General features: G+C 62.3%; 53 protein-coding genes and 1 pseudogene (2 of these 54 running past the window's edge). 28 read left to right on the plus strand and 26 right to left on the minus strand.

Annotation, left to right across the window (positions count from 1 at the left end):
• A protein-coding gene (locus D5125_00550; GenBank protein QFY88091.1) for a Na+/H+ antiporter subunit E crosses the window boundary here: on the minus strand, positions 1-154 show its start. 386 nt of this gene lie to the left of the window's left edge; 154 of the gene's 540 nt are visible here — the first part of the coding sequence; it begins with the start codon at positions 152-154; the stop codon falls past the left edge of the window.
• Between the two features lie 266 nt (positions 155-420).
• On the opposite strand from D5125_00550, the gene D5125_00555 reads away from it, so the two are divergent.
• Positions 421-1359, plus strand: a complete 939-nt coding sequence (locus D5125_00555) for a hypothetical protein (GenBank protein ID QFY88092.1) — start codon at positions 421-423, stop codon at positions 1357-1359.
• A gap of 134 nt (positions 1360-1493) precedes the next feature.
• On the opposite strand, the gene D5125_00560 is transcribed toward D5125_00555, so the two are convergent.
• From D5125_00560 to D5125_00570, 3 genes are all read right to left on the minus strand, one after another.
• A complete protein-coding gene (locus tag D5125_00560; protein QFY88093.1) occupies positions 1494-2654 on the minus strand; it encodes an HD domain-containing protein in 1161 nt (386 codons plus the stop codon).
• 316 nt (positions 2655-2970) lie between these two features.
• A complete protein-coding gene (locus tag D5125_00565; GenBank protein QFY88094.1) occupies positions 2971-5262 on the minus strand; it encodes a DNA internalization-related competence protein ComEC/Rec2 in 2292 nt (763 codons plus the stop codon).
• Positions 5263-5642: 380 nt separating this feature from the next.
• Positions 5643-6017 (minus strand): VOC family protein, encoded by a 375-nt coding sequence (locus D5125_00570; GenBank protein ID QFY88095.1) that lies wholly within the window; start codon positions 6015-6017, stop codon positions 5643-5645.
• A 103-nt stretch (positions 6018-6120) separates the two neighbouring features.
• Between D5125_00570 and dapC the strand changes: the two genes are divergently transcribed.
• Both dapC and dapD read left to right on the plus strand, forming a co-directional pair.
• Positions 6121-7317, plus strand: coding sequence for a succinyldiaminopimelate transaminase (dapC, locus tag D5125_00575; protein ID QFY88096.1), 1197 nt, complete (start codon positions 6121-6123; stop codon positions 7315-7317).
• A gap of 171 nt (positions 7318-7488) precedes the next feature.
• Positions 7489-8310: a 2,3,4,5-tetrahydropyridine-2,6-dicarboxylate N-succinyltransferase gene (gene dapD, locus D5125_00580; protein QFY88097.1), complete on the plus strand. Its 822-nt coding sequence runs from the start codon at positions 7489-7491 to the stop codon at positions 8308-8310.
• Here dapD and D5125_00585 read toward each other — a convergent pair whose 3' ends face one another.
• The 3 genes from D5125_00585 to D5125_00600 form a co-directional block, all read right to left on the minus strand.
• Positions 8311-10176, minus strand: coding sequence for an AAA family ATPase (locus D5125_00585; GenBank protein ID QFY88098.1), 1866 nt, complete (start codon positions 10174-10176; stop codon positions 8311-8313).
• Positions 10177-10365, minus strand: a complete 189-nt coding sequence (locus D5125_00590; protein ID QFY88099.1) for a hypothetical protein — start codon at positions 10363-10365, stop codon at positions 10177-10179.
• A gap of 253 nt (positions 10366-10618) precedes the next feature.
• A complete protein-coding gene (locus tag D5125_00600) occupies positions 10619-11905 on the minus strand; it encodes a spore maturation protein (protein ID QFY88100.1) in 1287 nt (428 codons plus the stop codon).
• A gap of 75 nt (positions 11906-11980) precedes the next feature.
• Here D5125_00600 and D5125_00605 point away from each other — a divergent pair, with 75 nt between their 5' ends.
• The 12 genes from D5125_00605 (at position 11981) to D5125_00660 (ending at position 21348) form a co-directional block, all read left to right on the plus strand.
• On the plus strand, positions 11981-12511 hold the full coding sequence (locus tag D5125_00605) for a C40 family peptidase (protein ID QFY88101.1): 531 nt from the start codon (positions 11981-11983) through the stop codon (positions 12509-12511).
• A 535-nt stretch (positions 12512-13046) separates the two neighbouring features.
• Positions 13047-15215, plus strand: coding sequence for a hypothetical protein (locus tag D5125_00610; protein QFY88102.1), 2169 nt, complete (start codon positions 13047-13049; stop codon positions 15213-15215).
• Between the two features lie 118 nt (positions 15216-15333).
• Entirely contained in the window at positions 15334-15771 is a 438-nt protein-coding gene (locus tag D5125_00615; GenBank protein ID QFY88103.1) for a transposase, read from the plus strand.
• 484 nt (positions 15772-16255) lie between these two features.
• Positions 16256-17092: a restriction endonuclease subunit S gene (locus tag D5125_00625; GenBank protein QFY88105.2), complete on the plus strand. Its 837-nt coding sequence runs from the start codon at positions 16256-16258 to the stop codon at positions 17090-17092.
• A gap of 7 nt (positions 17093-17099) precedes the next feature.
• Positions 17100-17327 carry a type II toxin-antitoxin system VapC family toxin gene (locus D5125_00630; GenBank protein QFY88106.1) on the plus strand — a complete coding sequence of 76 codons (228 nt, stop codon included), beginning with the start codon at positions 17100-17102 and terminating at the stop codon, positions 17325-17327.
• A 3-nt stretch (positions 17328-17330) separates the two neighbouring features.
• Positions 17331-18935: a type I restriction-modification system subunit M gene (locus D5125_00635; protein ID QFY88107.1), complete on the plus strand. Its 1605-nt coding sequence runs from the start codon at positions 17331-17333 to the stop codon at positions 18933-18935.
• A gap of 378 nt (positions 18936-19313) precedes the next feature.
• Entirely contained in the window at positions 19314-19583 is a 270-nt protein-coding gene (locus D5125_00640; GenBank protein ID QFY88108.1) for a BrnT family toxin, read from the plus strand.
• Positions 19567-19869, plus strand: coding sequence for a BrnA antitoxin family protein (locus D5125_00645; GenBank protein QFY88109.1), 303 nt, complete (start codon positions 19567-19569; stop codon positions 19867-19869). The genes D5125_00640 and D5125_00645 overlap by 17 nt, the downstream gene beginning before the upstream one ends.
• Positions 19870-20027: 158 nt before the next feature.
• Positions 20028-20231 (plus strand): hypothetical protein, encoded by a 204-nt coding sequence (locus tag D5125_00650; GenBank protein QPB72185.1) that lies wholly within the window; start codon positions 20028-20030, stop codon positions 20229-20231.
• A 65-nt stretch (positions 20232-20296) separates the two neighbouring features.
• Positions 20297-20899, plus strand: coding sequence for a zeta toxin family protein (locus tag D5125_00655; GenBank protein ID QFY88110.1), 603 nt, complete (start codon positions 20297-20299; stop codon positions 20897-20899).
• A complete protein-coding gene (locus D5125_17230) occupies positions 20896-21072 on the plus strand; it encodes a hypothetical protein (protein QPB72186.1) in 177 nt (58 codons plus the stop codon). The genes D5125_00655 and D5125_17230 overlap by 4 nt, the downstream gene beginning before the upstream one ends.
• 15 nt (positions 21073-21087) lie before the next feature.
• Entirely contained in the window at positions 21088-21348 is a 261-nt protein-coding gene (locus D5125_00660; GenBank protein ID QFY88111.1) for a DUF2442 domain-containing protein, read from the plus strand.
• Between the two features lie 122 nt (positions 21349-21470).
• On the opposite strand, the pseudogene D5125_00665 reads toward D5125_00660, so the two are convergent.
• The 4 genes and pseudogenes from D5125_00665 to D5125_00675 all read right to left on the minus strand — a co-directional run bounded on the left by D5125_00665 (position 21471) and on the right by D5125_00675 (position 23020).
• Positions 21471-21878 (minus strand): annotated as a pseudogene (locus tag D5125_00665) (cell filamentation protein Fic).
• Positions 21841-22056, minus strand: a complete 216-nt coding sequence (locus D5125_17235; protein ID QPB72264.1) for a hypothetical protein — start codon at positions 22054-22056, stop codon at positions 21841-21843. Before D5125_17235 ends, D5125_00665 begins: the two are co-directional and overlap by 38 nt.
• Before the next feature lie 147 nt (positions 22057-22203).
• Positions 22204-22608 (minus strand): hypothetical protein, encoded by a 405-nt coding sequence (locus D5125_00670; GenBank protein ID QFY88112.1) that lies wholly within the window; start codon positions 22606-22608, stop codon positions 22204-22206.
• Positions 22609-22678: 70 nt separating this feature from the next.
• The gene (locus D5125_00675) at positions 22679-23020 is read right to left on the minus strand and encodes a cupin domain-containing protein (GenBank protein QFY88113.1); all 342 of its coding nucleotides are present in this window, start codon (positions 23018-23020) and stop codon (positions 22679-22681) included.
• A gap of 158 nt (positions 23021-23178) precedes the next feature.
• Here D5125_00675 and D5125_00680 point away from each other — a divergent pair, with 158 nt between their 5' ends.
• Positions 23179-23826 (plus strand): hypothetical protein, encoded by a 648-nt coding sequence (locus tag D5125_00680; GenBank protein QFY91017.1) that lies wholly within the window; start codon positions 23179-23181, stop codon positions 23824-23826.
• Between the two features lie 292 nt (positions 23827-24118).
• Here D5125_00680 and D5125_17240 read toward each other — a convergent pair whose 3' ends face one another.
• Positions 24119-24304 carry a hypothetical protein gene (locus D5125_17240; protein QPB72187.1) on the minus strand — a complete coding sequence of 62 codons (186 nt, stop codon included), beginning with the start codon at positions 24302-24304 and terminating at the stop codon, positions 24119-24121.
• Between the two features lie 89 nt (positions 24305-24393).
• Here D5125_17240 and ccsA point away from each other — a divergent pair, with 89 nt between their 5' ends.
• The 4 genes from ccsA (at position 24394) to D5125_00700 (ending at position 26761) form a co-directional block, all read left to right on the plus strand.
• Entirely contained in the window at positions 24394-25155 is a 762-nt protein-coding gene (gene ccsA, locus D5125_00685) for a cytochrome c biogenesis protein CcsA (GenBank protein ID QFY88114.1), read from the plus strand.
• Positions 25148-25324 carry a heme exporter protein CcmD gene (gene ccmD / locus D5125_00690; protein QFY88115.1) on the plus strand — a complete coding sequence of 59 codons (177 nt, stop codon included), beginning with the start codon at positions 25148-25150 and terminating at the stop codon, positions 25322-25324. Before ccsA ends, ccmD begins: the two co-directional genes overlap by 8 nt.
• Complete coding sequence (gene ccmE, locus D5125_00695; protein QFY88116.1) at positions 25321-25800, plus strand: cytochrome c maturation protein CcmE; 480 nt, start codon at positions 25321-25323, stop codon at positions 25798-25800. The genes ccmD and ccmE overlap by 4 nt, the downstream gene beginning before the upstream one ends.
• A 94-nt stretch (positions 25801-25894) precedes the next feature.
• Positions 25895-26761, plus strand: a complete 867-nt coding sequence (locus D5125_00700; protein ID QFY88117.1) for an oxidoreductase — start codon at positions 25895-25897, stop codon at positions 26759-26761.
• Positions 26762-26764: 3 nt separating this feature from the next.
• Here D5125_00700 and D5125_00705 read toward each other — a convergent pair whose 3' ends face one another.
• From D5125_00705 to D5125_00770, 14 genes are all read right to left on the minus strand, one after another.
• Positions 26765-27307, minus strand: a complete 543-nt coding sequence (locus D5125_00705) for a DUF2058 domain-containing protein (GenBank protein ID QFY88118.1) — start codon at positions 27305-27307, stop codon at positions 26765-26767.
• Between the two features lie 47 nt (positions 27308-27354).
• Positions 27355-27831 (minus strand): discoidin domain-containing protein, encoded by a 477-nt coding sequence (locus tag D5125_00710; GenBank protein QFY91018.1) that lies wholly within the window; start codon positions 27829-27831, stop codon positions 27355-27357.
• 65 nt (positions 27832-27896) lie between these two features.
• Positions 27897-29270, minus strand: coding sequence for an NAD-dependent succinate-semialdehyde dehydrogenase (locus D5125_00715; protein QFY88119.1), 1374 nt, complete (start codon positions 29268-29270; stop codon positions 27897-27899).
• A 3-nt stretch (positions 29271-29273) separates the two neighbouring features.
• On the minus strand, positions 29274-30527 hold the full coding sequence (locus D5125_00720; protein ID QFY88120.1) for an aminopeptidase P family protein: 1254 nt from the start codon (positions 30525-30527) through the stop codon (positions 29274-29276).
• 3 nt (positions 30528-30530) lie between these two features.
• Positions 30531-31784, minus strand: coding sequence for an aspartate aminotransferase family protein (locus tag D5125_00725; protein ID QFY88121.1), 1254 nt, complete (start codon positions 31782-31784; stop codon positions 30531-30533).
• A gap of 93 nt (positions 31785-31877) precedes the next feature.
• Positions 31878-33077 carry an amidohydrolase gene (locus D5125_00730; protein ID QFY88122.1) on the minus strand — a complete coding sequence of 400 codons (1200 nt, stop codon included), beginning with the start codon at positions 33075-33077 and terminating at the stop codon, positions 31878-31880.
• A gap of 112 nt (positions 33078-33189) precedes the next feature.
• A complete protein-coding gene (locus D5125_00735; protein ID QFY88123.1) occupies positions 33190-33801 on the minus strand; it encodes a carbonic anhydrase in 612 nt (203 codons plus the stop codon).
• 265 nt (positions 33802-34066) lie between these two features.
• Complete coding sequence (pbpC, locus tag D5125_00740; protein QFY88124.1) at positions 34067-36139, minus strand: penicillin-binding protein 1C; 2073 nt, start codon at positions 36137-36139, stop codon at positions 34067-34069.
• 150 nt (positions 36140-36289) lie between these two features.
• Entirely contained in the window at positions 36290-41578 is a 5289-nt protein-coding gene (locus D5125_00745) for an alpha-2-macroglobulin family protein (protein ID QFY88125.1), read from the minus strand.
• 326 nt (positions 41579-41904) lie between these two features.
• Entirely contained in the window at positions 41905-43053 is a 1149-nt protein-coding gene (locus D5125_00750) for a PilT/PilU family type 4a pilus ATPase (GenBank protein ID QFY88126.1), read from the minus strand.
• Between the two features lie 275 nt (positions 43054-43328).
• Entirely contained in the window at positions 43329-45329 is a 2001-nt protein-coding gene (locus D5125_00755) for an ABC transporter ATP-binding protein (protein QFY88127.1), read from the minus strand.
• A gap of 217 nt (positions 45330-45546) precedes the next feature.
• On the minus strand, positions 45547-46929 hold the full coding sequence (locus tag D5125_00760; protein QFY88128.1) for an ABC transporter permease: 1383 nt from the start codon (positions 46927-46929) through the stop codon (positions 45547-45549).
• 235 nt (positions 46930-47164) lie between these two features.
• Positions 47165-48142, minus strand: coding sequence for an ABC transporter permease (locus D5125_00765; protein ID QFY88129.1), 978 nt, complete (start codon positions 48140-48142; stop codon positions 47165-47167).
• The gene (locus D5125_00770; GenBank protein QFY88130.1) at positions 48139-50301 is read right to left on the minus strand and encodes an ABC transporter substrate-binding protein; all 2163 of its coding nucleotides are present in this window, start codon (positions 50299-50301) and stop codon (positions 48139-48141) included. Before D5125_00770 ends, D5125_00765 begins: the two co-directional genes overlap by 4 nt.
• A gap of 279 nt (positions 50302-50580) precedes the next feature.
• On the opposite strand from D5125_00770, the gene D5125_00775 reads away from it, so the two are divergent.
• The 8 genes from D5125_00775 to tolR form a co-directional block, all read left to right on the plus strand.
• The gene (locus D5125_00775) at positions 50581-51354 is read left to right on the plus strand and encodes an enoyl-ACP reductase (protein QFY88131.1); all 774 of its coding nucleotides are present in this window, start codon (positions 50581-50583) and stop codon (positions 51352-51354) included.
• A 293-nt stretch (positions 51355-51647) separates the two neighbouring features.
• Positions 51648-52394 carry a YebC/PmpR family DNA-binding transcriptional regulator gene (locus D5125_00780; protein QFY88132.1) on the plus strand — a complete coding sequence of 249 codons (747 nt, stop codon included), beginning with the start codon at positions 51648-51650 and terminating at the stop codon, positions 52392-52394.
• 148 nt (positions 52395-52542) lie between these two features.
• Positions 52543-53088, plus strand: a complete 546-nt coding sequence (gene ruvC, locus D5125_00785; protein QFY88133.1) for a crossover junction endodeoxyribonuclease RuvC — start codon at positions 52543-52545, stop codon at positions 53086-53088.
• Positions 53085-53687 (plus strand): Holliday junction branch migration protein RuvA, encoded by a 603-nt coding sequence (ruvA, locus tag D5125_00790; protein ID QFY88134.1) that lies wholly within the window; start codon positions 53085-53087, stop codon positions 53685-53687. The genes ruvC and ruvA overlap by 4 nt, the downstream gene beginning before the upstream one ends.
• The gene (gene ruvB, locus D5125_00795; protein QFY88135.1) at positions 53688-54731 is read left to right on the plus strand and encodes a Holliday junction branch migration DNA helicase RuvB; all 1044 of its coding nucleotides are present in this window, start codon (positions 53688-53690) and stop codon (positions 54729-54731) included.
• The gene (gene ybgC / locus D5125_00800) at positions 54724-55128 is read left to right on the plus strand and encodes a tol-pal system-associated acyl-CoA thioesterase (GenBank protein ID QFY88136.1); all 405 of its coding nucleotides are present in this window, start codon (positions 54724-54726) and stop codon (positions 55126-55128) included. Before ruvB ends, ybgC begins: the two co-directional genes overlap by 8 nt.
• Positions 55129-55458: 330 nt before the next feature.
• Positions 55459-56136 (plus strand): protein TolQ, encoded by a 678-nt coding sequence (gene tolQ / locus D5125_00805; protein ID QFY88137.1) that lies wholly within the window; start codon positions 55459-55461, stop codon positions 56134-56136.
• Positions 56137-56270: 134 nt separating this feature from the next.
• On the plus strand, positions 56271-56629 hold the 5' portion of the coding sequence (gene tolR, locus D5125_00810; protein ID QFY88138.2) for a protein TolR. 64 nt of this gene lie beyond the right edge of the window; 359 of the gene's 423 nt are visible here — the first part of the coding sequence; it begins with the start codon at positions 56271-56273; its stop codon lies beyond the right edge, outside the window.

Genomic DNA, 56629 nt, shown 5'->3' on the forward strand with positions numbered 1-56629 from the left:
TGGAGGCGATCAGCCCCACCAGCAGCACCTGCCCGTCCAGCGAGCCCATGAGCATCAGCCAGAACAGCATCAGGGTCAGGATCAGCACCAGGACCTGGCGCAGGACCGAGACGGAATTCGCGGTGGTGGATTCAGCAGACAAGGTGTTCCTCATGGATTTGGGGCCAGGCTCCCTCGGGGGCCGGAATATTACCATTTTCGAATGCATTTGCCGCAAAAGAAAATGAAATCTTTATTACTGGCAGCCCTGCCCATCGATGTCGCGCCCATGGTGTGCCCCTGCGCGTGTCCGCTAAGATTTTGCCCTGAATGGGAAAGTCTCCTATAGTTTCCCGGCCTGGGCCGTCCGCTGCAGGCAATGTACCCTAACCGGCCCCGGCCTTTCCAGGTCGGGCCGCTACATAAGGCAGATCAGACATCATGGGCAGATTCTTCGGCTGGGTATTCGGTCTTATCTGGTTAGTGGTGGGCATAGGCGGCATTGCCGATAATGAATGGCTCAGTGGCGGTCTGGTATTTCTTGCCGGCCTAACCTCAATTCCGCGTATCCATGACCGGATCAATGCCTTTCTACGCCAACAAAGGCGCTGGCGGCTGTTTCGCTGGCTGCACACCGGGGTGGGCAGCTGGACCCTGGCCGCCTCGCTGTTTGTCTTTGTCGTGCTGGCTCTGATTGCAGAGGGAGAACAGCCGGTAGGCCTGGGGGATGTGGTGGGCACCTTGCTGATGGCCGGGCTGGGCTTTTTCATCTTCCGTTCCATCCGCGACAAGATCGACGAACTGGTGGCCCGGGCCAAGGGCGTACCCGTGCAACCGCCCGAAGAGATCAGCGAGCCCCTGGTGGAAGGCCCCATGGAGGCGGAGGTACGCCAGCTGTTGCAGGCCACCCAGGATAGCGACAGCCTGCGCCAGCTGGATCAGCTCAAACGCAAGTTCGATGCCTTTGAGAAGATGCTGGCGCTCAAGTTTGAGGAGCAGGAACTGACCTATGGCCGCTATCGCCAGATTGTCGAGGAGGCCTATCTGGGCTGCCTTGATAATCTGCGCCAGATCACCGAGGCCTGGGCCGGCATCGCCGGGGTCGAGGTAGCCAGTATTCATCAGCAACTGGCCCGACAACCCAGCACGGCGGTGCAGCAGGCCCTGCAACAGCGTCTGCAGATGGTGGCCCAGACCCAGGCCCATATCGACCAACTGCGCTCCAGCAACGAGATGGCCATGACCCGGCTGGACGAGATCACCATCCAGATCAGCCGCATCCAGACCCGGCGCGGCCACGCCAGCATGGAGCTGAAGGACTCCCTCAAGGAGCTGTCCAACCTGGCCCAGGGCACCCAGATGTACGACATGAAGCGTTAGCCTTAACGCTGATGAAGCGGGCAGCAACATCAACATCCCGGAACATGAAACATCTTTTGGCTGCTCCGGGACTCGACAATTAACCTGTCGCGCAGCGACGCAAAATTCTGTCCTCTGTCTTCCGTCCTCTGTCCTCAGACCAGCCGCTTGCGCTGGGCCGGGTCGAGCAGTCGTTCCACCTGGGGATACAGCCCCCGATACTTGCTGGGGGATATCTCATGCAGGATGTCATCGGCCTGGGCCGGTTGCACCTGGGGCAGCGGGTTGCCCTCGCGGTTACCTATCGCCATCAACTCCGGCTGATAGACGCTGGCCCCTCGGGCCAGGGATACGGCAATGCGCTCGTCCTTCATCTTCAGCAGGGTCCCCGGCGGGTAGAGCCCAATGGTCTTGATCAGGGTCTTGGCCGCCGGGCGGTCCAGGGTCGAGCTATTGCTCAGCTGCAATATGGTATCCAGGGCATTGCGCTTGAACACCTCGCTCCGATAGGGCCGGTTGCGTACCAGGGCGCTGTACACATCCGCCACCATGAGTATCCTCGCCCCCTGACCTATGCCATCCCTTGTCAGGCCTTGCGGATAACCGCTGCCGTCCATGCGCTCGTGGTGCTGCGCCACCGTCTCCAGCCAGAGCGGGTCGATCACCCCCAGGCCGTGCAACATGCGCACGCCGGTCTGCGGGTGCTGCTCCACCAGGCGTTGATGAAACTCATCCAGCTCATGGCTCTGGCTGAGTTCGCCCATCACCGGCACCAGGCCGATGTCGTGGGTCAGGGCGGCGCACACCAGGGACAGGCGAATATCTTCGGCGAGATCCAATCTCGTCGCCAGTATGTCGCTCATGATGGCGGCATGCAGGGGGTGATCGGCCAGATAGTCATCATGATAAAACAGGTGTACCGCAAGAATAGCGATATCCTGATAATTGACGCAGATGTCGTGCAGCTCCAGGGCCATGTTGCTGATCGACTGGACAATGCTCGGCTGCGCCTGCTTGGCCTCGCTACCGCGCCTGAGCAGGCTCCTGATCCGAAAGCGGAATTCATCCATGCGTCTATACACCTGCACCTCGGAGGCGTCCTGCCGCTCCTTGCCGCTGGCTGAGGCAATGGCAATCCCCCGATCTCGCTCCGGGCGCTGCACATACATACCCTGGCCAAGCAGGTTCTTCAGCTGCTTTTCACTGCCGATCACCTGTCCCTCGCGCAGCATCAGCATGCCCAGGGCGTCATATACCGCATAGGGCAGGCTGTCGCCCACCTTAACGTCTTTGGCGGTAAGTCGTATTCTGTTCATCGCTTCAAAATTGGTTATCAAGGGGCCCTATGTTAACGGGAAACGCTAGCCTGGGATCTGCCGCCCACTAGGAGCCTGTCGGATTTAGGATGCTCCTACTGCGCCGGTGGGAAGAACGGCCCAAATTTCCCCGATTTTTCGTTGCGTAGGGCAACTATGCGCCTCAAAATCGTGAAAATTTGTTCTCGCTCTCCCACCTTGCTCGCTACGGGCACCTAAACCCGACAGGCTCCTAGCTGCTATTTTCTGTCCTCCACTTCTTAATACTATCGGACTTGAACCCAGATTGCTTTAGTCCTGCCGTTGCGCTCACCGCTCAGCGGTCTTGCCAATGACGGCGGCGCTGCTGGCGCCAGAGACGGGGCTCGCCCACCCCCAGTACAGGGTCGAACAGGAGGCGAATGGTACCGCTCTCGGCGGTGTTCAACACCCGGCTGCCGGACTGCCGCCAGCGCTCCACCACCTCCTTGGCGGGAAAGCCGAAGGGATTGCGGTAGCCGCTGGAGACCAGTGCCAGCGGTGCCGCCAGGGCCTCCACCCAGGTCGGTGAGGACGAGGTACGGCTGCCGTGATGGCCCACCTGCACCACGGCACCGGACAGACGTTCGACAAAGCCATCCCCCAGCCGCTCCATCAGCGCCGACTCGCCGCCCCGCTCCAGATCCCCCGTAAGCAACAGACGGCTCGTCCCGGCCTCCACCAGCAGCACGCAGGAGCTGTCGTTGGCGGCCCAGTCCTGCCCCGGTTGGGGGTGCAGCAGATGAAAGCCCACCCCATCCCAGTGCCAGCTGCGGCCTGCCTGACAGGGCTCCAGGCTCAGGCCATCGCGGGCCAGCTGCGCATCTGCCAGCAGGTGATCCACTGGCACGGCGTCGAGCACAGGGTCCAGCCCGCCGGCGTGATCCCGTGCCGGGTGAGAGATCAGCAGGCGCTGGATGCGCCCTACCCCACGGTAACGCAGGAAGGGCACCACCACCGCGCTGCCGGCATTGAAGCTGGCGCTGAAGGCCGCGCCTGTGTCGTACAACAGGGCATGATTGGCCGTCTGCACCAGCACCGCCAGGCCCTGCCCCACGTCCAGCATACTCACCTCGAACTGTCCAGGGGCCGGCTGCGGCACGCGCCAGGTGAACAGGGGCCAGATCAGCAGCAGGCCCAGATAAGAGGCCGGCAGACGCAGCGGGCTGAGCAGCCAAAGACCGCCCAGGCAGGCCATGGCGATCACCCAGCCCGGCCGCTCGGCCAGCTCCACCAGCTCAGGCCCCCGCTCGGCCGCCCAATGCAGGGCCTCCAGGCTGAGGCTGTAAAGGGGGGCGATGAGCCCCAGCAGCCAGCCGCCCAGGGCCGGTGCCAGCAACAGCAGCAACAGCGCGACAAAGGCCAGGGGCACCAGCACCAGGCTAAACCAGGGCACCGCCAGCAGATTGACCGGAAAGGCCAGCAGGGAGGCCTGCTGGAACAGCAGGATCAGCAGGGGCGAGATGGCCAACAGCACGGCAAACTGCATTCGCAGCAGGGTCCATAGCCAGGTCCCCCGGTGCAGGGCCAGGGCCCAGAGGATGGCGGCCACGGCGGCGAAGGAGAGGATAAAGCCGGGCGCGAGAACCGCCCGAGGATCGAGCAAGAGGACCAGAACCAGGGCCAGCCCCAGGCCCCGCCAGGGGCGCAGCTGGCGTCCCAGCAACAGCGGCAGGAGCAACGCCAGCAACATGATCAGGGCACGCTGGGTGGGCACGGAAAAGCCCGCCATGGCGGCATACAGGGCAGCCCCCAACAGGGCCACCAAGGCCGCCGCCCGCGGCGCGGCAAGCCACTGACAGAGCCAGGCGGAGCGCCGCCACAGCCAGGTGGTGAGCAGCAGCAAGAGGCCGGCCACCATACCCACATGCAGCCCGGAGATGGCCACCAGATGATTGGTGCCGGTCTGGCGGAACAGCTGCCACTGGCGCTGATCGAAAGCGGAACGATCACCCAGGGTAAGCGCCGCCAGCAGGCCCTGGGCCTCGGCCGGTGCCGCCGCGCGCAGCCGATCGGCCAGCCCCTGGCGGAGCCCAAGCCAGGGGCGCAGGCCATCCCCAGCCTGCAGACGCTGATTCAAGGGCGAGGTGCGCACATAGCCGGTGGCCCGAATCCCCTGCTGCCACAGCCAGGCCTGATAATCAAAGCCGCCGGGGTTGGCAAAGCCATGCGGCCGCTTCAGGCGCAGGCTCAGCTGCCAGAGTTCCCCGGCGCGCAGCTCGGGCCGTTGCTTGCCGTACCAGGACAGGCGCACCTTGGCCTGGAAGGGGATAGATTTGCCGTCCCGCTGCAGGGAGTGCAGCTGAAACTCAAAGCGGGTGCGCCGCTCAAACCGGGTTGGCAGGGACAGCACCTGGCCTTGCGCCAGCAGGTCCACCGACTCATGCGTCTTGGGCAGCTGCTGCGCCAGACCCCAGCTGGCATAGAGCCCGGCATAGGCAAACCCGAGCAGGAACAGGCCAGGCAGCGCCAGCCAACGCCAGAGCAGGGCCGCCAGCGCCAACAGCAGCCACAGCCACAGGGGCGCGGGCAGCTCGGGCAGGAACTGCAGCAGCAACACCCCCAGCAAAAAAGCAATGGCAGACGGCATGGCTCGATTATCCGGCCTCCCGCGCTCAATCGCCACCTAAGGCTCATGGAACGGACAGCAATACCCCGAAACATGAAACATCTTCTAATCAATGGGACGCAGAGGACGCAAAGAAGCGCAAAGGACGCAGAGAAGAATGAGGAAGAAGTAGCCCGGATGGAGTGCGGAGCATCCGGGGTTGCTTCTGGGCAGGGCCACGCCTAATCTTTGCCCCTCCGAGCATCAGATCGGAATTTCCAGGGCTCGGAGCTCCCAGATTGACAGGCTGCCATGTTGTTTCACAGTAAGGCTCATGGAATGGACAGCAATACCCCGGAACATGAAACCTCTCTTGGCCGCTTCGGGACTCATAAATTGCCACAGATGCCTCACAGTAACACTCAATCCAGACCGACGAACTCCAGGGCATTGCCATCCGGGTCGCGGCAGAACAGGGCCAAGCGGCCGGAACGGCTCAGGCTGATGGCCACCCCGGCCTGCTCCAGGCGCTGCCTCAAATCAGCGAAATCCGTCACCGCCAGGGCCAGATGGCGGTCGCGGCCACCGTGCTCGGGCCGACCCTCGACGGGGTCGGGGTTCGGTAGTTGCAGCAGGTGGATCTGACGGCCATCGGCCAGGTTCAGCCAGGCACCTGGGTAGCCCAGGTCCGGCCGCTGGGGGTCTGGCTCCAGCCCCAGCAGATCGCGGTAAAAGGCCAGGGCGCGCTGGGTATCGGCCACCAGCAGGCTGACGTGATGCAGTGCCTTGATCGGCATAGCTCCTCCCGATTCTGATTCCAACTCTATCCCGGCGTTTTGGTGTTTGCCGGGGCTTATCCTATACTGACGCGCTTGCATGGCGAAAAACGAGCCCAGGCCGATGAATCCGGATCTTGAACGACTACAGCCCTACCCCTTCCAGAAGCTGGCCGAGCTGCTCCAGGGGGTCAGCCCCAATGCCGAACGGGACGCCATCGCCCTGACCATTGGCGAGCCCAAGCACCCGACCCCGCATTTTATCAGCGAGGCCCTGCTCAGCCATCTGCACAACCTGTCGGTCTATCCCTCCACCCGGGGCATGCCGCTGCTGCGCCGGACCATTGCCGATTGGCTGCAACGGCGCTACAAGCTCGCCCCGGGCCTGCTTGACCCCGAGCGCCATATCCTGCCGGTCAACGGCACCCGCGAGGCCCTGTTCGCCATCGCCCAGGCGGTGGTGGACCGCAGCACTGCGCCGCTGGTGATGATGCCCAACCCCTTCTATCAGATCTACGAGGGCGCTGCCCTGCTGGCCGGGGCTGAACCGCGCTATATCTCCAGCGACAAGCGTCACGGCTACCTGCCCGCCTTCGACAAAGTACGCACCGAGGAATGGGACCGCTGCCAACTGCTCTATCTGTGCAGCCCAAGCAACCCCACCGGCGCGGTGATCGACATGCCACGCCTGGAGCACCTGCTGGAGCTGGCCCAGCGGCATGACTTCATCATCGCCGCCGATGAGTGCTACTCAGAGATCCACTTTGACGAGGTGCAGCCGCCCCTGGGCCTGCTACAGGCCGCCGCCACCCTGGGCAACACCGCATTCAAACGCTGTCTGGTGTTTCACAGCCTGTCCAAGCGCTCCAACGCGCCGGGGCTGCGCTCGGGCTTTGTTGCCGGCGATGCCGAGATCATCGAGAAATTCTTTGCCTACCGCACCTACCACGGCTGCGCCATGCCCCTGCAGACCCAGTTTGCCAGCGTGGCCGCCTGGCGTGACGAGGCCCATGTGCAGGAAAACCGCCGCCTGTATCGGCAGAAGTTCGATGCCGTGCTGAAGATCCTGGATGGCTGCCTCAAGGCACAGCGGCCCCAGGCCGGGTTTTATCTCTGGGCCAAGACCCCCATCAGCGATACCGAATTCGCCCGCGAACTCTACCGCCAGGAGCACGTCAGCGTACTGCCCGGCAGTTTTCTGTCGCGCACCGTCGATGGCCACAACCCCGGCACCAACAGAATACGCATGGCCCTGGTAGCGCCCCTGGACGAATGCCTGGACGCCGCCCAGCGGATCAAGCGTTTTGTCCAGGGGATTTAGTACCGCCCGCAAATGAGCCTCAGGACGCAGAGATCGCTGAGAAGCGCAGAGAACGCAAAGTCTGCTTTTTCAGCCAGCCCCATTGTTTTTCAACTCTGCGCTCTCTGCGCTTCTTCGCGTTCTCGGCGTCCAATTCATTAACCCCATTCCACACCACCTGAGGAGAAATCCATGAGCGATATCCAGCAACTCATTGTCGATGCCTTTGAGCACCGCGCCGACATCACCCCGCGTAACGTCGATACCTCCCTCCGCGATGCCGTGGACGAGGCCATAGAACTGCTCGACAAGGGCGAGATTCGCGTTGCCGAGAAGCGCGATGGCGATTGGCTGGTGAACGACTGGGTGAAGAAAGCGGTGCTGCTGTCCTTCCGCATCAACGACAACGAATTCATCAAGGGCGGCTTCACCAACTACTACGACAAGGTGCCCTCCAAGTACGCCGACACCAACTCCCGCGAATTCCGCGACGGCGGCGTGCGCGTGGTGCCGCCAGCGGCCGCACGCAAGGGCTCCTACATCGCCCCCAGCTGCGTGCTCATGCCCAGTTATGTGAATATCGGTGCCTATGTGGATTCCGGCACCATGGTGGATACCTGGGCCACCGTCGGCTCCTGCGCCCAGATCGGCAAGAACGTGCATCTGTCCGGCGGCGTCGGCATCGGCGGCGTGCTCGAACCCCTGCAGGCGGCCCCCACCATCATCGAGGACAACTGCTTTATCGGTGCCCGCTCCGAGGTGGTCGAGGGCGTCATCGTCGAACAGGGCTCGGTGATCTCCATGGGCGTCTATATCGGCCAGTCCACCCGTATCTACAACCGCGAGACCGACGAGATCCTCTACGGTCGTATCCCGGCGGGCTCGGTGGTCGTCTCCGGCAATCTGCCCTCGGCCGATGGTAAATACAGCCTCTACTGCGCCGTCATCGTCAAACAAGTGGATGAGAAGACCCGCTCCAAGGTCGGCATCAACGAATTGCTGCGGGATATCTGATCAGGCTGGGGCGCACTGCTGGGGCTTGCTGTCGATCAACAGATCAGAGCCGCGGTCGCAGTAGATGCGCCGGTCGTAGTGCAGGTCTTCGGGGAATTCCTGGGCCACCACCCAGATCTGGCTGATCTCGTCGCTGAGGTTGCCCAGTACCTTGAGCGAATTGCGCGTGCGCTCGGCGTCGAAGAAGGCAAAGGGCTCATCGAGGAAGGCAAACTGGCGGTCCAGCACCGTGGTATTGGCCACCTGCTGGGCCAGGGCCAGGCGCACCGCCAGCATGATCTGGCGCTGGGTGCCACTGGAGATCTCCTCCAGCTCCATGTAGTCGCGCTTGTCGCTGGAGAAGACGCGCACATTGAGTTCCTCGTCGATCTGCAGGTGCTGGTAGCGGCCCTCGGTGAACAACGGCAGGGTGTGGCCGGCCAGGTCACGCAGGTCGCTGTTGAAGCGCTGGCTCATGTGCTGACCGGCCAGTTGCAGCAGGGCCATGGCCTCGGCGCGCAGAGCGACGGCATCCTCGACCTCGGCGATCTGCTCCAGCAGGGGCTGGCGCTTGGCCTGCAGGGCATCGAATTGCCGCTGGCGGCTGCATTCATCACCGATCTCCAGCTTGAGCAGGTTCATCTCGCGCCGTTGCAGGTTGAGCACATAGCGCAGCCAATCGACAAAGTCCGCCAGGCGCTCCATGATCTGCTCCACCGTGGCGCTGTCCTCGGCCACCTTGCTGCGCAGGCTCACCAGGGACGCCTCGTCGAACTCCACCCTGGGGTAGTCGTCCTCCTCCTCGCCCGCTTCTGGTTCCTGCTCCAGCAACTCATTGAGCACCCTGCTGCGGGCGTAGGTGGACAGCTCATCCAGCACCCGAGCCAGGCGCTGACTGCGCCGCCGCAGCAGGCCGATGCGGATACCGGCCGCCCAGTGGCGCAACAGCAGCAGCACAAACAGCCCGCTACAGGCCAGGGCAGCATAACCAAACTGGGGGGCCAGCGGCCGCCAGTCGAGAAACAGCAGGCGTAACAGATCAAGCCCCAGGGGCGCGGTTTGCGGCCCGAGCAGGGACCAGAAAGCGGCACTGAGCAGGGCCAGGGCGAGCATCAGCAGTTGCAGAAAGACCCCGCTGGCGCGTACCCGCTCGGCCCGCTGCATCAGAGGCACGGCCTCTTGGTAGGCCAGGCTGGTCTTTTTCAGCCGGGTCAGCAGGCCCTCGCCCTCCTCCTCGCTGCTGTTCACCTCGACCAGGGCCGCCTCCAGCTGGGGCAGATGGGCCTTGTCGAAGGCCAGTTCGTCCAGCTCTTCATCCACTCCGGCCAGGGTATGGTTGTGCCGGTCCAGGGTCTGCTGCAGGCGCTTGCGCTCCTGCGCCAGGTCGTCCTGCACATATTCCACCACGGCGATGCCAGCCATGGATTTGACCGCGTAGCTGTGCGGGTGGGGCTTGGTGATCTCGCGCTGGGCCAGGTAGAAGGAGTCGATGAACTCCTCGTATTCAAAACCCAGCATGTCGAACAGGGCATCGGCCACTTTATCGACGCCGTTGGCGTGGGGCTCGTCACTGCCGCTGCGCATCAGCTGGGCGTTGTGTACGCCGTCGGTGTCCAGATAGCGCAGCAGGCGGTAGCCGCTGCCCTCCACCTCGAAGTCGCAGGTCACCGAACAGTGCGCCGAGCCCCAGCGGATGAGCTTGGTCAGGCCGCTACCGGTGAGGGAGAAGCTGCGCCCGAAGAGGGCGAAACAGAGGGTCTCGCCGATGCTGCTCTTGCCTGACTCATTGGGGCCGCTGATGGCGATGACGCCCTGACGGGGGATGTCACTCAGCTCCAGCCGCTGGTATTTGAGGAAATTCTCCGCCTGCAGCGAGGTGATGATCATCTAATCGGCCTCCAGGGTGCGCAGCTTGTTCAGCACCAGTTCGACCACCCGGTCAAAGCGTTCAGCATCGAAATTCTCACCGGCACGCTGCCGCCGCTGCCGCTCCAGCTCGCAGAACTCGGCAAAATCCTGGGTCGGGCCGTTCAGGCCCGAGCTGCCCAGCGGCTTGTCTTTGTCTGAGCGGGACATGGCGGCTCCAGGGGAGAAAGGGGTTGCGAATTATAGCAGGAATCGCGGGGGACTCGGGACTCGGGACTCGGGACTCGGGACTCGGGACTCGGGACTCGGGACTCGGGACTCGGGACTCGGGACTCGGGACTCGGGACTCGGGACTCGGGACTCGGGACTCGGGACTCGGGACTCGGGACTCGGGACTCGGGACTCGGGAGGCTTCGCCTCCCTCTCCAGCCTCCGTCCTCCGTCCTCTGTCTTCTGTCCTCTGTCACAAAAACAACCAACTGCAAATAAACACCGCCGCCGCTATGCCCACCATATCCGCTGTCAGGGCCGTTGCCAGGGCATGGCGCACCCGCTTGACCTGTACCGCGCCAAAATAGACCGCCAGCACATAAAAGGTGGTCTCGGTAGAGCCCTGCAGGGTGCTGACCAGCAGGCCAACGTAGGTATCCGGGCCGGTGGCCGGATCCTGCATGATACCCACCAGCACCCCATAGGCACCGGAACCAGACAGAGGCCGCAACAGGGCCATGGGCAGGGCCTCGGCGGGCAGGCCGAACCAGGCCGTGAGGGGTCCGAGCAGGCCCACCAGCCACTCCATGGCACCGCTGACGCGAAACATGCCGATGGCGGTGAGTATGGCCACCAGATAGGGGATGATCTTCACCGCCAGGGCGAAGCCCTCCTTGGCGCCCTCGACAAAGGCCTCGTAGATGGGCACCCGCCGGACTAAGCCAAAACCGAGAAAAAGCACCGTCAGCACCGGCACCACCCAGGGCGACATGGCGCGGCCATAGAGAATGGTGATCGGAATCAGGGCCAGGATGCCGAGCAAAAACAACCAGGATGCCCAGACCGAATAGCTGCCGACCTCGGCCCCTGAACCGTCTTCGGCGGGCTCGTCCTCGCGCTGGGGCTGCTGCTCGGGGGGCAAGGGCCTAACCGGGCTGAAGCGCTGATACCAACGCGCCGCCAGAATCGCCGCCGTGGTGGAGCAGATAGTGGCGAACAGGGTGGTGGGCATGATCGCCGCCGGGTCCGCCGAGCCCAGGGTGGCGCGCAGGGCCACCACGCCGGTGGGCAACAGGGTGATGCTGGAGGTGTTGATGGCCAGGAACAGGGCCATGGAATTGCTCGCCACCCCAGGGTTGGGGTTGAGCCGATCCAGCGCCTGCATGGCCTTGATGCCAAAGGGCGTGGCGGCATTGCCCAGGCCCAGGGCATTGGCGGAGAAGTTCATGATCATGGCCCCCATGGCCGGGTGATCCGGCGGCACCTCGGGGAACAGGCGCAGCATCAGCGGCCGGATCAGCCGTGCCAGGATCAACAGCAGGCCACCGCGCTCCACCACCTTCATCAGCCCCAGAAAAAAGCTCATCACCCCGATCAGCCCCAGCACCAGCTCCACCGCCGACTTGGCCGAGTCGATCAGCCCCGTGGTCAGGGCCTGCATGGGCGCGATAGCGTCGGCAGCACTCGGCTGCCAGCCCAGCTGTTGCCAGGCGGTGACCATAAAGGCGCTAAAAATGAGGAAGCCAAAGACGTAATTCATGCCCACTCCAACTTGACAATCCCAAACCAAGATATATGCTATTCAGCTAGTTATAGATGAATAATAACACTTAACATGAAGTTCGTATCCCGTCAGGGCCAAAAAATCCTGCTGCTCGGCTGCATCCTATCCCTGGGCGGCTGCCTGTCCACCCCGGAGCGGCTCAGCCAGCAGGGGCAGCCGTTAGAAGCGCAGCTCAACCAGGCCGAAACCCGGCAGGATCACTCCCTCATGGACGGTCGGCGCATGGAACTGATCGGCCAGGCCCTATCCCTGATCGGCGTCCCCTACCGGCTCGGCGGCAGCAGGCCGGAACAGGGCTTCGATTGCAGCGGGCTGGTGCAATACAGCCTGGGCAATGTCGGCGTACAGGCCCCACGCACCGCTGCCGAGCAATACTCCCAGGCCCAGCACAAACCCCTGAACGACCTGCTGCCGGGGGATCTGATCTTCTTCCGCATCGACCGCGCCACCAACCACGTCGGCATCTACCTAGGCGGCGGTGATTTCATCCATGCCCCACGGGCCGGCAGCCCGGTACGCCTGGAAAGCCTGCGCAAAAGCTATTGGCAGAAGCGTTTTCGCGGTGCCGGCAGCTACCTATGAACCTGAGCACGCCTTGGAATCGCCTGGGAACCCCGAGCCAGCGCTCGGAGGGCAAGGCTGGAATGTAACGGAACCCGGGGCCTTGTCGAGTCCTAGGAGCCTGTCGGGTTTAGGTGCCCGTAGCGAGCAAGGTGGGAGAACGAGAACAAATTTTCACGATTTTGAGGCGCTGAGTTTCCCTACGCAACGAAAAATCGGGGCCAATGTTTAAAACAATTTTGGGCCGTTCTTCCCACCGGCGCAGTAGGAGCATCCTAAATCCGACAGCCTCCTAGCTCCCATAACGGGAGAAATCAAACCGCAACCTGATTACCCATCTGGCTCAGCCATTGTCTCGGCTTGGCTGACCCTGCACGGCAAGGGTGAGGCCGGCTTTACCGAACGGCTCTGGCCGGCCTCCGCCAAACCCCCTGGGACCATCGCCACCGCTGAGCAAGAAACCGTTTGCGCCCCGGTCACGCTGGGGCATAATTAAGGCATAACTGGCGGTTATATTCGCAAGGCCGCGTAAATAATGAAGGAAGGAGATGGCCGGATGTCGCTGAATGAAGCCGAGATCGAGAAACGGCTGATTGAGAAGCTCGAAGAGATCAAATACAGCTACCGCCCAGACATCCGGGACAAGACCGCACTGGAAGCCAACTTCCGCCAGAAGTTCGAGGCCCTCAACCGCGTAACTCTCACCGATGCCGAGTTCGCCCGCCTGCGTGACGGCATCATCCATGCCGACGTGTTTCAGGCCGCCAAGGCCCTACGCGAATACGGCTACATGGAGCGCGAAGACGGCACCCCGCTGCACTTCCAGCTGGTCAACCTCAAGGATTGGTGCAAGAACGCATTTGAGGTCATCAACCAGCTGCACATCAACACCGAAAACAGCCACCACCGTTATGACGTCATCTTGTTGCTCAACGGCCTGCCGCTGGTGCAGATCGAGCTAAAGACCCTTGGCCTATCGCCACGCAAGGCGATGGAGCAGATCATCGACTACCGTAATGACCCCGGCAACGGCTATGGCAACAGCTTGCTCTGCTTCATGCAGCTGTTCATCGTCAGCAACCGCAATCAAACCTTCAAGCCCGAAGGTAAAAAGGCAGCCGCGGAAGACGCGGAAATCCGCGGAAAAATTACCGACCAGGTTTTCAGCGACATTCCGCGCTTTCAGCGGCAAAAACAATCACAGCAGGCCGTGGTCGATGCCATCCTCGCCAAGCACGACGCCGCCACCAACCATCGCCGTTTCAACGCCCTGCTGGCCACCGCCTCGATCAACGACGCCATTGCCTACTACCGCCTGTTCAAGCAGGTGCAGGCAGAGCGCCAGGCTGACAACCTGCCGCTGCATATCGCCTGCGTTTTCTCACCACCGGCGGAGGGCAACAGGGACGTCAAGCAGCTCCAGGAAGACCTGCCCCAGGAGAAGGCCGACAACCAGCAGGAGCCGGAGCAAAAGAAAGCGGCCCTGCAGGAAATCATCAGCGACTACAACGCCCAGTTCGGCACCAACCACAAGCTCAGCGAGTTCGATCTGTACTATCAGGACATCCAGCAGCGCATCAAGGACCAGAAATACCCCAACAAAGACTACCCGCGCAAAAACAAGATCGACCTCTGCATCGTCGTTGACATGCTGCTCACCGGCTTCGACTCCCAGTACCTCAACAGCCTCTATGTGGACAAGAACCTCAAGCACCACGGCCTGATTCAAGCCTTTTCGCGCACCAACCGCGTGCTCAACGACACCAAGCCCTACGGCAACATCCTCGACTTTCGCGCCCAAGAGAAAAGCGTGGACCAAGCCATCGCCCTCTTCTCTGGCGAAGACGCGAAACGCTCCCGCGAAATCTGGCTGGTCGATCCCGCGCCCCAGGTCATCGAAAAGCTCGATGCCGCCGTCAAGCAACTGGAAGACTTCATGCAGGCCCAGGGCCAGCCCTGCACCCCCGCTGCCGTCAACAACCTCAAGGGCACCGCCGCCAGGGTCGAGTTCATCAACCGATTCAAGGAAATTCAGCGCCTCAAGAAATATCTCGACCAATACACCGACCTGACCGACGCGCAGCAACAGCAGATTGAACAACGCCTGCCCGAAGACAGCCTGCGCGGCTTCAAGGGCATGTACCTGGAGACGGCCCAGCGCCTCAAGAACGAGCAGGGCAAGACCAAAGACCCCGACAACCCGGTCATCGAGCAACTGGAATTCGAGTTCGTTCTCTTCTCCTCGGCGCTGATCGACTACGACTACATCATGGGCCTCATCGCCCGCTATAGCCACGAGCAGCCCGGCAAGGAGACCCTGAGCCGGGAGCAGATCATCAACCTGCTCGCCTCCAGCAGTAACCTGATGGACGAGCGCGACGAGATCATTGCCTACATCAACACCCTGGAGGCCGGCAAGGGGCATGGCGGCATTGAAGACATCCGCGGCAATTACCAGGTCTTCAAGGCCCAGAAGACCCAGGATGAACTGGCGCAACTGCCCACACGCCACCGCTTGAAAAGCGAGGCCCTGCAGGGCTTTGTCGATGCCATCCTCGACCGCATGATCTTCGACGGCGAACAGTTGAGCGATCTGTTCGCCCCGCTCGAACTCGGCTGGAAAGCCCGCAGCCAGGCCGAGCTGGCGCTGATGCAAGACTTGGTGCCGCTGCTGATCAAGCAAGCCGGTGGACGGGAGATTTCAGGGTTGGCGGCGTATGAATAACCCCGTAGGAGCGGGCCACGCCCGCGAAAAAGCCAGCGATATCGCCCGTGATTTATTATCGTCGCCCTCGCGCCCATGGGGCGCTCCTACGCAAAAAGGAAAACCGGGGCATGCGGCGTTGCGCAGAGGTCGTGTTTCCATCCCCAATCAAATCTATTTGGTCACCACGACAACCCTGAGGCGTCAACCTGCGTTCGCTCACTTTAATGCGGCACGAGCCGCTGCCCAATCGTTTGAAGATAGGGCGGTGCTAGCTGACGCGAGACTTTTAGCCTGGGTTCTGATGCCAGACCATTTTCATGGTCTGCTGGAACTGGGCGAAAACAACAACCTGCAAGGCATCATGAATCGCTTGAAATCCGCCAGTGCGCGCCGGGCCAACAAAGCCCTAGGCCGAGAAGGCCCCCTGTGGGATAAGGCATATCATGATCATGCATTGCGGCAGGAGGAGGATCTATTGGCAACCGCAAGATACATCATCGCCAATCCATTGCGGGCTGGATTGGTGCAGCATGTAGGCGACTATCCGTTTTGGAACGCGATATGGTTACCGTAGGAGCGGGCCATGCCCGCGATTGGCCGCGATTCGAGGCATAGCCTTCGCGCCCATGGGGCGCTCCTACCGACGAGGCTGTATCAGGCTCGTGCGATATTTCGGGGTTGGCGGCGTATGAGTGACGAAATGAACGACGAGAAGCAGGCATTGGTGCCCAGGCTGCGCTTTCCCGAGTTTCGGGAGGCGAGTAGGAGCGGGCCATACCCGCGATGGATCGAGATTCGAGGTACAACCTTCGCGCCCATGGGGCGCTCCTACGAGTGGGGGCGGGGAGATAGCGGGGTTGGCGGCGTATGAGTAAGGCGATGAAGGGCGAAGTAAAGGGGCTGATGCCGAGGTTGCGGTTTCCGGAGTTTCGAGAGGCAAGTAGGAGCGGGCCATGCCCGCGATGGATCGAGATTCGAGGTACAACCTTCGCGCCCATGGGGCGCTCCTACGAGTGGGGGCAGGAAGATGGCGGGGTTGGCGGCGTATGAGTAAGGCGATGAAAGACGAGAAGAAAGGGCTGGTGCCGAAGCTGCGGTTTCCTGAGTTTCGGGAGGCGGGGGAGTGGGCGGAGAAGTCTCTAGGCGAGCTTGGCCGGATAGTTACAGGTAAAACTCCAAGCACAAAAAATGCGGAGTTATGGGGTTCTGGAGTTCCATTTATTACTCCGACAGACATATCAGAAGATCAGAAATACCAACTGGCAACGGCCAGAAAAGTATTAAAGACAAAAGATGTTAAGACGGTGCCCAAGGGAAGCGTCGTTTACACTTGCATCGCTTCAATAGGAAAAATTGCTATAACTACATGCGAAAGCGCGACGAATCAACAAATAAACTCGGTTATTGTTCATTCTGGTATGAATGGCGAATTTATATATTATTCGCTAGAAAATCTGACTCCGTGGATTAAGTCAATTCCAGCATCGTCAACATTGGCAATCATAAATAAAACGGAGTTCTCTGGCATACTAATCAAATTGCCAAGCGCTCACCAAGAACAACAAAAAATCGCCGACTGCCTTTCCTCCCTCGATGCGCTGATCACCGCCCAGGCGGACAAGGTCAACGCCCTCAAGACCCACAAAAAAGGGCTCATGCAGCAACTCTTCCCCCGCGAGGGCGAAACCACCCCCCGCCTGCGCTTTCCCGAGTTTCGGGAGGCGGGGGAGTGGGAGAGAAAATTACTTAATGAAGTCGTTGAAAGCGTAAAGACCGGAAAACTTGATGCCAATGCTATGGTTGAAGGCGGAGCGTATCGGTTCTATACCTGCGCAAAAAACTACTACCAAATTGATCGGTTTGCATTTGAGGGAGAGGCTCTGCTAACTACTTGATACCAATATCCTTCACAACAAGGGCAGGGTTTTTTTGAGCCATGCCCGCCTGTTCGACCTTTCCGAAGAGATTGTGGAACAAACCATTCGATTGCGGCAGCAGTTCAAGACCAAAACACCCGACGCCATTATTGCCGCCACCGCGCTGGTCAATGATCTGATCGTCGTGACCCATAACACCAGCGATTTTACTCGCCTGGGACTTGAAACAATTACCGTTAACATGAAGCCCTGATCCATTACCCAAGAACAACTCAATCAACTGGGCAAGACCCTCTGGGCCATTGCCGACGATTTGCGCGGGGCGATGAACGCTGACGACTTCCGCGACTACATGCTGTCGTTTCTGTTTCTGCGCTACCTCTCTGACAACTACGAGCAGGCCGCACGCCGCCAGCTGGGGGCCGATTACCCCCAGCTGGCCGCAGACGACCGCCGCCCACCCCTGGCGGTCTGGTACGAGGACAATCCGGTGGATGCGCTGGAGTTTGAGCGGCAGATGCGGCGCAAGGTCCACTATGCCATCGAGCCCGATTACCTCTGGCGCAGCATCTATGAGCTGGCCCGCACCCAAAGCCCGGACCTGCTGCAGACTCTGCAGCGGGGTTTCAGCCACATCGAGAACGAGTCCTTCGCCAGCACCTTTCAGGGCCTGTTTTCTGAAATCAACCTCAACTCCGACAAGCTGGGCCGCACCCCAGCCGAGCGCAACAAAAAGCTCTGCACGGTCATCAGCAAGATCGCCGAAGGCATCGCCCAGTTCTCCACCGATAGCGACATCCTCGGCGATGCCTACGAGTACCTGATTGGCCAGTTCGCCGCCGGATCGGGCAAGAAGGCCGGGGAGTTCTACACCCCGCAGACCCTGTCCACCATCCTTTCGCGCATCGTCACCCTCGACAGCCAGGAGCCCGCTACTGGCAAAAAGAAGAAGCTCAGCAGCGTGCTCGACTTCGCTTGCGGTTCAGGTTCGCTACTGCTCAATGTGCGCAAGCAGATGGGTCCGCACGGCATCGGCATGATCTACGGCCAAGAGAAGAACATCACCACCTACAACCTGGCCCGCATGAATATGCTGCTGCATGGCATGAAGGACAACGAGTTTGAGATCTTCCACGGCGACACCCTGACCAACGACTGGGATATGCTCAGCGAGATGAACCCGTCCAAAAAGCTCAAGTGTGATGCGGTGGTGGCCAATCCCCCGTTCAGCTACCGCTGGGAGCCCAATGATGCTCTGGGCGAGGATTTCCGCTTCAAGAGCCACGGTCTGGCACCAAAAAAAATGGCAGACACGGCCTTTCTGCTACACGGTTTTCATTTCCTCAGTGACGAGGGCACCATGGCCATCATCCTGCCCCACGGTGTCCTGTTCCGGGGTGGCGTGGAGCAGCGTATCCGCACCAAATTGCTCAAGGATGGCCATATCGACACCGTCATCGGCCTGCCCGCCAATCTGTTCTTCTCCACCGGCATCCCGGTCTGCATCCTGGTGCTGAAAAAGTGCAAGAAACCCGACGACGTGCTGTTCATCAACGCCGCCGAGCATTTTGACAAGGGCAAGCGCCAGAACGTCCTGCTGCCGGAGCACATCGACAAGATCGTTGACAGCTACCAATTCCGCAGGGAGGAGGACCGTTACGCCCGCCGAGTCCCCATGGCGGAGATCGAGCAGAACGACTACAACCTCAACATCTCCCGCTACGTCAGCACCGCCGAGGCCGAGGATGAGATCGACCTGGCCGAGGTGCACAAGCAGTTGGGCGAGATTGAGCAACGCATCGCCGCAGCGGCCAGAACGCACAACCAGTACCTGCAGGAACTGGGTTTGCCGCCGGTGTAACAAAGAGCAAAAGGTTATTCGCTTAATGAGCCAAGCCCCGCGCAAATACTACTGCCCTAACTGTGGCCAGCGCACCGGTATGCGCATTCTGTATGGCTATCCTTCGTCAGAGGATTTAGATGCGGAAGCGGCCAAGACCCTGGTGCGCAGTGGGAACTGGAACTGTGGCTCGATGGGATGACTAAACGCTCTTACGGCAGCAATGCTTACCCTGACTGCCCCAGCTACCACCTGGTTCAAGGCTCGCCCTTGGATGTTGTACTGACAGACTTGGCCCAATTGGCGGGTTTGTCACGGGATGAACTTTGGTTCCGTTAAACTGGGTGAGCCCCAGCAGATACCGGTTGATTGGGCTATTATTGTGCATACAATGGGCTGATGGAAATTCGCTTCGATCCCAACAAAAACCGCCTGAACCTGGCTGCTCACGGGATTTCGTTGCAGCTGGCGGTATCGTTGGAATGGGATTTGATGGTCTGTCGCGAAGATGATCGTGAGGATTACGGAGAATTGCGGCTGACTTGCCTGGCCCCGATTGGCACGACCATCTATTGCGTGACCTTCACCGAGGATGATGATAGCTACCGCATAATCAGCCTGAGAAAGGCAACGCCACGAGAGGCGAGATACTATGTTCATAACCGATAAGCACGGCCGGAAATTCGAGATTCCTGATCAGAATGAGCAGCGCGTCATTCAGCAAGGCATTGCGGCTGACTCTGATACCTACGAATTATCCGACGCACAATTGGCGCAATTGCGCCCACTGGCAGAGATGCGCACCCTGGGCCGACCAAAAGCTGACTCTGTGAAAGAGCGAGTGACCATCCGCCTCTCGCCAGAGGTAACGGAATTCTTTCGCGCCTCAGGCAAGGGCTGGCAAACCCGGATGAATGACGCTCTGAAAGAGTACGTGCGCAGCCATCGATCGTGACAATTGCCCCGATTCTCAAGAACGGAAAACAGCCCCCGAAGAGGCCGCACCGAAAGAGTGAAGTATGATGAGAGTCCTAGTCATTTGTGCTCATCACTGATCTTGCAAGGCTGGATGACACCAGTCTGGTAAGAGCGTAAATAGGGGACGTACCCCGGTTGACCAAGGGCGACCACCTCAAAGGTAATGACGATACCGAATACAAGCGAAATCTGTTCGAGCTGTTTACCCGCTACGCCGATGTGACGGCCTCCATTGGCCAACTCGCGCTTGAAGGCCAGGACGAACCCATGCGTTTCAGGATGGTGATGGAAAAGGACTGGAAGCAGGCGTTGGTGGATGAAGGCATCCGGCAAGGGTGAATAACTGGGGTCTGAACCCGATTTCCTGGCGGCGGACAGGTTGAGCACTTCAATGAGAAATAGCCATGAGCGGGCAAGCGTCTGGTGAACTACAACCCACCTGCTGGATTATCGCCGGCCCCAACGGCGCGGGCAAAACCACCTTTGCCTTGGAGTACCTGCCCCAAGTAGCGGGCTGTACCCATTTCATCAACGCCGACCTGATTGCAGCCGGGCTCTCGCCGCTCGCGCCGGAACGGGAGTTGCTGGCGGCCAGCCGCCTTTTTCTGCGCGAAATCGAGGAACGCATCGCGGCCCGTGAGAATTTCGCTTTTGAAACCACCCTGTCCGGGCGTACCTACCTGCGACTGGTCGAACGGTTGCGCGCCGATGGCTGGCGGGTCGAGCTGATCTACCTGGCCCTGCCCAGCGTCGAGATGTCCAAGCTGCGCGTCGCCGAACGGGTCGCCCACGGTGGCCACAACATCCCTGAGGCGGCTATCGAACGGCGGTTTCCCCGCAGCTTGTGCCACTTGCTCTATGATTTCAGTCACCAGGTAGATAGCTGCATCTGTTTCATGAACGATGGCGCTAGTCCTATCCTTATCTTTGAACAATGCGGCAGCAAGCGCGAAATCGTGCATGGCAGCCATTATCAGCGGCTTATCGAGGAGGCCGATGGAAAATGAACACCAAGCACAAAACCACCCCCTCCCCAGAAGCCCAGCGGCAGTTGGAGGCTCTGCGCCAAGCGGTCAGCAAGGCGCTGGAGAAAAAACGGCGCCTGGGCCATTACGCGGTGACCTGGCAGGAGGGCAAGCCGCTGGTTCAAGGGGAGGATGCGCCGGATGTTACCCCGTGACTGAGCCTTGAGCCGATGATCAAGCTGATCCAGGCCCGTTACCTGGGCGATTTCCAAGTGGAGCTGACCTTTTCCGACGGCGCTCAAGGTCATTTCGATGGCCAAGCGTTGCTCAAGCGGCAGGGACCGTTGCTGGATGACTTGCGGGACGAAGCCTATTTTGGGCACCTGTTCATTGATGCCGGCACCCTGGCCTGGCCCAACGGCCTGGAGCTTTCGCCGGCGCGTATCCATGAGACCTGCGGGGAGACCTGCGGGATGCCGATGAGCGCATAGGATCAGAAATAGGGTGATCGAGCAAAAGGACACCTGATTACCCATAAAGCTCAGCCAATCGGCTAGGCAGGCCTGTGGCAGCGTGGTGGGAGGGCAGCTTGCTGCGCGACCTGCCAAGGCTACTAGCCTGACAAGAGCACCCACTCACGCCCCCGCTCAGTCAGGCGATATTTCTGCAACGGGCTATTGGGCTTGTCGGGCAGGCTCATTTCGATCAGACCATCGGCCAGGGCCGGTTTCAGATAACGCTCGCGGAAGGATTTGCGATCGGTCAGACCCAGCGCGGCTTGCAGGCTTTCGCGGTCCATGTCGGTCATTTTGGTCTGCAACAGCGCCAATAGCTGAGCAACTTGGGGGGTGGCTTGAGGGGTAACTTGGGGGGCATGGTTACTCAAGGTGTCCCAAATCATCTGCAACATGAAGGCGATGAAGGGGGCAGAATCGGTCTGCTGGGTGCTTTGCTCAATGGCCTGGTAGTAGTCGGCCTGATGCTCAAATACAAGGCTTTCCACCGGCATCTGGGCCAGAGGTACCGCTGGCGTAATAGCCTTGCTGCACGCCCATAGCGCGCAGTTCACATTCCGCGTGGGCCTGTTCGAAATGAGCGGCCTTTTTCAGCGGCTGCCATTGATCCCGGCTAGGGCTTGTCTGACAGGCGCTCAGTGGCAGCAGTGCGCTGATCAGGATGATGGCTTTGATGGATGGCATGGGGCTGCTCCTCTGTGAGTGGAGCGGCCATTGTGCCGAGGTGGGTGGACAGGTGGTGTCGTTTCTCCAAGGGCGCTAAAAAAACCTGATGCCACTCGACTGGTTGAGAGACCACCCGAATGACAATACAGGCGCGCCAACTTCGCGCTACTTGGCCCTGTCCGAAAGGCATTGTGCCTTGAGGTCGGCATCTTTGATGGCGTAGCAAGGCAATCGATCACCCCTGACTCGTGCGAGGCAGAGCTGCTTTTGGTCCGGATTGCGAATGGCATAACAGGGCATGCTGTCTTGCTTGAGGCTCCCCAGACAGAGGCGTTTGGCATCTTGATCCTTGATGGCGTAGCAATTGAGGTCTTCCTTTCTCACGGCGGCTAAGCAGCTGTTCTTTTGATCAGGGTCTTTGATGGCGTAACAGGGCAGGCTCTCGCCCCTTTTGCGCGCCAGGCAATTGTTTTTCGCATCAGCGTCCTTGATGCTGTAGCAATGTAAGGTGTCAGTTGCCTGCGCTTGGGTGACAACAAGAAGAATTAGTAAAAACAGCATATTAGCCATTACTACCCCCGTGCAAGCCTATTAAATTGGTTTATGGATCGGTTGTTATACCGCCATCATTTGCGCATCATCAGACAAAGAATGCCAGCCAATACGTCGGCTGTCCCGGATCGGTCCAGGCCACTCGATGCCGGCAGTGGGCGGGGATCAACAGGTAATCGCCTTCAGCCAACTCCAGCAGAGACTCGCCATCTGCAAAGGGCTCGGCGAACTCCAGCCGTGCTTGTCCCTTGAGTAACAGCACCCACTCATCCTCCGCCTGATCGTACCAAAACCCCTCGGCAGAGCACTGCCCCTGCGAGAGAATGCGCTCAATCCGGCAATGGGGCCTGCTCAAGAGCATCTCAAACTGCTCCGCTTGGCTGGCATCGGGGGGCCATTGAAAGATATTGCCTTTGTGCCGATTGTTCATGCGTGCGTTTTATTCTGGTGATCAAAGGGAGATGATGTGCAAGGCTGGCCTCTACCAGAGCATACTCCATGTCAAGAAGGCACCCAACAGGCTTGACCATAGCGTTGGTTAGGCTGTCCAATGAGCGTAAGGATTAACTTGAGGAACCACAGATGACACTGGACCACGCCACCCTGAAACAGCGCCACCGTGAGGAGCGCGAGGCTTATCCCCCTGCCCTAGCGCTGCGCACCCACCGGGCCTTGAGTTGGTTGTATCGTGCCGAACAAGAAAGTGAGGACAAGGATGCGCGCTTTATCTTTCTCTGGATTGCCTTCAACGCGGCCTATGCCAATGAATTGCATGAACCGGGCATGCTCAGCGAGAAAGGCCGGTTTGATCACTTCATTGAACTGCTGATTCAACGGGATCAACACAAGCTGCTGCACAACTGTCTCTGGCAGGCCTTTCCCAGCTCGGTGCGGGCTCTGATCGATAATCACTATGTGTTCCAGCCCTTTTGGGACCACCACAACGGCAAGTCAATGGGTGACTGGCAAGCCGCCTTTGCCACCAGCAAGGCCGCTGCCCTGCGCGCCCTGGGCAACAGTGATACGGCGAAGGTGCTGATGATCGTCATGACGCGGCTCTATACCCTGCGCAACCAACTGATCCACGGCGGTGCCACCTGGAATAGCCAGGTCAACCGCAACCAGGTACGCGATGGCGCCAATCTCTTGCAGCAACTGGTGCCGGCCATGATCTCGGTGATGATGGATAACCCCGGACAACTCTGGGGAGATGCCTGCTATCCGGTGGTGGAATAGCCCCAATGTCGTCAACTTAAGACATTTACTGGCTGCTTAGCCCTTGTTCACCAAACCGGCGCTGTGCTACTCAGAATGTCCGGCCCAACGGACACAGCGCACAGCGCTGGGTCCGAGTGAAACAGAACATGATAAATGTCATTTCTTGGCCGTAACTACTCCCCCACTCTCATCTCTGAAGGACAGAGCATCTAATTCCCCCTTTGCAAAGGGGGAGGTCAATTCTCTACCCATTAAACCCCCTTTGGTTAGGGGCAATAACCGGTCGCCAAGGGCTGAGGTAGTTTCCACATCAGTTATTAGCAATACAAAACAGGATAGAATCAATTTCTTTTTGGCAAAACCAGAGGTTGGAACAGTCAGGTAATGCTCCCAACAACCGCGCCGAATGGCCTTGAGCCAAAAGAACCGCCAACCCCGCTTCGACCGCCGGCCGGTTAATTTGCACATTTTTGGCGGCCAGCGTAAAAGAGGACATTCGCTTTGTTTCTTTTGCAGAAGCCTGCGGCTGACAGCCAGCGGCTTCTTTGGTAGTCTTGCCGACTGATTGTTTGAGACACCCACCCCATGCAAACGCGCTTCATCAATTGGTTCAAGTTCTCCTCCCCCGCCACCTTTTACCCCCTGGCGGGCAAGATGGTGCCCCTGTTCAGCTGGATCGCTGTGGCGCTGATCGCGGTCGGCCTCTATATGAGCTTCTTCGTCGCCCCCACCGACTACAAGCAGGGCGAGGGCTATCGCATCATCTTCGTGCATGTGCCCGCCGCCTGGATGTCCATGTTCATCTATGTGGTCATGGCCTTCTGGTCCGGTATCGGCCTGGTGTTCAACACCCGCCTGTCGTCCATGATGGCCACCGCCCTGGCACCCACCGGTGCCCTGTTCGCCTTCCTCTCGCTATGGACCGGCGCCTTCTGGGGCAAGCCCATGTGGGGCGCCTGGTGGGTCTGGGATGCGCGCCTGACCTCCTCGCTGATCCTGTTCTTCCTCTACGTCGGCTTCATGGCCCTGCAATCGGCCATCGACGACCCGCGCCGCTCCGACCGCGCCGGGGCCATTCTGGTGCTGGTGGGCATTGTCAATGTGCCCATCATCTATTTCTCGGTACGCTGGTGGAACACCCTGCACCAGGGCGCCACCATCAAGATGGGCGGCAGCGGCACCTCGATGGAGGCCACCATGCTCTACGCCATGCTGATCATGACCCTGGGCTTCTGGGCCTATGCCATCGCCACCGCCATGAGCCGGGTGCGCAGCATCATCCTGGAACGGGAGCGCAACAGCACCTGGGTACAGGAATTGAACGAGGTGAAAACTTTCCATGGCTAAGCTGGTCGAATGGCTCGACATGGGGGGTTATGCCCTCTACGTCTGGGGTTCCTTTGGCGCCACGGCCCTGCTGATGGTCGCCGAGCCCCTTGTATTGCGCAGTCGCCGTCGGCAGATACTGCGGCGGCTGGCGCGTATTTCCCGTCTGAATAAAGAGGAAACTTCATGAAAGCTCGGCACAAACGTCTCGGGTTTCTGCTACTCGGCCTGGTCGGCCTGGCTGCGGTCACCGGCCTGGTGCTCAACGCCATGCAGGGCAACCTGTCCTACTTCTTCTCCCCCACCGAGGTGGCCGAGGGCCAGGCCCCGGCCGATCGCATATTCCGCCTCGGCGGCCTGGTGGAGAACGGCAGCGTACAGCGCGCCGCGGGTGATCTGAAGGTGAACTTCACCGTCTCCGATGGTGCCGAGAAGATCCAGGTGGCCTACACCGGCATACTCCCGGACCTGTTCAAGGAAGGCCAGGGCGTCATTGCCCAGGGCAAGCTGGGGTCTGACGGGGTCTTTGTCGCCCAGGAGGTGCTGGCCAAGCACGACGAAAACTACATGCCCCCCGAGGTCCAAGACGCCCTCGATAAAGGCCACGCCAAGGGCGTAGCCGAACTGGCCGCCCAACAGCAGGCCGAGGCCCTGAGCAAGAACTGATAGCCTGTTGCGCAAGGCCCTACTGGCACAACCCTTCAATCTCCCGGCACGGATGCCCGCAAAGATTACCCCTTGATCCATACCTGGAGAACCCATGAATCTAGACGCATCCAAAGACGCCTGGAACATCGCCTGTGAAGCAAGCCTGCTGGGCAGTAAACGTATCTCACCTGAAGACACCGACGAGGTTCGTGTTATCGACCTGCGCATCAGTGACTCGGCCTTTCGCTACCAGGAAGGCCAGACCATAGGCGTGCTGATCGATGCCAACTCGGAGTTCGGCAACTACCAGCATCACCGCTACTACTCCATTGCCAATGCCCGCGACCAGGCCACCGATGAGGACGTCGATATCCAGATCATAGTGCGCCGCTGCTTCTATATCGATGAGGTATCCGGCGAACAATACCCCGGCGTGGCCTCCAACTACCTGTGTGATGCCAAGCCAGGCGACAAGATCACCCTCACCGGGCCGTACAAGAACGTCTTCAAGATGCCCAAGGACCGCAGCAGCAACCTGCTCATGCTGGGCACCGGCACCGGCATAGCCCCTTTCCGCGCTTTTGTACAGAGAATCTATGCCGATCAAAATGGCTGGGATGGCCAGGTGCGCCTGTTCTATGGCGACCGTAACGGCCTCGACCTGCGCTACCTGAATCAGGTGGACCAGGACCTGGCCAACTACTATGTGGAAGACAGCTTCAAGGCCTTCCAGGCCGTGACCCAGAACTATGTAGCGGATGAGACCCAGGCCCTGGAACACACCCTGAAAGATAACCTGGAAGAGGCCTGGGACTTGCTAAGCCAGCCCAACACCCATGTCTTTCTGGCCGGCACCCACAAGGCCAACAAGGCCCTGCAAAAGACCCTGGCCGAACGCGCCGGCTCCAAGGAAGACTGGGAACGCTTGAAGCAGAAGATGCAGGATGAAGGCCGCTGGTCGGAACTGCTGTATAACTGAGCCTCACCAGGTCAGGTCATCCGGCACCTTGAATTCGGCGTAGGGGTCGTCTTCCTGGGCTGTTTGTTCGGCCTCGGCCTCGGGGTCGAGTAGCAGGATCAGGCTCTCGGGACGCCATTGGCGTACCCGCTGCGCCGCCTCCGCCGGGATCAGTTCATACTGTCCGCCCAGCTTGACTATGGCCAGCCGTCCCCGGCTGAGCTGGCCCTGCTGTTGCGCGTTGACATAGATGCGCTTGACCTTGGCCTGGTCGGTAAAGTTGTAGGCCAGATCACCCCCCTCACGGCTTAACCGGCACTGCTCTATCAGCTGCTTGACCTGGGCGTTGAGGGCCTTCTGCTGGCTCTGCTGCTGGCGTTTTCGGTTCAGCTCCCGATCCCGTTCGACCTGCTCCGCCTTGGCCCGTTGGGCGGCGAGTTTGTGTTCATCGGGCCTATTTTGCTTGCCCTGCTTTTGTGCCTGATATTTCTCTTTCTTGGCCTGCTTGATGCGTTTGTCATCGATCAGACCTGCCTTGAGAAATTGCTCTTGAAAGGGGTTTGTCATCTGCTGTCAGCTATGGGTTTAGGGAATGTGGTATGGGGCCTGGCCGATCAGGCCATGCGCCACTCGGCCAGGCTGGCGATGCGTGGTGCGCCGCCGATATCGGGATTGATGTTCAGCTCCAGCACGCTGACTTCCGGCAGATCGACCTGGTGCCGTTCGATCTCTTCGCTGGCAGCTTCCGGGTCGAAGTTCCATTGCTGGCGCAGGATCTCCTGATAGGAGCTGCCCCGGTCTGCCGACCAGCGCAGTTGGTACTCCTGGGTACGCCTGTGCCCCTGTTCGGCAAAGCGCAGATAGATCAGGCCGATACGCTGGGGCCGGTCGAAGATCAGGCGAAGGCTTTGCGGCCCAGGGTCGGCGGCCCGCCAGCCGGTGCCTGTGCCCCCTAGCAGGGCCTGTTCGATGGGATGGTCGGCATCTTCCGAGCTGACCTCCACCTGGGCCAGGCGCTCCAGGTCCAGCCAGTTGGTGTTGTCCGTCGGCCTGGGCTCTGGCGTGGTGCGTTCAAGGATTCGTTTGCGCATCTTGGGTTCCCGATTGGCTTGTATTCTGACTGCTGACTGCTGGCCGCTGGCCACTTCGACCTCGCTCAACCCGCCTGGGCTGGGCCGATCCAGACCTGCTGCACGTTGACGAACTCAAGGATGCCCTGGGGGCCGAGTTCACGGCCGTAGCCGGAACCCTTGATGCCGCCGCTGGGCAGGCGGGGGTCGGTCTTGACGATGCCGTTGATGCTGACCTGGCCTGCCTCTATGTCCCGCGCCATGGCCTCGGCGCTGGCCACATCGGCGCTCCAGATGGAGGCGGCCAGGCCGTAGGGGGTGTCGTTGGCCATGGCCAGGGCCTGGGCCGCCGAGCTGGCCGACATCACCACGGCGATGGGGCCGAAGGTTTCCTCGCAACTGACCTGCATTGCCGGGGTGACCTGGGTCAGCAGGGTGACCGGATAGAAATAACCGGGGCCTGTGGGCAGTTCGCCGCCAAGCAGGCAGCGGGCACCCTGTTGAATGCTGTTACTGACCTGACGATGCAAGGCCTGACGCAGATCGTCCCGGGCAATAGGGCCGACCTGGGTCGATTCCTCGGCCGGGTCACCCATCTTCAAGTCGGCCAGGCGTGCCTGTAGCCGTTCGACAAAGGGCTGATAGACGGATTCTTCAACGATGATGCGCTTGGCGGCGATGCAGGATTGACCTGCATTGATGATGCGCGACAGGGCCAGCACCTCGGCGGCCTTGTCCAGATCGGCATCGGCCAGCACCAGGCTGGGGTCGGAACCACCCAGCTCCAGTACCGATGGCTTGATCTGCCGCGCCGCCAGCGCGGCCACCTGGCTGCCCGCCCCACTGGAGCCGGTGAGGGAGACGGCGCGCACCCGATCATCCTGGATCACGGTAGCGGTCTGCTCCTTGTCCAGGCGCAGGTTTTGCAGCAGCCAGGGGGCTCCGGCCTGGGTGAACAGCTCGGCAATGGCCTCGGCGCAGGCCGGTACATGGGGGTCATGCTTCATCAGGCAGCTGTTGCCGGCCATGATGGCCGGGGCGCAGAAGCGGAAGGCCAGCCAGAAGGGGGCATTCCAGGGCAGTATGCCCAGCACCGTGCCCAGCGGAAGATACTGCACATAGCTGTGTTTGGCATCCGATGCCAGCTCCAGCGGGGCCAGATACCCGGCCCCCTGTTCGGCATAGTGCTCGGCGCACCAGGCCGCCTTCTGCACCTCGCCTCGGGCCTCGACGATGGGCTTGCCCATCTCCAGGGTCATCAGCCGGGCCAGGCGTTCCTGATCATCACGCATCAGCTGCGCCACCCGCTTGAGCAGGGCGGCACGCTCTTCAAAGGATGTCTTGCGCCAGCGGATAAAACCCGCCGCCGCCTCCTGCAGACGGGCCTCCAGGGTTTCGGCATCGTCCAGGGGGTAGCGGTGGATCTCCTCGCCGGTGGTGGGGTTGGTAGCGATGAACATGGCTCAGTCCTCCTCTTTCTTCTTCTTGCTGGATTCAGGCTTGTCGCCCTTGGGCTTTTTCGCCTTCGCTGCCTTGCCCTCTTCGGCGCTGGCCGACACCAGGGTGAAGTCCTGGGGTACGTCCTCGAAGAAGGAGCCGCAGCCGTCTTCGGTGATATAGAAGGTATCCGAGATACCGCAGGACTTATCGCCGTCTATGCCCCACATCCAGGGGATGACGTGGAAGGTCATACCGGGGCGCAGGATGGCCGAGCTGCCCTGGAACAGGCTCATGATATAGCCCTCGTCCCAGGCCGGCGGAAAGGCGATGCCGATGGAATAGCCGGAGCGGGTGATCAGGCGCGCCCCGACATCGTTCTTGCTGATGATGTTACGCATCATTTTGTCGGCATCGGATACGGTCAGGCCGGGGCGGAACTCGCGGTGGGCCGTGGCCAGGGCCTTCTTCATCAACTCCTGGGCCTTGAACATGCTCTCACTCAGCTCACCGCAGACCACGGTGCGCATCATCGCCGTGTGGTAGCGGCGGAAACAGCCGCCCACCTCCAGAAACACATGCTCGCCGGGCTGCACCACCCGCCCCTCCCAGGTGGCATGGCCGATCATGCTGCGCGGCCCGGAGGTGACGTAGGGCATCACCGCCGGGGTCTCGCCACCGGCGGCAAACATGGCCTGGCTGATGGCACCGCCGATCTCGTTCTCCGTCACCCCTGGCCGCACCGCCGCTATCCCCGCCTGCATCCCCGCCTTGGTGGCCAGGGCGGCCTTGTGCATGACCTCCAACTCCACGGCGGACTTGATCACGCGGCCCTCTTCGACAATGCCGAAGCAGTCCATGATCCGGCTCTTGGTGAAGGATGTATGGAAATAGTCCTGATGATAGGCGGTGAAGTAGTAGGAATTGCGCTCATAGCCGATGATTTGACCGGCCAGGCCAAACTCCACCAGGGAGGTCACCAGCATCTGTATGGCATCGCCGGTATCGGGATAGGGCCGGGTCAGCTCCACCCAGGTGCGGGCATGGACGTTGGACTCCTCCAGCGTGCGCGTCACCATCCAGGGCTCGCCCTCCAGGGGCACGACCAGGGCCTGAAAGAAGGAATAACCGGTGGTCTGGTAGTCGGTCAGATACATGATGTTCTCGGCATCCGAGATGATCACCGCATCCAACAGGCGCTCCCTCATGCGCTCGCGCAGCTCACTGATGCGCCGCTGGTATTCGCTGAAGGGAAAGGTCATATCATCGCGTTCACGCATGGCCTAGCCCCCCATCTGACGATCGATTGCCTGGCCGAGGATATCCAGCCCCCGATGCAGCTCGGCATCGGCTATGGTCAGTGGCGGCAGAAGCTTGATCACGGCACCGCCGATGCCACAGGGGCCGAACAACATGCCGTGCTCGAAGCAGTCGCGGGCAATGGCCTTGGTCAGGCTGCCATCACCGGTATCCAGCGCCTGCATCATGCCCTTGCCGCGGGCGCAAAAGCCCTGCGCGGCATAGCGCTGGGCGATACCGGCCAGGTGTTCGGCCATGATCGCCCCCTTGCGGCGGGTCTCGGCCAGCAGGTCGTCGTCCTCGAAATAACGCAGGGCCTCGCGCCCGGCGATGAAGGAGATATTCTGCCCTCGGAAGGTGCCGGTGTGCTCGCCCGGCTGCCAATGGGCATCGTGCTCGGGCTTGACCAGGTTCATCGCCATCGGCGTGCCTATGCCACCTATGCCCTTGGCCAGGGTGATGATGTCCGGCTCCAGTCCGCTGCCCTCAAAGCTGAAATAGCTGCCGGTGCGGCCACAGCCGGACTGGATATCATCGACGATGATCAGCGCGCCCAGGTCCCGCGCCAGTTGCTGCAGGGCCTGTAGCCAGGCCGGGCTGGCCAGGTTGACGCCGCCCTCGGCCTGCAGGGTCTCCAGGATGAAGGCGGCCGGCCGCTGCATACCGCCGGAGCTGTTTTCATACAGTGCACGCAGGCCGTTCAGGCTGTCCAGCCCGCCACCGGCATGGGTCTCGAAGGGCCAGCGGGTGACATGCGGCAAGGGGGTGCCGGCGGCATCACGGAAATAGCTGTTGGCGGTGCAGGCCAGGGCCCCCAGGGTCATGCCATGAAAACCCTGGGTAAAGGCCACCACCTCGCTGCGGCCGGTGACCTTGCGCGCCAGTTTCAGCGCCGCCTCCACCGCATTGGTGCCGGTTGGCCCCATGAACTGTAGCTTGTAGTCCATCTGGCGCGGTTTGAGTATGGTCTCGACAAAGGCCTTGATGAACTCGCGCTTGGCCGGGGTCATCATGTCCAGGCTATGCAAGACACCGCCGGATTGCAGGTATTGGATCACCGGCTGGATCAGCCTGGGATTGTTGTGGCCGAAGTTGAGCACCCCGGCCCCGGCGTAGAAGTCGATGTATTCCTTGCCCTGCTCATCGGTCTGACGGGCGTTGTCGCCCTTGACGAACACGGCCGGATAGACGCGGCTGTAGGCGCGGATTTCTGATTCATGGGTGGCAAACCAATCCATGCATTCCTCCTCGGTTGTGGTAAATACTCAAAGGGACAGAAGTCAGGGTTTTATGTCGCTGCGCGGCATTAGATCAATCGGCGCAAAGCGCCCTCAACCCTCTGTCCTCTGTCCTCCGTCCCCTGTCCCCAGCCCAACCAGCCGACAGAACAGGCGCATCACAGGTTCGATGATACGGTCATTGAAGCGGTAGTCCGGGCTGTGACAGGGGGTCTGATAGCAGGTTCCCCCGCCTTCGGCCCCGGCTGCGGGCTCGGCCATGCCGATCAGGGCAAAGGCACCGGGAATCTCATTCAGATAGTAGCTGAAATCCTCCGAGGCCATCAGCGGCAGCAGCAGGTCGCTGTCCTGGCAGTTGGGTCCGAATTCCTCCTGCAGGGCCTGGCGATAACGCTGCGCCGCGTTTGGATGGTTGATGGTGGCCTCATAGCGAGAGCGTGTCTCCACCTCGGCCCGCACCCCGTAGGCGGCAGCGGTATCCTGGGCGATCTGCACGATGAGTTCGTTGATCGGCCCACGCCACTGCGGCGCGCCCAGGCGGATGCTGCCCTCCAGGCGGGCGCGATCGGGGATCACGGTGACCGCGCCCTGCGCTACCAGAGAGGCCACGCTGACCACGGCGGCCGCCTGCGGCGGCAGGCGACGACTGACAATCTGTTGCAGATTCAAGGTAATGGCGGCAGCGGCCAGCAGGGGGTCTCGGGTTGCCTCGGGCTGGGAGGCATGGCCGCCCCGGCCCAGGACATCGATATGAAAGCTGCCGTTGCCGGACATCACCGGCCCATCCGGGCAGAGTGCCTGACCCAAGCCCAGGGCCGGCCAATTGTGCCAACCGAAGATGCAATCCACCCCCTCAAGGGCCGCGTCACGGATCATCTCCCGGGCACCGTGACCGCCCTCCTCGGCCGGTTGAAACAACAGGCTCACCGGCCCAGGCAGCTGCCCCTCGTGCCGTTTGAGCCAGATCGCCGCGCCGATCAGGGCGGCCATGTGGCCATCGTGACCACAGGCATGCATCCTTCCTGGCTCTGCGGAACGGTACTCCAGCCCGGCGGTCTCTTGGATCGGCAGGGCATCCATATCGGCGCGCAGGGCAAGGTGTTCGCCCTGGGCATCCGCCGCCAGCCGCGCCACAGTGCCCTGCCCGGCACAGGCACGCCAAGGGATCTGCCACTGGCTCAGGGTCTGGCGAATACGCCCGGCGGTCTTCTCCTCCTGCCAGCTCAGCTCGGGATGCCGATGCCACCAGTGGCGCAAGGCCACCGCCTGCGCGACTGTCTCAGACCAGGTCATGCTTCAGACGACAGAAGACAAAAGACAGGGGACAGCGGGTTTAGGGCGCTTTGCGCCGGTTGATCTCGGCACCGCGCAGGGACGCAAAACCCCATTCTCTGTCTTCTGCCCTCTAGTCATCGAAAAACTCCACCTTGCCGCTGTCCAGGTCATATTCCGCGCCCACCACCGCCAGGCCTTCCTGCTCGATCAGCCGCTCCAGCAGTTCCGAGCTATGGCGCAGCTGATTGACCGAGGCGCGAACATTGGCCCTGGAGGCCTGCCGGGTCAACTCATCGGGCCTGGACCAGAGTTCGGTATGCCGAAACGGCTCCAGTGCGGGCCGGATGCGATCGACAATGGCCTTGATGTTCAGCGATTGCTGCTCCTGGGGCCGTTGCATCTCCTCCAGGGTGGCGCACACCGCGCCGCAATCCGTGTGCCCCATCACCACCACCAGACGGGTATTGAACTTGGAGGCGGCAAACTCCACGCTGCCTATCTGCGAGGGGGCAACGATATTGCCGGCCACCCGAATCACGAACAGGTCGCCCAGGCCCTGATCGAACACGATCTCCGCCGGCACCCGTGAATCAGAGCAACCCAGCACAATGGCAAAGGGCTTCTGTCCCTGGATAAACTCCGCCCGCTTGGTGTGGCTGAGCATGGTCTCTATGCTGCGCAGGCCAGAGACAAAACGCTCATTGCCCTGCTGCAAGCGGCTCAGTGCCTCTTCTGCCGTCATTGAATCTGCCTCGTGATGGAATCAATGGGAGGCATTCTCCACCAAAGCCGTGTCTGATGCCATTCGCATGGCCGACTTAGCGGGATTCCGTGGATGTGGTGTCCACTTTACCGCTTCATCTGCGTTACTGTGAAACATTCGTGGCAACTCGCGAGTCCCGAGTCCCGAGTCCCGAAACGGCCAGAAGATGTTTCCTATTCCGGGATGCTGCTGTCCGCTTCATCTGCGTTAGGCATTTGCAATCCGGTTTTTTGGCCCTTGCCGCCTATTCCTCCCCCTCCGCCGATAGCCAGATCCCTATCTGATCGCCCCGGCCCTTGGCGTCTATGACCTGGATGCGGACCTGCCCCCGCTGATCGGGTAGCCAGTGCAGCGGCTGGCATTGGCCGGGCTTATCGTTGCCCCTGATTTGCAGGGGCAGGCCGTTGATCAGCCAATGACAGGGGGCGCTCCCGCCCTGTACCTGGATCAGCAGGGGCCTTGCCGTACTGCCTGGGCTTGGGCCTTGCCTGAGGCTTGCGCCATCGGGCGGTGAATGGATACGCGGGGCCCCTGTGCCCGGCTCTGGCCGGGGGCCGAGCCATTGCAGGGACGGGGGTAAATGAGCGTGACTCAGCCTGAGCACCCCTGGCGGGGCCGGGCGGTCCGCTGCGGTCGCTGCCCCATGGGATGAGTCCGTTGGCAGGCGGTCGAACACCTCAAACAGCAGGGGGGCGGCATCCCCCATGCCGCTAAGGCCCTTGCCGTAACCATTATCCGGACGCCCCAACCAGACCCCCAGGGTGAACCGGGGGCTGTAGCCCAGGGCCCAGGCATCCCTGTAGCCGTAGGAGGTGCCGGTCTTGAAGCGGATCGGCCGCTGGCGGCGATAGCCCTTGGGCGGCGGGGTCTGGCGCAGGATGTCATCCAGATACCAGGCCGCCGTCTCGGACAGCAGCCGGGATGGCGCGGGCGGGGGCTCCTTCAGCAGACTGCTCAGGGGCCGGTAGCGACCCTGGTTGGCCAGCGCCGCATACAGCGCCACCAAATCTTGCAGGCGCATGCCTACCCCGCCCAGGGCGATGGCAAGCCCGGCCGGGGCGGTCTGCGCCAGATGCAGGGAGATACCCAGCCCGGCCAGGCGCTGGCGCAGGGTCTCGGGACCAATGCGCTGCAGGGCCGCCACCGCTGCGGTGTTGAGTGAGCCCTGCAGGGCGCTGCGCAGGCTGACCAGGCCGCTGTAGCCGGCATTGAAATTCTCCGGCGCATAATCGGCCGCGCGCAGGGGTTGGTCGATAAACCGGGTCTCTGGGTGCATCAGGCCACGCTCAAAGCCCAGACCGTAGATGAAGGGCTTGAGGGTCGAACCCGGCGAGCGCAGGGCACGGCTCATATCCCACTGCCCCACGCTCCAATAGTCGCCCGAGCCGATCTGGGCGAGCACCTTGCCGCTGGCATTTTCCACCAGCACCAGGGCCAGAGTAGCGCCCGCCTCCAGACCGGCCTGCACGCGCCGGGCAAGCCGCTCCAGATTGGCTTGCAGGGGGGCGTCCAGGCTGGTCTTGATGCGCTGTTGCCGGGCATGGCGGCGCTGCAACCGCTCACTCAGATGGGCCGCCAGCGTGGGGCTGGGCTGACGGGCGGTCGGGATCGGCTGCCGCCTGGCGGTGTCGGCCTGGGCGGGAGACAGTCGTCCGGCCTGTTGCAGGCGTTGCAGGATCCGATCCCGCGCCGCCTGGGCCGCTTGCCGATGCCGGTCTGGCCGCCGCCGCTCCGGTGACTGCGGCAGGGCGATGAGCAGGGCCTGCTCGGAGGGCGTGAGCCGCCAGGGCGGCTTGCCGAAGTAGATCAGACTGGCGGCCTGTACCCCCTGAATATTGCCGCCGTAGGGGGTCAACTCCAGGTACAGACGCAGGATCTGCGTCTTGCTCAGGCCCTGCTCCAGGCGCCAGGCCAGCCCGATCTGGCGCAGCTTGTTGACCAGGCTGCGCGGCCTGGGATGCAGCAGACGCACCGTCTGCATACTCAGGGTCGAGCCGCCGGAGACAATGCGGCCCTGGCTCAGCCACTGCCAACCGGCGCGCAGCAGGGCCAAGGGGTCCACCCCGTGATGGCGGTAGAAGCGCTTGTCTTCGATACTGAGCAGATTATTGATGAAGGCCGGGTCCAGCCGCTCCAGTTCGACGGGCAGACGCCAGTAGCCGTCATCGCTGAGAAAGCGGCGCAGCGGCCGCCCCTGGCGGTCCACCACCTCGGTGGAATAGGCCAGGGGCTCCAGCGGCAAGGGCGGGGCACTGGCCAGCAGGAGGCCAAGCCCAGCCAGGGCCAACAGCAGGGGAATCAACCGGATAGTACGCATTTAACCAGGAAGCACAGAGAAGAAGATCAATGCCAGCCACCCATCCCCTTCCCCTTTCATCCTGGGAGCCCCAAGCGCTGGCTCGGAGCTCAAAAGGGTAGCCTGTATGCAGCCAAGCGGCCTCTATCGGCGTCCTGCCTCGCCCGTCCCTCAGGGCCCGACCGCAGCGGCCCCCAGCACCTCTACCGGGCGGGCCTGGGTCTGCCCCCTGAGATCGGGCCGGTACATGTCCTCCAGCACCGAGCCTGGCCAGAGATAGCGGCCTGGGGTGACCGCTCGCACCTGATAGGCGAGGCTGAACTTGCCCTGGTCGCGCCCCTTCAGGTCCAGCGCCATGACCATGCGGTCGTCCCTGCGGTCCAGGAATTCCAGCGGGCTGAGCTTGGGCAGCCAGGCGTAATCGCCCTGGGTCGCGCCCTCGCTGAAGGAGCCCAGTTCCAGCTCGAATCCGGCCGGCAGCAGGTCCACCAGCAGCAGCCGATGCTCGCCCCGGCGGCGGGCCTCGCCCTGGATCAGCAGCACCAGGCTATCGCCCTGATTGACCTGGGCGGGATCGGCCAGCTCGCCATTCGGCCGGAACCAGGCACGCTGCAGACGGAAGGCGGGCTGGGCAAGGGGCACCTCCTGGATCGGCGTGCCATGTACCTGCTGCACCACCCAGATGGGCCGCTCACCCCGGTTGGTCAGGCCCATGCCTGCCTGCAAGCGGGCCGGGTCCGGCTGTAGGTGCAGCGGCTGGCTGTGGCGGCGTACCTCGCCCTGATCCTGCTGCACGCGCATCTCCTGAGCGCCGTCCAGGGTACTTGCCGCCAGCACCAGCCAGGCCTGCTCCTGAGTGGAGAGCCAGGGGCTTGCCTGCTGTCCATCCAACAGCCGGGCCCAGAGTTGGGCCGGGTCCAGCCCGGCCAATCGGGACTCCTGCAACAGGTAGATGAGCGCGGCCTGATCGCGCAGCAGGCTGCCGTAGTCCTCGCTGCGCAGGCCCCGTTCGCTGCTGGCCATGGCCTCTTGCATCAGTCCGCTGGCGGCCTCGGCATCCCCCATCAGGGCCAGTGCGGTGGCGGCCTGACCCAGGGCCAGCGGGGTGCGCATACTGGATTTGTGCTGGGCGATGAGATAGCGCAGGTCCTCCGCTCGGCCCTGCCCCATGAGCGCCAGCACATAGTGGGCATAGGCCTGACTGACCACCTCCAGGGCCCTGGCATCGGCGTCATGGGCATAATAACCACGCCTGACCTGGCTACTCAGCCAGCGTTGACCCCGCTTTAGGGCGCTGGCCGGTACCGCGTAACCCTGCTCGGCGGCGCGCCAGAGAAATTCCAGGGCGTAGGCGCTCAGCCAGCCTTCCGTAGCCCGGTTGTCATCCGCGTTCCACAGCACAAAACCGCCGGACAGGTCCTGTTTCTCCAGGATATCGTAGATGGCCCCCTGTAGCCGATGCTCCAGCAGTTGGTCCTGCCGCCCCCCCCAGCGCGCGGCCAGTGGGTTGGCGTAGAGCAGGGGGAAGGCGCGGCTGACGAGCTGCTCCAGACAGCCGTAGGGATAGCGCTCCAGCTGATCCAGCAGCCCCGGCACGTCCACCGCCGGGCTGGCGCTGAGGCCCAGCGTAAGACGCGCCGTCTCTGGGTAAAGCCCGGCCAGGTCGGTCTGATCCAGCCTGAGCTGCTCGCCTGGCTGCAGGCGCTGGTAGCTGCGCCGGGTCAGGGGGAAGTGGTGACCGCGCACCTCAAGCCTCAGCTGACGCTGGTAGCTGTAGCCCTGGGGGCCGCTCAGACGCAATTGCAATTGGGCGCTGCCCAGGCGATGGGCGCGCAGCTCGAAGCCGAGCCGGACGCGCCCCTGCCGATCCAGCCGGATGCTGCGCTGGCCGCCCCCAGCGACCTCAACCACCCCATCGCCCTGCAGTTCAATCTGATAGGTACCGGCCGGGGCCTCAAGGTTGTCCAGCGACAGGGTCATCCGTGCCCTATCCCCCGGCCCGAGAAAGCGTGGCAGGGCAGGCGTTACCACCAGGGGGTCGCTGACCTGCAGGACCCCTGTGGCGGAACCCAGCCGCTTGTCGCTCCAGGCCACCGCCATCAGGCGCAGCCTGCCGTTGAAGTCGGGCAGGTCGAGGGGGATCAGCGCCTCGCCCTGGGGGCCAAGCCGCACCAGACCGCTGAAATGAGAGACCAGACGGATGTCACTGACCGGTGCCCCCTCCAGCCCCGCAGCCCCAGTGTCGCCAGCGTCGCCACCGCCCTGGCGCTGCTGGCCGGGGCGGGGATGGGGCAACGGGATCAGGTTGCCGTAGAGATCACGCAGGATCAGGCCCAGCTGACGCTTGCCGAAGTAATGGGCCAGGGGGTCTGGCGGGCTGAATCCGGTCAGTTGCAGCACCGCCTCATCCACTGCGGCCAGGGTCAATTCCACCTCCTCGCCCGGTTGCAGACCGGGGATGCGTAGCGGCACCTCAACCCGCTGCCGGGGCCTGACCTGGCCGGACTGGCCCAGTTCCAGCGCCAGTCGATGGGGTGCATCGCTGAGGTCCAGCCAGATCAGGCCCAGGGCGCGGCGCGCCTGCTGCTGGCCCTGGGCCGGGCGGTACAGGGTCACCAGGGCGTAGGCCCCGGCACCCCAATCCGGCTCCACGGCTATGTTCAGCTGCTGCTCCTCGCTGCCCAGATCAAATTCCCGCATGCTGAGTATGCGCTCATTGGCGATAACCAGGCTGGCCTTGCCGGGGAATGGCCCTTGCACCCTGAGCCGGGCCTGCTCACCGGCCCGGTATTCCGACTTGTCCAGGCTCAGCCTGACGCTGTCCGTGGTCTCCGACTCGCCCAGCACCTGGTCCCCGGCCTTGAAGCGCAGGCTGCTGACCACCCGCTGCTCGGCATCGGTCAGTTGCAGGCGGTAGTCGCCCTGCTCCACCGCCACGGCCAACTCCGCCATCCCGCTATCATCGGTATCTATCTCGCCGGAGGTCAGGGGTGTGTCATAGACCACCCGGTCGTATTGCCAGCGGCCATCGCGGCGATACCATTGGTAGTCGGCCTGCTCGGCTATCAGCCGCCAACTCAGGGCCTGATTGGCCAGGGGCCGACCCTGGCGGTCCAGGCTGATCAGCTGAAATCGGGCGGAGCCATGCCCCTCGGCACGGCGATCGGCAAACGCCGGGCGTATGCCCAGATAGAGGGGCAAGTGACGCAGGGAGAAGCTGGCATGGCGATCCAGGGCGCGGCCATCCACGTCGATGACACTGACCTTGAGCCGCGCCCGCAGGGGCCGCTTCCAATCCCCATGGGGCTCCAGTCGCAGCGGGATCAGCGCCCGGCCCTGGGCATCGGTGCGGGTCTGCGCCAGCTCCATCCGGTCCAGGCTGGCAGCGGCCTGATCCTCGGCCGCCTGATCGCCAAAATGAAACCCGCTGTAGGCGGCAAAGGGGTTCCCGTCCGCCACCAGGTTCACCTCGGCCTTCACCCTCAGGTCCGCCGCCGGGGCACCGTACAGATAGCTGACCTCAAGCCGGGCCTGGGCCGGTTGATCCCGCTCCAGCCCCTGCGCCACCTCCAGCCTGGCCTCGATGCGCGGCGGCACTATGGACTCGACCCAGAAACCACTCTCCCCCAGCGCCTGCGTCTCGGCACCGGCAAACAGGGCCAGACGCCATTTGCCGCTGCGCGCGCTGGTCGGCAGGTCCAGGCTACTGAGGTAGGCAGCCTGGGGCGAGGGCTGCACCAGCCGCTCCATGAGGGGCTCGCCCTGGGGATTGAACAGGCGCAGGACAAGGGGCAGGGCCTGGCCCTTTTGCCCCAGCCGATCACGCACCAGGGCCGTGACATGCACCCGGTCACCGGGGCGGTAGATGCCCTGCTCGGTGAACACATAGGCATCCAGCCCAGTCGGGGCGGCGCGCCCCGCCACCCCGCGATCACTCAGGTCCAGCGGGGCCTTGTCCAGGTCCAACAGGCTGAACCCCAGTTGCGGGGAGAAGGCCACCAGCTGCCGGGCCTGTCTGCCCCCCGTGCCGCGCAGCAGGCCGGGGTCAAACCGGACCAGGCCCTGGGCATCGGTGGTCAGGGAGGCAAGCCGGCGGTTGTTCTGGCTGTTCAGGCTCAGCTGCAAGCCCGGCAGGGGTTCGCCACTGGCCAGGCTGCGCGCCTGGACACTCAGGCCATCCTGCCCCAGATAGCTGGTCAGGCCGATGTCGCTGACCACTAGCCACTGGCTGGCATAGGCATCCTCGGTGGCCCAGTAATCCTCCTCCAGCAGGCGCTGATCCACCGCATGCAGTACATAGAGGCCAGGCCGTTGCAGCAACTCCTGGGGCAATTGCAGGGCCGTTTCCTGGCTCTGATTACGCTCATTGGCCAGGGCCAATTGCTCCTGCCAGACCAGCTCACCGACCTGATCGGCGACCTGGCGCAGGTCATCCGCCTGGAGCGGGCGGCGAAAGCGCTGCTGCACGAAGGGCGAGAGTATATTGCGCTCATGGATACGATACAGCCGCACCTGGGCCTGCTCCAGATTGAGGCTGTGCAGCGGCACCAGGCCCTGATTGGCCAGGGGCAGGACATAGGCGGAAGCGTTGAACCACAGCCTGGGGTCCCGATCGATCGCCGGGATTTGATCTTGCAGGGTCTCCTGCAGCCGGTAGTTGCCGATCTGCAGACCGGCCCTCAGGGTCAGGCCATAGGCCACGCCGAAATCGGCCCCACTGGCGCACAGCTGATTGCCACGCCGCCTGATCTCAGTACCTATATCCGGCTCAAACCGCACAAAGGACTCGACCCCCTCGGGGATCTCGCTGTCGTACAGGGATTGTCTGAAGTTCAGGCACAGGCTCAGGCCGCGCCCTTCCTGGCGCGGGCTCACGCCAGTGAACACCAGGGGCGCTATCTGACCCGATGCCCCAGGCAGAGCGCCCCCCTGCCTGCCGTGCAGCAAATCGGCAATGGGGTTGTCCGGGTCCAGCGCGAGTACCTTCTGGGTATAGTGCTGGATGACCTCAAACCAGTCCTGCTGCCCACCGTTGCGCCTACCCAGCGCATCGACCATCAGGCCGCCCGCCTGGATCTGCTGATCGACACTGGACGGCTGCTGCAAGGCCAGCCACAGCGCCTGGCTGGCCTCGGCATACCTTGCCCCACACAGGGCGGCCCGGGACAGCCCCAGCCAGGCAGAAAAATCCTGCGTCAACCCCAACCGCAGGGCCTTGCTCAGCAGGGCATAGGCCGCCAGACACTGGTGCCGATCACCCGCGCTCAGTTCATCGGCCAGATCCAGCCAGGCCCACAGATGCAATCCTTCCGCCGGGGCCGGGGCAAGTGGCTGCAAAAACACCTCAAACTGCCTCGCCTCCCGCTGCAGATCGATCAGGGCCATGGACCTGGGCTGCTGCGCCCAAAGCGGGCAAGCCAGCAACAGCAGGACAAGGCCCAACAGCCATCTTCTATTCATGGGGCTTCCCCTCGACGTGGTGCAGGATCGATCTGGGCCTGACAACGACCTGATTACCCACAAATCTCAGCCAATCGAATAGGGTGGCCCATGGCCGCCGTGCAACCACTAGGGGCAGGCTTCATGGCTGTGGCTTGGCGGCGGGCGCGGCCCGCCCTATGCCCCACGGCAAAGTCGGCTTCCCACCCCAGGACGTGCACGGCCAGCCAAGCCAAGATAACGGCTAAGATACATGGGTAATCAGGAACAACTATGGGGTCCACTTTAGCGGGCGGCACCATCCCAGTAAATGAAAGATTTGGTGCAAGGCTTGCTGCTTGGGTTACCTATGACTCCGGCTCCCAGGCATCCTCCTCCCGCGCCACCAGGCCCACCCGGTCCATATCATCGTCGTCCTTGAGCCTGGACCCGCCGACGTTGCCCAGCTTGATCATCAGGCGCACCTCGTTGGCCGAGTCGGCGAATCTCAGGGCGTCCTCGTAGCCGATCTCCCCCTTCGCATAGAGACCGTAGAGGGCCTGGTCAAAGCTGACCATGCCCTGCTCGCGGGAACGCTTCATCAGATCCTTGAGCCGGTGGATCTCGCCCTTGCGGATCAGGTCCGAGGCCAGCGGGCTGTTGAGCAGCACCTCGGCGGCGGCGCGGCGGCCCTTGCCGTCCTTACGCGGCACCAGCTGTTGGGCAACTATGCCCTTGAGATTGAGCGACAGCTCCATGAACAGCTGGTTGTGATACTCCTCGGGGAAGAAGTTGATGATGCGATCCAGCGCCTGATTGGCGTTGTTGGCGTGCAGGGTGGCCAGTACCAAATGCCCGGTTTCGGCATAGACAATGGCGTATTCCATCGCCTGCCGGGTGCGGATTTCCCCGATGAGGATGACGTCCGGTGCCTGGCGCAGGGTGTTCTTCAGCGCCACCTCCAGGGATTCGGTGTCTATGCCGATCTCGCGCTGGCTGATGATGCAGCCGGCGTGTCTGTGCACAAACTCGATGGGGTCTTCCAGGGTGATGATGTGGCCGCTGCTGTGCTGATTGCGGTAGCCGATCATGGCGGCCAGGGAGGTGGACTTGCCGGTGCCCGTGGCCCCGGCCAGGATGACCATGCCGCGCTGGGTCATGGCCAGCTCACGCATCACCGGCGGCAGGCCCAGTTCCTCAAAGTTGGGGATGTGGGTCTCGATGCGCCGCACCACCAGGGCGGCTGCGGTACGCTGTACATAGGCGCTGGCGCGAAAGCGGCCTATGCCCTTGGCGTCGATGGCGAATTGGCATTCGCGGGTCTTATCGAACTCGCGCTGCTGTTTGTCGTTCATCACGCTGTAGATCAGGCTGCGCGTCTGCGGGGCGCTGAGGGGTTCAGTGCCGACGGTACGCACCAGGCCGTTGACCTTGATGGCATAGGGGCGCTCGGCGGTAATGAACAGGTCCGAGGCCTTTTCTTTCGCCATCAGAATGAGCAGGTCGTTAAAGTCCATGGGCTGTAAACCTAAAAGAGGCAGTTTAACCCCAGGGCCACAGACGACTCCATGGAAACAGGAGACAGGACGAGACCCGAGCCCAGATAGCATGTTTTTTCAATGAGTTACCTCTCAACCATGCTTACCCGGAAGCTATTGAATGCTCACTCGCAACGCCTTACCCCCTTCAAGGGGGCAAGCAAATGGTTGCCAGGATTTTCCTCTGTGCGCTCTGTGGCCAATTGGGTCTTGTGGGGCAGGACTGCCTGGCATGGCCTGGCTGTCTGCTGGACTCATTCCGGATAAAAACAGCTGAAGCGGCGCTCGCCTTCCTGCTGCTCTGGCGGGTAGCTCTGGCGGCAGCGCTCGTCCGCCTTGGGGCAGCGCGGGTGAAAATGACAGCCCGGCGGCGGCGCTGCCGGTGAAGGCATGTCGCCCTGCAGCTGGGCCTGATGGCGCTTGCCCACCTCCAGCACCGGCGCCGCCTCCAGCAGGGCGCGGGTGTAAGGGTGACGCGGTTGCTGCAGCAATTGCTGCACCGGTCCCTGCTCGACAATCCGCCCCAAGTACATCACCGCCAGGTCATGGGCCAGGTAGGCAACCACGGCAATGTTGTGGCTGATGAATAGGTAGCCCAGCCCCAGGCGCTGCTGCAGCTGCTTGAGCAGATTGAGGATCTGCGCCTGCACCGAGACATCCAGGGCGCTGGTGGGCTCGTCGCAGATCAGCAGCCGCGGCTCCAGGGCCAGGGCGCGGGCGATGGCGATGCGCTGACGCTGACCGCCGGAGAACTCATGCGGGTAGCGCTCAAGGGCCTCGGCGCTCAGGCCCACCTGTTGCAACAGCTCGGCCAGCCGCTGGCGCAGCGCTGCCGGCGCCCCCGCCCGACCCTGGGCGCGCAGGCCCTCGGCGAGGATATCGAGCACGCGCATGCGCGGGTTCATCGAGGCATAGGGGTCCTGAAAGATAATCTGCATATCGGCGCGATAGGGCTTGATCCCCCGCGCCGACAGGCCATCCAGGCGCTGACCGCGAAAGCTGATCTGCCCCGCCGTAGGCCGGATCAGCTGGAGTATTGCCTTGCCCACCGTGGTCTTGCCGCAGCCGGACTCGCCCACCAGGGCCAGGGTGCGGCCAGTGGCCAGTTGCAGATCGACGCCATCCACAGCGCGCACCTGGGCCACCGCCCGGCGCAGCAGCCCCTTGCGAATGGGAAAGTGCACTTTCAGGCCCTGCACCTGCAGCAGAGGTTCGCCGCTGCTGGCGGCATCGGCGGGCTGAGTTGCCGTATTTGCAGGGCTGGCCGCTGCGGTCTGTTCGTTCAACTGGCCCGCCAGATGGCAACGCACCTGTTGCTCCGCCAGCTCCTGCCAGCCCGGCGCTTGCTCGCGGCAGAGGGGCTGTACCTGATCGCAGCGCTCGGCAAAACGGCAGCCGCTGAAGCTCTGGCGCAGCGAGGGCACCTGACCGCGGATCACCGCCAGCTCCTGACCGCGTTTGAGCCGGCCCGGCAGGGATTGAAACAGCTTCTGGCTATAGGGATGGGCCGGATGGGCGAAGAAATCCGCCACCCGCGCCTGCTCGACGATCTGACCGGCGTACATCACCGCCACCCGGTCGGCCATCTCCGCCACCACTCCCAGATCGTGGGTGATCAGCAGCACCGCCATGCCGGTCTGCCGCTGCAGGTCCTTGAGCAGACTGAGCACCTGCAGCTGGATGGTCACATCCAGCGCCGTGGTGGGCTCATCGGCAATCAGCAGCTTGGGTCGTCCGGCCAGGGCAATGGCGATCATCACCCGCTGCTTCATGCCGCCGGAGAGCTGATGGGGATACTCCGCAGCGCGGCGGGCCGGGTCGGGGATGCCGACAGACTGCAGCAGCTCGATTACCCGGCTATCTGATTCACCGGCCTGGTCGGCATCATGCAGCCGCACCGCCTCGGCGATCTGCTCGCCGATGCTCATCACCGGATTGAGCGAGGTCATAGGCTCCTGGAAGATCATGCCCAAACGGCCGCCGCGCTCGGCGCGCATCTGCTGCTCGGTAAGCAGGGGCAGATCGACCCCCGCCAGGCGCACCGAGCCCGCCAGAATCCGTCCACCGGGAGGCAGCAGGCGCATCAGCCCCAGGGCGGTCATACTCTTGCCGCAGCCGGACTCACCGAGCAAGGCCAGGGTCTCACCGGCATCCAGGCGAAAATCCACCCCATCCACCGGGCGAATGGCGTTGCTGCCAGCGCCAATGGCCAGCTGCAGACCCGCGACTTCAAGCAATGGCTGACTACTCTTCATACCAACTCATTCAACAGGCCCAAAAGGGACGCAGAGTACGCAAAGAAGCGCAAAGGACGCAGAGAAATTCAGTCTGTGGGGCTGAACTAATATCCCAACAAAAGCTGTCATGCGGTCCAGAGTCGGCACACTTGATCGAAAACCTTGGCGCCAATAGCCACTCTGCGATCTTTGCGCTTCTCTGCGTTCTCTGCGTCCTGTTATCACTTCAACAAACTCATCTGGACTCGTTGCGCAGGCGCGGATCGAAGGCGTCGCGCACCACGTCGGCGAAGAGGTTGGCCGCCAGTACCAGGCTGAACATGAACAGCAGCGAGGCCAGCAGGGACCACCAGACCAGGGGGTCGCGGGCCATTTCCAGGCGGGCGCTGTTGATCATGTTGCCCCAACTGTAGGTGGTGGGATCAACGCCGATGTTGACGTAGGACAGCACCGCCTCCGCCAGCACCAGGCCGCTGAAGTCGAGCACCAGGGTGATCAGGACGATGTGCGAGACATTGGGCAGCAGGTGGCGCCAGAGGATGACAAAGGGGTTCACCCCCATCGCCTGGGCCGCCTGCACATAGTCCAGCTCGCGCAGCTTCAGCGCCTCACCGCGCAGCAGACGGCACAGGCCGGTCCAGCTGGTAATGCCGAGGATCAGGCAGAGAAACAGCAGGCGCATGTCCGCCCGCTCCACCAGGCTGTTGAACTGGTCGGCGTGGTTGTCCATGTACAGATTCAGCATGAGCACGGCGGCGGCAATCAGCAGTACGCCGGGGATGGAGTTCAGGGTGGTGTAGAGGTACTGGATGACATCATCGATCCAGCCGCGGAAATAGCCCGCCATCAGACCGAGCAACAGCGCCGCAGGCAGCATCACCAGGGTGGTCAGGGTGCCGATCACCAGGCCAGTGCGGATGCTTTTCAGCGCCTGATAGAAGACGTCCTCGCCCACCTTGTCGGTGCCCAGCAGGTGGTAATGCTGCCCCAGCTGCCAACTCAGGCCGCTCAACAGCAGCATCAGCAGCAGCACGCCCAGGCCGGTGCGCCAGGGGATCTCGCACTGCCCACGGGCCAGTTGCGCCAGACTCTGGCCGAGTGACAGCGACTGCTTGAATGCCAAGCGTACGACCAGCAACCCCAGCAGCACCAGCCAGATCAACAGCCCCCAGCCCAGACCGATGAAGGCCAGCCGCCACTGCTCGGCTCGCGCTGCTGCCAGGTCCGGCAGATGGGCGCCGGCGTGCTCCAGGCGCGGGTAATCACGCCGACTCACCCCATTTTCCTCGATGGTCTCCTTGGCATAGAGATGGATCGCCAGGGGCGCGGAATAGGTCTTCTCCTGGCGCGTGCGCAGGGGCTCGGCCAGCCAGTCAAACACACTGTGCACCTCGCCGCTCTCCACACCCTTGGCATCGGTGGCACGGTAGTGGATGGAATCCAGCAGGCCGATACCGATGTAAAAACTCAGCACCACCAGGGCACCCAGCCCCACCCGGCTACGCACCACCTTGCGCCAGGGAGCACGCATGTGCTCTTGGCCCCGCGCCAGCAGGGCATAAGCCAGGCCCAGGCCGACCAGGAGGAAGATCAGCGCATCGGTCCAGAGGATCAGCATGGCGAGACTCTGGTGTAATGAGGGACGCAGAGGGCGCAAAGCAGCGCAGAGGACGCAGAGGATGCAGAGGGTAAAAGGCTAGCGAGCGCATCGCTTCTTGAAGTGAAGCATCCTGAGATGGCTGCTCCCCTCTCCCCAACCCCTCTCCCCGAGGGGGAGAGGGGCTTTACGGCCTCATTCATCTCTGCGTGCTCTGCGCTTCTCCGCGTGCTCTGCGTCCTGAATTCAACACCACTCATGACAGCCGCACCCGCGGATCGACCAGGGTGTAGGAGATGTCCGTCAGCAGCAGGCCGAGGATGTAGAGTGCGGAGCCGAGGAAGACCATGGCGCGGACTATGGCGAAGTCCTGGGTCTGGATGGCGTCTATGGTGTAGCTGCCCAGGCCGGGGATGCCGAAGAAGGCCTCGGTGACCAGGCTGCCGATGAACAGCAGGGGGATGGCAGCCACCACCATGGTCAGGATCGGGATCATGGCGTTGCGCAGGACGTGGCCGAAGAGCACGGCGTTTTCCGACAGACCCTTGGCGCGGGCGGTGCGCACATAGTCCTTGTTGATCTCCTCGATGAACAGGGTGCGGTACATGCGGATGCCCCCGCCCAGGCCACTGATGACGCCGATGATCACCGGCAGAACGAGGAATTTCACCGCATCCAGGCCGGTGTCATAGCCGGAGATGGGCACCAGATGCCAGAGTTTGCCCACCAGCCACTGGCCGCCGATGATGTAAAACAGGCCGGAGATGGACATCATCGCCACCGCCACCACCACCGCGGAAATATCGATATAGCTGCCGCGAAACAGGACGATGAACAGGGCAATGCTGATGGTGGTCAGCAGCCCCATGATCAGCACCGGCAGGGCGATGGCCAGGCTCGGCCACATACGCTGGGAGATGTCGTAGCCGATGTCGCGACCGCTGTCAGAGCGGCCGAAATCGAAGACGAACAGTTTCAGCGACTTCTCGAAAAAGATCGTCTCGCTCAGTGTCCCCAAGCCAGCGGCCTCGCCATTGAACAGCAGGGGCTTGTCGTAACCGCGCTCGGCCTTCCAGCTCTGCACCGCTTCCGGGGTAACCCGCTTCATCCCCAGGTGCATACGCGCCATGTCCTCCGGTGTATTGACCACAAAGAACAGCCAGAAGGTAAGCAGATTCACCCCGATGAGGATAGGGATGGCGTACAGCGCCCGGCGCAGGATGTAGGCGATCATGCCGGCGGCCTCCCCTGCTCCAGGGCGCGACTGCGCTCGCGCTGGCGATGGCTGCGCACCGCCGGCAGCACCAGCAGGATCAGCAAAATCAGCGCCGCACCTAGGGGCCAGAGCACCGGCGCGTTCCATTGCTGGCGCATCTGCTGGCGCTGGGCGGCATTCACCCGCTTGTATTTCAAGGTGTTGTTGGCCATCAGGTTGGGTTTGACGTTGTAATACCAGCCATGATGCAGGGAAAAGGCCTTGGGGAAATAGCCCCAGATCCAGGGGGCGTCCTGGCGCAGGATCTCCAGCATCTGGTCGATGATCTGCTGGCGCTCGGGGCCGTTTACCCTGTTCTTCATCTGCTCGAACAATCGGTCAAATTCAGGGTTGGCGTAGTTCGATGCATTCTCGCCGCCCTGTTCCACCTTGCCCTGGGGACCGTAGAGCAGAAAGAAGAAGTTTTCCGGGTCCGGATAGTCGGCATTCCAGCCCCACCAGAACATCTGCCCCGTACCCTTGCGCATTTTCTCCTGGAAGCGATTGTAATCGGTACTGCGCAGCACCAACTGGATGCCGAGCTTGGCGAACTGCTTGCGCAGCCAGCCCAGGCGCGCCTTGGCATCGGGGCCGGAGGCGGCGACATCGAAGTAGAGCACCAGCGGCTTGCCGCTCTGCTGATCGATGCCACCGGGGTAGCCGGCCTGGGCCATCAGGCGCTCGGCCTCGGCCAGGGGTTTGCGTTGCGGCTGGCCCTCTTTGGCATCAAATACGTAGCCATTGATATCGCCATCACGATGGCCAAAGATCCCCGGCGGCAGCGGCCCCTGGGCGGTCAAACCGCGGCCGTTGGCGAAGATGGCGATGTACTCCTCATAATCCACCGCGATGGAGATGGCCCGACGCAGCAGCCGCGCCCGCTCGCTGTCACCGCCCACCACCGGGTCGAGCATGTTGAAGCCGAAATACATCACCGAGGTGGTCACCGCCGTCACCAGGCCTATGCCCTTGGCCTGCATGTCATCGGTCAGGCCGGCATCGCCCTGGCCGCTGAACTGCACCGCCTGATCAAAGCTGTCCGAGGTGATCCCCGAGGTATCGTAATAGCCCTGCAGGAACTTGTTCCAATAGGGAATATCCTCCTTCTCCAGGCTGTAAATAGCGCGCTCGATCAGCGGCAGCGGCTTGCCCGCATCCGCCAGCAGACCGGCCTCGGCATCAGCGGGATCGCCCTCGCTGGGGTAGGTCTCGCCGTGGAAATTGGGATTACGCTGCAGCACCATGCGCAGATTGGGGTTGTTCTCGGCGAGGAAGAAAGGCCCGGTGCCGATCGGGTACCAGTCCAGGCTGATGTTGCGCTCGGCCATACCCGGCTGCTGGTAGAAGCGCTCCGCCTCCCAGGGCATGGGGGCAAAAAACGGCATCGCCAGCCAATAGACAAACTGCGGATAAACGCCCTTGATACGGATGCGGTAGCTGTAGTCATCCAGCTGCTTTACCCCGCTCAGCTCAAGCTCACGCAGGTCGATGAAGCCATCGCCACGTTCCTTCTCCAGGGCGCTGAGGCGCTCGGCAAACTCGCTGAAGCCCTCGATGTAATCACCCATCAGCCCGGCGATCGGCGAATGGTTGCGGGCAAAGGCCAGGCGCTTGATCTGATAAACATAATCTGCCGCCGTCAGCTCACGACTGCCGGTCTCGGGGAAATCCTGCAGGCGGTTGATGCCGAGCAGATCGGCCTCGGTCAGCTGGTGATAGCGGTAATTGCCCTGGTCATCCTGTGCCAGGGCCGGATGGGGCTGGTAGCGGATGCCGGGCTGGATGCGGATCAGGTACTCGCTGAAGACGGCCTTACTGATGTCGGCATCCGCCGGCAGGGGCTGGCCCTGGGCATCGAGAAACACCGGCTCGGGCACGGCCTCGGCGGTCAGGGGCACCAACTGGTAGGGCCGCTTGAGAAAGTGATACTGCAGGGGCGGCTCGTAGATCTGGGCGATGAACTGGTACTCGTTGGAGCTGTAAGACCGCGCCGGGTCCAGATGCTTGGGCCGCTCGCTGAAGGAGCTGTAAAGGTAATTGGCGCCGCCATCCCCCTCGGCATAGGGGTTGTTCCAAGGCTCGCCACAGCCGGCGAGCAGCAGGGGCAACAGCAACAGAAAGGGGGCAAGCAGGCGCATGGGCGCTATTCTGGCACGAGCCTGGCAATGCGCCAAAGACCAAAGGCGGCTACAATCGCCAAAAGAAAGGACGCAGAGGGCGCAAAGGAGCGCAGAGCACGCAGAGGCTAAAATTTCACTTGACGCAGGATCGTCAAAGGCTGCATTCCCACGCCAAGCCTGGTAAGGATCCTACAAAACCAAAAAACTCCGCGTGCTCTGCGCTTCTCAGCGTCCTCTGCGTCCTGCTTTCTAAATCTAGTAAACCTCAGGCCTAACCCAACAACCATCGGAGCAATCATGGGCTTTCTGCAAGACAAAAAAATCCTTATCACCGGCGTGGCCAGCGAGCGTTCCATCGCCTCCGGCACCGCTGAGGCCATGGCCCGCGAGGGCGCTCAGCTGGCCTTTACCTACCAGAACGAGAAGCTGCAAAAGCGCGTGGAAAAGGCCGCCGCGGCCTGCGGCTCCGATATCGTCCTGCCCCTGGACGTAGCAGAGGACGCCCAGATCAGCGAGCTGTTCGCCGAGCTGGACAAGCGCTGGGGCGGCTTGGATGGCATAGTCCACTCCATGGCCTTCGCCCCGCGGGATCACCTGGAAGGCAGCTTCCTCGACAACCTCACCCGTGAGGGCTTCGCCCAGGCCCAGGACATCAGCGCCTACAGCTTCGCCGCACTGGCCAAGGCCGGTCTGCCGTTGATGGAGGGACGCAACGCCGCCCTGGTGACCATGACCTACCTGGGTGCGGTGCGCGTGGTACCCAACTACAACGTCATGGGCGTGGCCAAGGCCAGCCTGGAGGCAACGGTGCGCTACCTGGCCGACAGCCTCGGCCCCAAGGGCATCCGCGTCAACGCCGTCTCCGCTGGCCCCATCCGCACCCTGGCCGCCTCAGGGATCAAGAACTTCAAGAGCATGCTGGAAGAGGCCGAAGGCAAGACGCCGCTGCGCCGCAACGTCTCCATTGAAGAAGTGGGCAACGCCGCCGCCTTCCTCTGCTCCGACCTGGCCTCGGGCATCACCGGCGACGTGCTCTATGTGGATTCCGGCTACCACATCCTGGGGGCCTGAAGTTTTCACTCTGATCCGAAAGCAGGATGCAGCGCTTGCCGAGCACGCAGAGGGTTGATTTTTCAGCTTACCCGAGCGGCGTTACAGCTCGGCAATCTCTGCGCGTAACTACTTCAGAAGGTTAAGCCCCTTGCCGCTATGCAAATCCCCCACACCCCTTTGTAAAGGGGGAATCTGATTCCCTTTCCCTGAAGATGAGGCGGTCTCTGCGTCCTTTATTGCCCCGGCAATTCGTCGAAACCGGGTTGCGGTGGTAGAATCCGGTCGATTTTGCGTAATCCAGCGAGGGTTCTATGGCCGGCCACAGTAAATGGGCAAACATCAAACACAAGAAAGCCGCAGTCGATAGACAGCGCGGCAAGATCTGGACCAAGCTGATCCGCGAGGTCACGGTGGCGGCGCGGGAGGGCGGTGGCGACATCTCCGCCAACCCCCGGCTGCGCCTGGCGGTGGACAAGGCCTTTGGCGCCAACATGCCCAAGGACACCGTGGAGCGAGCGATCAAACGTGGCTCCGGGGCCGATGAGGCGGACAACTACGATGAAATCCGCTACGAGGGCTACGGCCCCGGCGGCGTGGCGGTGATGGTGGACTGCATGAGCGACAACCGTAACCGCACCGCCTCCGAGGTGCGCCACGCTTTCAGCAAGAGCGGCGGCAACCTGGGCACCGATGGCTCGGTGGCCTACATGTTCAAGAAGACCGGGGTGATCAGCTACGAGCCAGGCACGGACGAGGACGCGGTGATGGAGATCGCCCTGGAGGCCGGTGCCGAGGACGTGGTCAACAACGACGACGGCTCCTTCGATGTACTGGTCGATCCCGATGACTTCATGGCGGTGAAGGAGGCCCTGGAGGCCGCTGACCTGGAACCGGCCTTGTCCGAGGTGACCATGCGCCCGGACACCCTGACCGCCTTGGATGTGGAGACGGCAGAAAAGGTCATGCGCATGATCGAGCGGCTGGAAGACCTGGACGATGTGCAGGAGGTCTATACCAACGCCGACATCCCGGAAGAGGTGATGGAGGCCTTGGCTTGAAGAGCAGACCAGCCGCCAGCCTTCAGCGGCCAGCGGTCAGCTTGAGCGGGCTTTTGTCACCTTCTTATCCTTTGCGTTCTTTGCGTTGCCTTTGCGTTCTTTGCGATCCGCTTTTGTGCTTCCCGCTTCGCCGGGTTGGGTTGATGCCATGCGCCGCATTCTCGGCATAGACCCCGGCTCCCGAGTCACCGGCTTTGCCGTGATCGATAGCGATGGGCGCCGCTCCAACCATATCGACAGCGGCTGCATCCGCCTTGACACCCAGGTGGCAGTACCGCAGCGGCTGGGGGATCTGTATCAGGAGGTCGCCGCCATCGTCGAGCGGCACCGGCCCCGCGAGCTGGCCATAGAGCAGGTGTTTCTGGCCAAGAACGCCGACTCGGCGCTGAAGCTGGGGCAGGCGCGGGGCGCTGCGATTTGCGCGGCGGTGACCCGGGGGTTGGCGGTGTTTGAATACTCGGCGCGGATGGTCAAGCAGGCGGTGGTGGGCACGGGTGCGGCAGATAAAGAGCAGGTACAACACATGGTGCGACTGATCCTTAAACTGAGCCAGGCTCCGGCGGCGGATCAGGCCGATGCCCTGGCCATCGCCCTGGCCCATGCCCACAGTTTTCAGCTCAATGAGCGGCTCAATGGCCGAATCAAGGGGCAAACCCAGGCCCAGCTCCAATCCCTGGCGGTGGCCGGGCGATGATCGGACGCTTGAACGGCACGATTCTGGAGAAGCAGCCCCCTGCCCTGCTGCTGGATGTGAACGGCGTCGGCTACGAGCTGGAGGCCCCCATGTCCACCTTCTATCAGCTGCCGGCGGTGGGGGAAAAGGTCAGCCTGTTCACCCACCTGACGGTGCGCGAGGACGCCCACCTGCTCTACGGCTTCTACCGTGATGCCGACCGCCAGCTGTTCCGCGCCCTGCTCAAGGTCAGCGGCGTCGGTGCCAAGATGGCCCTGGCAATCCTCTCCAGCATGAGTAGCGGCGATTTCACCAACTGTATTCAATCCGGCGACAGCGCCGCCCTGGTGCGGGTGCCGGGCATCGGCAAGAAGACCGCCGAGCGCCTGATCATCGAGATGCGCGACCGCCTGAGCAAGCTGGGCGATACTGGCACGGTCAGCTTTGATCCCATCAACCTGGGCGCGCGGCCAGACACGCCGGTATCGGACGCCATCAGCGCCCTCACCGCCCTGGGCTACAAGCCGCAGGATGCCCAGCGCATGGTCAAGGGGGTGGAGCAGGAGGGCATGAGCAGCGAGGAGCTGATCCGCGCCGCACTCAAGGGAGCGGCCAGCTAAATGGAAGATCGCCTTATCGACGGCGAGCTGATCGCCGATGACAGCGCCATCGATCAGGTCATTCGCCCCAAGCGCCTGAGTGATTACGTCGGCCAACCGGTGGTGCGCGAACAGCTGGAGGTGTTCATCAGCGCCGCACGGGGCCGCGCCGAGGCGCTGGACCATGTACTCATCTTCGGCCCGCCGGGGCTGGGCAAGACCACCCTGTCGCACATCATCGCCAACGAGATGGGCGTCAATCTGCGCCAGACCTCAGGCCCGGTGCTGGAAAAGCCCGGCGATCTGGCCGCTCTGCTGACCAATCTGGAGGAACACGACCTGCTGTTCGTGGATGAGATCCACCGCCTCAGCCCGGTGGTGGAAGAGGTGCTCTATCCGGCGATGGAAGACTTTCAGCTGGACATCATGATCGGCGAAGGCCCGGCGGCGCGCTCCATCAAGCTGGACCTGCCGCCCTTCACCCTGGTGGGTGCCACCACCCGCGCCGGCCTGCTCACCTCACCCCTGCGTGACCGCTTCGGCATAGTCCAGAGGCTGGAGTATTACAACCACGCCGATCTGGCGCACATCGTCAGCCGTACCTCGGGAATCCTGAACATCCGCATCGACCTGGACGGGGCGATGGAGATCGCGCGCCGCTCACGCGGCACGCCGCGTATCGCCAACCGCCTGCTGCGGCGGGTGCGCGACTACGCCCAGGTCAAGGCAGAGGGCTTCATCGACGTCGATGTGGCCGATCGTGCCCTGGGCATGATCGATGTGGATCGCAGCGGCTTCGACTACATGGACCGCAAGCTGCTGGAGGCGGTGATTCACAAGTTCGACGGCGGCCCGGTGGGGGTGGACAATCTCGCCGCCGCCATCGGCGAGGAGCGCGGCACCATCGAGGACGTGCTCGAGCCCTATCTGATTCAGCAGGGCTTTCTCATGCGCACGCCCCGTGGCCGGGTGGCCACCAAGACCGCCTATGTCCACTTTGGCCTGCCCCTGCCGGAGCGGCCTCAGCCCCCCGCCCTGGACCTGTTCGGAGGCCCCGATGACTGATCTGGCGGAATTTTGCTGGCCGCTGCGGGTCTATTACGAGGACACCGATGCCGGTGGCGTGGTCTATCACAGCAACTACCTGAATTTTATGGAAAGAGCGCGCACCGAATGGCTGCGCTCCCTGGGTTTTGAGCAGCATCTGCTGCGCCAGGAGCTGGGGCTGGTATTCGCCGTCAGCTCGTTGCAGATACAATTTATCCGCCCGGCGCGGTTTGATGACGCGCTCCAGGTCGGCAGCCGTCTCGCTCAGACGGGCCGCGCCAGCCTGGTATTTGCCCAGGAGGTACGCCGGGACGCCGAGGTACTGTGCCGGGCCGAGGTACGGGTAGCCTCACTGGATGTCAACAAATTCAAGCCAGTGGCCATTCCGCAGGCAATTCTTCAGGCGATTCGCTAGGGATTGAGGTTATCCTCCCCCTTTGTAAAAGGGGGATTGAGGGGGATTCCGGTCGCTGGTGGTTACGCGGACGCTGAAGAAATCCCCCCTGCCCCCCCTTTGCAAAAGGGGGGATTTGAGTAGCCCCCTGTGTAAAAGGGGGGATTTTGAGTAGCCCGGCAGAGCCGATCTCCCACGCCAGGCCGCTGAGCAATCGGAGTTCCCGAGATGGTTCGCTTGGCTGCATCCGAGCCAGGGATCTGCAACTTTATTTAACCCGTTGCGTTCTTTGTGATCCGATTTTGGGTTCCGGCCTCGCCGGATTAGGCGTTTTTCATTTAGGCTTGAAACATGCAAACCGATCTCTCCTTTGTGCATCTGATCCTGGGCGCAAGCCCCGTGGTACAGCTGGTGATGCTGGCCCTGCTGCTGGCCTCGCTGATCTCCTGGACCATGATCTTTGACCGCAGCAAGACCCTGCGTCAGGCCAGGCGCGATGCCGATCTGTTCGAGGACCGCTTCTGGGGCGGACGCGAGCTGTCTGAGCTGTACCGCGAGGTGAGCCGCAAGGAGATCCCGGACCGGGGCCTGGCGATTATCTTCCGCGAGGGCTTTCGTGAGTTCGCCAAACAGAAGGAGCACAAGGGCATAGCCCCGATGGCGGCGGTGGAGGGGGCGCGCCGGGCCATGCTGGTGACCCTCAACCGCGAGGTGGAAAAGCTGGACACCCATCTGTCGTTCCTCGCCACGGTCGGCTCCACCAGCCCCTATGTCGGCCTGTTCGGCACCGTTTGGGGCATAATGAACTCCTTTCAGGCCCTGGGCAGCGTCAAGCAGGCCACCCTGGCGCTGGTGGCACCGGGCATAGCCGAGGCCCTGATCGCTACCGCCATCGGCCTGTTCGCCGCCATCCCGGCGGTGGTTGCCTACAACCGCTTCGCCAACGACGTCGAGCGCCTGGAAACCCACTACGAGGGCTTTGTCGATGAGTTCACCACCATACTCCAGCGCCAGGCCCATGTGGTTTGAGCGTCGGGAACTGGGGCAAGACAGCCTTTATACGCAGCTGGGCTGGACGCTGACTGCTGGCAGCTGACGGCTGAGAACCCATTTGCGTTTATTCGCGTTCATTTGCGGACCCAAAATCCAAATCAGGCCTCACCATGTCGCGTAGAAAAAACAGCCGCAAGCCCATGGCACAGATCAACGTGGTGCCCTATATCGATGTCATGCTGGTGCTGCTGGTCATCTTCATGATCACCGCGCCCCTGATTACCCAGGGGGTTTCCGTGGAGCTGCCCCAGGCCGATGCCGAGCCCATGCAGCAGGATCAACAGGAGCCGCTGATCGTCACTGTGGATCAGCAAGGCCAGCTCTATATCGACGTCGGCCAGGGCAAGCAGACCCCGATCAGCCCGGAACAGGTCCAGCTGCGGGTGGCTGCGGTGTTGCGCAATCAACCCAAGACGCCGATTCTGGTGCGCGGTGACCGCGCCGTGGACTACGGTAGCGTGGTGCAGGC

Origin of the sequence: gamma proteobacterium SS-5 (assembly GCA_009497875.2) — a bacterium.
Lineage (GTDB): Bacteria > Pseudomonadota > Gammaproteobacteria > Chromatiales > Chromatiaceae > Magnetovirga > Magnetovirga frankeli.

What these genes read in the sequence shown, in the direction of transcription:
- D5125_00725 (QFY88121.1), bottom strand. Translation starts at nt 31,784, where the DNA reads ATGGATTGGTTTGCCACCCATGAATCAGAAATCCGCGCCTACAGCCGC.
- D5125_00755 (QFY88127.1), bottom strand. Translation starts at nt 45,329, where the DNA reads ATGAAGAGTAGTCAGCCATTGCTTGAAGTCGCGGGTCTGCAGCTGGCC.
- D5125_00565 (QFY88094.1), bottom strand. Translation starts at nt 5,262, where the DNA reads ATGCCGTCTGCCATTGCTTTTTTGCTGGGGGTGTTGCTGCTGCAGTTC.
- D5125_00765 (QFY88129.1), bottom strand. Translation starts at nt 48,142, where the DNA reads ATGATCGCCTACATCCTGCGCCGGGCGCTGTACGCCATCCCTATCCTC.
- ybgC (QFY88136.1), top strand. Translation starts at nt 54,724, where the DNA reads ATGACTGATCTGGCGGAATTTTGCTGGCCGCTGCGGGTCTATTACGAG.
- D5125_00555 (QFY88092.1), top strand. Translation starts at nt 421, where the DNA reads ATGGGCAGATTCTTCGGCTGGGTATTCGGTCTTATCTGGTTAGTGGTG.
- ruvA (QFY88134.1), top strand. Translation starts at nt 53,085, where the DNA reads ATGATCGGACGCTTGAACGGCACGATTCTGGAGAAGCAGCCCCCTGCC.
- dapC (QFY88096.1), top strand. Translation starts at nt 6,121, where the DNA reads ATGAATCCGGATCTTGAACGACTACAGCCCTACCCCTTCCAGAAGCTG.
- D5125_00745 (QFY88125.1), bottom strand. Translation starts at nt 41,578, where the DNA reads ATGAATAGAAGATGGCTGTTGGGCCTTGTCCTGCTGTTGCTGGCTTGC.
- D5125_00610 (QFY88102.1), top strand. Translation starts at nt 13,047, where the DNA reads ATGTCGCTGAATGAAGCCGAGATCGAGAAACGGCTGATTGAGAAGCTC.
- D5125_00700 (QFY88117.1), top strand. Translation starts at nt 25,895, where the DNA reads ATGAATCTAGACGCATCCAAAGACGCCTGGAACATCGCCTGTGAAGCA.
- D5125_00715 (QFY88119.1), bottom strand. Translation starts at nt 29,270, where the DNA reads ATGTTCATCGCTACCAACCCCACCACCGGCGAGGAGATCCACCGCTAC.
- D5125_00570 (QFY88095.1), bottom strand. Translation starts at nt 6,017, where the DNA reads ATGCCGATCAAGGCACTGCATCACGTCAGCCTGCTGGTGGCCGATACC.
- ruvB (QFY88135.1), top strand. Translation starts at nt 53,688, where the DNA reads ATGGAAGATCGCCTTATCGACGGCGAGCTGATCGCCGATGACAGCGCC.
- D5125_00655 (QFY88110.1), top strand. Translation starts at nt 20,297, where the DNA reads ATGAGCGGGCAAGCGTCTGGTGAACTACAACCCACCTGCTGGATTATC.
- D5125_00780 (QFY88132.1), top strand. Translation starts at nt 51,648, where the DNA reads ATGGCCGGCCACAGTAAATGGGCAAACATCAAACACAAGAAAGCCGCA.
- ccmD (QFY88115.1), top strand. Translation starts at nt 25,148, where the DNA reads ATGGCTAAGCTGGTCGAATGGCTCGACATGGGGGGTTATGCCCTCTAC.
- D5125_00705 (QFY88118.1), bottom strand. Translation starts at nt 27,307, where the DNA reads ATGACAAACCCCTTTCAAGAGCAATTTCTCAAGGCAGGTCTGATCGAT.
- D5125_00625 (QFY88105.2), top strand. Translation starts at nt 16,256, where the DNA reads ATGAAAGACGAGAAGAAAGGGCTGGTGCCGAAGCTGCGGTTTCCTGAG.
- D5125_00675 (QFY88113.1), bottom strand. Translation starts at nt 23,020, where the DNA reads ATGAACAATCGGCACAAAGGCAATATCTTTCAATGGCCCCCCGATGCC.
- D5125_00760 (QFY88128.1), bottom strand. Translation starts at nt 46,929, where the DNA reads ATGCTGATCCTCTGGACCGATGCGCTGATCTTCCTCCTGGTCGGCCTG.
- D5125_00730 (QFY88122.1), bottom strand. Translation starts at nt 33,077, where the DNA reads ATGACCTGGTCTGAGACAGTCGCGCAGGCGGTGGCCTTGCGCCACTGG.
- tolQ (QFY88137.1), top strand. Translation starts at nt 55,459, where the DNA reads ATGCAAACCGATCTCTCCTTTGTGCATCTGATCCTGGGCGCAAGCCCC.
- D5125_00560 (QFY88093.1), bottom strand. Translation starts at nt 2,654, where the DNA reads ATGAACAGAATACGACTTACCGCCAAAGACGTTAAGGTGGGCGACAGC.
- D5125_00645 (QFY88109.1), top strand. Translation starts at nt 19,567, where the DNA reads ATGTTCATAACCGATAAGCACGGCCGGAAATTCGAGATTCCTGATCAG.
- D5125_00605 (QFY88101.1), top strand. Translation starts at nt 11,981, where the DNA reads ATGAAGTTCGTATCCCGTCAGGGCCAAAAAATCCTGCTGCTCGGCTGC.
- D5125_00770 (QFY88130.1), bottom strand. Translation starts at nt 50,301, where the DNA reads ATGCGCCTGCTTGCCCCCTTTCTGTTGCTGTTGCCCCTGCTGCTCGCC.
- D5125_00600 (QFY88100.1), bottom strand. Translation starts at nt 11,905, where the DNA reads ATGAATTACGTCTTTGGCTTCCTCATTTTTAGCGCCTTTATGGTCACC.
- dapD (QFY88097.1), top strand. Translation starts at nt 7,489, where the DNA reads ATGAGCGATATCCAGCAACTCATTGTCGATGCCTTTGAGCACCGCGCC.
- D5125_00640 (QFY88108.1), top strand. Translation starts at nt 19,314, where the DNA reads ATGGAAATTCGCTTCGATCCCAACAAAAACCGCCTGAACCTGGCTGCT.
- D5125_00585 (QFY88098.1), bottom strand. Translation starts at nt 10,176, where the DNA reads ATGATCATCACCTCGCTGCAGGCGGAGAATTTCCTCAAATACCAGCGG.
- D5125_17235 (QPB72264.1), bottom strand. Translation starts at nt 22,056, where the DNA reads ATGCCATCCATCAAAGCCATCATCCTGATCAGCGCACTGCTGCCACTG.
- D5125_17240 (QPB72187.1), bottom strand. Translation starts at nt 24,304, where the DNA reads ATGTCCTCTTTTACGCTGGCCGCCAAAAATGTGCAAATTAACCGGCCG.
- D5125_00775 (QFY88131.1), top strand. Translation starts at nt 50,581, where the DNA reads ATGGGCTTTCTGCAAGACAAAAAAATCCTTATCACCGGCGTGGCCAGC.
- pbpC (QFY88124.1), bottom strand. Translation starts at nt 36,139, where the DNA reads ATGCGTACTATCCGGTTGATTCCCCTGCTGTTGGCCCTGGCTGGGCTT.
- D5125_00750 (QFY88126.1), bottom strand. Translation starts at nt 43,053, where the DNA reads ATGGACTTTAACGACCTGCTCATTCTGATGGCGAAAGAAAAGGCCTCG.
- ruvC (QFY88133.1), top strand. Translation starts at nt 52,543, where the DNA reads ATGCGCCGCATTCTCGGCATAGACCCCGGCTCCCGAGTCACCGGCTTT.
- D5125_00710 (QFY91018.1), bottom strand. Translation starts at nt 27,831, where the DNA reads ATGCGCAAACGAATCCTTGAACGCACCACGCCAGAGCCCAGGCCGACG.
- ccsA (QFY88114.1), top strand. Translation starts at nt 24,394, where the DNA reads ATGCAAACGCGCTTCATCAATTGGTTCAAGTTCTCCTCCCCCGCCACC.
- D5125_00670 (QFY88112.1), bottom strand. Translation starts at nt 22,608, where the DNA reads ATGGCTAATATGCTGTTTTTACTAATTCTTCTTGTTGTCACCCAAGCG.
- D5125_00590 (QFY88099.1), bottom strand. Translation starts at nt 10,365, where the DNA reads ATGTCCCGCTCAGACAAAGACAAGCCGCTGGGCAGCTCGGGCCTGAAC.
- D5125_00735 (QFY88123.1), bottom strand. Translation starts at nt 33,801, where the DNA reads ATGACGGCAGAAGAGGCACTGAGCCGCTTGCAGCAGGGCAATGAGCGT.
- D5125_00660 (QFY88111.1), top strand. Translation starts at nt 21,088, where the DNA reads ATGATCAAGCTGATCCAGGCCCGTTACCTGGGCGATTTCCAAGTGGAG.
- D5125_17230 (QPB72186.1), top strand. Translation starts at nt 20,896, where the DNA reads ATGAACACCAAGCACAAAACCACCCCCTCCCCAGAAGCCCAGCGGCAG.
- D5125_00720 (QFY88120.1), bottom strand. Translation starts at nt 30,527, where the DNA reads ATGCGTGAACGCGATGATATGACCTTTCCCTTCAGCGAATACCAGCGG.
- ccmE (QFY88116.1), top strand. Translation starts at nt 25,321, where the DNA reads ATGAAAGCTCGGCACAAACGTCTCGGGTTTCTGCTACTCGGCCTGGTC.